This window comes from Enemella evansiae (assembly GCF_002250705.1).
In the GTDB taxonomy this organism is placed as follows: domain Bacteria; phylum Actinomycetota; class Actinomycetes; order Propionibacteriales; family Propionibacteriaceae; genus Enemella; species Enemella evansiae.
In genome coordinates this window covers 1-56,679 of record NZ_NMVP01000007.1, presented here as the reverse complement: position 1 = coordinate 56,679, position 56,679 = coordinate 1, and the positions used below count along the sequence as shown (strand labels likewise).

Here is a 56,679-nt window from a genome sequence, read left to right as displayed (position 1 = left end):
AGGTCCTCGGCGTCGCCCGCGACGCCTCCACCGACCAGATCAAGAAGGCCTATCGCCGGATGGCGATGCGCTATCACCCCGACGTCACCAGCGAGGACGGCGCGGCGGAGAAGTTCCGGCAGGTGCAGGAGGCCTACGACGTGCTCGCCGACGAGCGCAAGCGCAGCATCTACGACCGCGGTGGCGATCCGTCGGGGCGGGCGAGTGCGGGCTTCGGCGGCGCCGGTGGGTTCGGCGATTTCGGTGGTGCCGGCTTCGACTTCACCAATCTGGTCGATGCGATGTTCGGCCAGCAGGCCTCCCGCGGCCCGCGGTCGCGGGTACGCCGCGGCCAGGACGCGCTGATCCAGCTCGAGCTGGAACTGCACGAGGCGGCCTTCGGCGTCTCGCGGGCGATCTCGATGGAGACCGCCGTGCTCTGCCCGGTCTGCCAGGGCGCCGGCGCGGCCGAGGGCTCCAAGCCCGAACAGTGCCGCACCTGCCACGGCCGCGGCGATGTCACCCAGATCCAGCGATCCTTCCTCGGCGACATCCGGACCAGTCAGCCCTGCCCGACCTGCCGTGGCTACGGCACCGTGATTCCCAACCCCTGCGGCGAATGCGACGGCGAGGGGCGGATCCGCGCACCCCGCGAGATCACCGTGAAGATCCCGGCCGGCGTCGATTCCGGCAACCGGATCCATCTGGCCTCCCAGGGTGAGGTCGGCCCCGGCGGCGGGCCCGCCGGCGACCTCTACGTCGAGCTGATCGTCGCCGACCATCCGCTGTTCAAGCGCAACGGCGACGACCTGGAGATGGTCGCCAAGATCCCGATGACCGCCGCCGCGCTCGGCACCGAGCTGGACATCCAGACCCTGGAGGCCGACCAGCCCGACGCCGATCCGCAGGAGGCGACGGTACGCCTCAAGGTGCCGGCCGGTACCCAGTCCGGGACCCGGCTCACCATCGACGGCCGCGGCATCCCGCAGCTGCGTGGCCGGGGCCGCGGCGACCTGGGTGTCACCCTGCTGGTGCAGACCCCGACCAAGCTGACCGAGCAGCAGCGCGAGCTGTTGCGGAACCTTGCCGAGCTCCGGGAGGAGACCAAGGTCGAGGCCCAGGTGCACAAGCGCGAGAAGGGCCGCTTCGAGCGCTTCTGGGAAGCGCTGCGCTGAGGTGACCCGACCGCTCTTCCTGACCGACCTGGCCGACCCGCTGCCCACCCCGGGCAGCGGCGTACGCCTCGGTGGTGGCGAGGGGCGGCATGCGGCGGTGGTCAAGCGGATCACCGCCGGGGAGGAGATCCTGCTCGCCGACGGGTCCGGTCGCGGGTTGATCGGTGAGGTGACCGCCGCGGACAAGCAGGGTCTCGACGTGACCGTGCGCGAGCTGCTGGCCGTACCGCCGCCCGCGCGCCGGCTCACCGTGGCGCAGGCGTTGGCCAAGGGGGATCGCGGCGAGCTCGCGGTGGAGATGATGACCGAGGTGGGGGTCGCCGAAATCCTTGCCTGGCAGGCGTCCCGCTCGATCGTGAAGTGGACCGGGGAGCGCGGTGCCAAGTCGTTGCGCAAGTGGGCCAGCACCGCGCGCGAGGCCACCAAGCAGAGCCGCCGGCTCCGCGTACCCGCCGTCGCCGGCCCGCTCAGCACCAGACAGCTCACCACCCGCGTGCAGACCGCCGACCTGGCCCTGGTGCTGCACGAGAACGCGACCGAATCCCTTGCCCAGCAGCAGATCCCGGCTGCCGGTGAGATCCTGCTGGTGGTCGGCCCGGAGGGTGGGATCAGTCCCGAGGAGCTCGACGCCCTGACCGCCGCCGGGGCCCGGCCGGTGTCGATCAGCGACGGGGTGCTGCGCACCTCCACCGCCGGTGTGGTGGCCGCCGGGTACCTGGGACTGCCGGGGTGAGTTCATCTCGACACGCGGCTCCGGCTCCGCTCCGCGGAGCCGGAGCCGCTACTCGATGAACGTTGGATGGCCCACCGGATGAGCGCGGGCGACTATCCTCCTGGGGTGCCGTTCTCCTTCGAGGTCCGTGACCGCCTGCCCGATCGGCAGGGGCGTACCGGGATCATCCACACCCCGCACGGTGAGATCCAGACCCCCGCCTTCATCGCCGTCGGCACCCAGGCGACCGTGAAGGCGGTGCTGCCGGAGGCGATGCGTGACCTCGGTGCGCAGGCCGTGCTCGCCAACGCCTACCACCTCTATCTGCAGCCCGGTGCCGACATCGTCGACGAGGCCGGCGGGGTGGGGGCGTTCATGAACTGGCCCGGGCCGACCTTCACCGACTCCGGTGGCTTCCAGGTGATGAGCCTGGGCGTCGGCTTCAAGAAGGTGCTGTCGATGGACTCCAGCCGGGTCAGCGACGACGACGTGATCGCCGAGGGCAAGGAACGGCTCGCGCACGTCGATGACGACGGCGTCACCTTCAAGTCCCACCTGAACGGGGACCGGCACCGGTTCACCCCCGAGATCTCGATGCGGGTCCAGCACCAGCTCGGTGCGGACATCATCTTCGCCTTCGACGAGCTGACCACGCTGATGAACACCCGCGCCTACCAGGAGGAGTCGCTGGAGCGGACCCGGCTCTGGGCCGAGCGCTGCCTGGCCGCGCACCGCGAGCTCACCGCCGAACGGGCCGACAAGCCCTACCAGGCGCTGTTCGGGGTGCTGCAGGGCGCCCAGTACGAGGATCTGCGCCGCAAGGCAGCCCGGGACCTCGGCGCGATGGAGGTCGCCGGGCAGCGGTTCGACGGTTTCGGGATCGGCGGCGCGCTGGAGAAGGAGAATCTCGGCACCATCGTCGACTGGGTCAGCTCCGAACTGCCCGAAGACCGCCCCCGGCATCTGCTCGGCATCTCCGAACCCGACGATTTCTTCGCCGCGATCGCCGCCGGTGCGGACACCTTCGACTGCGTCCAACCCTCCCGGGTCGCGCGCAATGCCGCCCTCTACACCGCCGATGGTCGGTTCAACGTGAACACCGCCGCCAATCGCCGCAACTTCAACCCCATCGACGAATCCTGCGACTGCTACACCTGCGCGCACTACACCCGCGCCTACCTGCACCACCTGTTCAAGGCTCGTGAGATGGTGGCCTCGACGCTGGCCACCATCCACAACGAGCGGTTCACCGTACGCCTGGTCGACGACATCCGCGCCAGCATCGGCACCGGCGAGTTCGACGCCTTCAAGGACGAGTTCCTCGGCCGCTTCTACCGCGGCGCCGGCTCGAAGGCTTGAGTTCAAGCGCACTTGAAGTAGCAGACTGGAAATCCATTCGAGTCCGACCGGTCGACCGGATAACGTGACCGGGAGACCTAGGAGGATTTTCGTGCCGGGCACCGCCGACGCACTCGACCGCGCACCCCTGGTGGCCCCGGCCACCCGCGGATGGGGACGGGCCACCAGCCTGTGGCGACTCCGGGCGTACCTGCGCCCGCGGCTCGGCCGGTTCTGGACGATGGCCGTGCTCGACGGCTACGACATCGTCACCATGCTGGCGATCCCGCTGCTCACCCGCGCGGCGATCGACGGACCACTGGCCGCCGGGGACCGGGCCGGGGTGATCCGCTACGGCGTGCTCGCCCTGGTCATCGGCATCTCGGCCGCCGGAGCCGGGTTCATTCGCCGCTGGCTGTCCAGCGAGGTCACCCTGGCCACCGAGACCAGCGTCCGGCTCGACCTCTATGCCCGGTTGCAACGGCTGCCGATGGCCTTCCACGACCGCTGGCAGTCCGGTCAGCTGCTGTCGCGGATGATGAACGACCTGTCGGTGATGCGCCGGTTCACCAGCTTCGGGCTGTTGATGCTGCTGGCCTCGCTGCTGCAGATCGCGATCACCGTGGTGCTGCTGATCCGGCTCTACTGGCCGCTCGGGGTGGTGGTGCTGCTCGGCGTGGGCCCGGTGATCTGGCTCTGCCTGCGGATGGAACGTGACTACACCAAACTCTCGCGGCGGATCCAGGACCAGACCGGGGATGCCGCCTCGGTGGTCCAGGAGTCGGTGCACGGGCTGCGGACGCTGCGCGCCTTCGGCCGCCAGCGCTGGGCGTACCAGCGCTTCGACTCCGCCGCCAGCACCCTCTATGACACCCAGCTCTCCCGGGTCCGGCTGATCTCGCGCTTCTTCACCCTGCTGGATGTCATCCCCTCGGTGGTGGCGATCATCGTGCTCGGCATCGGGGCGTACGCCGCCGCGAACGGAACGATCACCCTGGGCACCCTGGTCGCCTTCATGACGCTGCTGCTGTCGCTGGTCTGGCCGGTCACCGCGCTCGGCTTCCTGCTCTCGATGACCCAGGACGCGATGACCGCCGCCGACCGGGTCTGCGAGGTGCTCGATTCCCGCTCCGACATCGTCTCCGGGGAGGTACGCCTGCCCCGCGCGGGTGGTGCGTTGTCCTTCGAGAACGCCGGATTCCGCTTCCCGGACAGCGATGTCGACGTGCTGCACGGGTTGAATCTGCGCATCGCACCGGGGGAGACCATCGCCATCGTCGGCGGCACCGGGTCCGGCAAGACCACCCTCACCCAGCTGATCGCCCGGCTCCGCGATGTCACCAGTGGCCGGATCACCCTGGACGGGATCGACCTGCGGGAGCTGGACCTGGACGATCTGCGCGGCCAGGTCGCCACCGCCTTCTCCGATGCGACGCTGTTCTCGATGTCGGCCCGCGAGAATCTCACCCTGGGCCGCGCCGATGCGACCGATGAGGAGATCGCCGAGGCGATCGAGGTCGCCCAGGCGCACTTCGTCCACGACCTGCCCTGGGGGTTGGACACCCGGATCGGGGAGCAGGGGATGAGCCTGTCCGGCGGGCAGCGGCAGCGGCTCGCGCTGGCCCGTGCGGTGCTGGTACGCCCCAGTGTGCTGGTGCTCGATGACACCCTGTCCGCGCTCGACATCCACACCGAGGCGCTCGTCGAAGCCGCCCTGGCCCGGGTGCTCGGCAACTCCACCGCGATCATCGTCGCGCACCGCGCCTCCACCGTGCTGCTGGCCGATCGGGTGGCGATGCTGGTGGACGGCACGATCACCGCGGTCGGCACCCACACCGAGTTGCTCGCCAATGATCCGCGCTACCGGGAGCTGATGTCGGCGGATTTCGACTGTGAGCAGGAGTTCGACGAAATCGAGGACGAGGAGGCGGCCTCGTGAGCGCCGAGATCAGCCGCCCGGCCGCCGATGCCGACCGCGCCGAGGTCGACGAACTGGAGGCCTGGCGCGGCGTCCGCGCCGAGGAGGCCGAGGAGCTCACCGCCCAGGGTGCCGGTTTCCTGAAGCGGCGCAGCCGGCGATTGCTCGGCAGCCTGCTGTACCCCTACCGGCACCTGGCCTGGCTGATCGTCGCCGCCGTGGTGGTGGAGAACGTGGCCCGGCTCGCCGCCCCCGAGCTGGTCCGCCGCGGTATCGACTTCGGCGTCCCGGCACTGAGCGCCGGCAGCGCTGGCCCGCTGCTCACCGTGCTCGCGGTGATGGTGGCCGCGGTGCTCTGCCAGGCCGCCGGCCAGTACGTCTTCCAACGGCTGTCCGGGCGGGTCGCCCAGCAGGTGCTGCTGGAGATCCGGCGGCGGATGTTCCAGCACTTCCAGCGTCTCGATGTGTCCTTCCACGACCGCTACACCTCCGGGCGGGTGATCTCCCGACTGACCAACGATGTGGACGCGATCGCCGACCTCTTCGCCGAGGGGGTCGACACCCTGGTGCGGGCCGCGTTCACCGTGGTCGGGATCGCGGTGATCCTGCTCTGGTTGGATTTCCGGCTGGGGCTGGTCGCCCTGTTCGCGTTGCCGCTGCTGGCCGGACTGCTTGTCTGGTTCTCCATCAACTCCACCCGCGCCTACCGGCGGGTGCGGGAGCTGACCGCGGTCACCATCATGCAGTTCGTCGAGTCGATGACCGGGATCCGGGCCGTGCAGGCGTACCGTCGGGAACGCCGGAACCAGCAGATCTTCACCCTCGCCGCCACCCGGTTGAAGGACGCCAACGTGAAGGCGTTCCGGTTGATGGCGGTGTTCATGCCCGGGACCCGGTTGATCGGCAATGTGGCGATCGGGCTGGTGCTGCTGGTCGGTGGGTTGATGGCACTGCAGGGCGATGTGACCGTCGGCGTGCTGGCTGCGTTCCTGCTCTATCTGCGGATGTTCTTCCAGCCGATGGGGGAGATCAGCCAGTTCTACAACCTCTTCCAGGCGGCCACCTCGGCGCTGGAGAAGATCTCCGGGGTGCTCGAGGAGCGGCCCCAGGTGGCCGAATCCGAGCACCCCACGCCGCTCACCGAGCCGCGGGGGCGGGTGCGGTTCGACGCGGTGCACTTCGGCTATGTCGCCGAGCGGGATGTGCTGCCCGGCCTGGAGCTGGACATCCCCGCCGGTCAGACGGTGGCCCTGGTCGGCACCACCGGGGCCGGCAAGACCACCATCGCGAAACTGATCGCGCGCTTCCACGACCCCGATTCGGGCGCGGTACGCCTGGACGAGATCGACCTGCGGGAGATCAGCGACGACGACCTGCGCCGGGCGGTGGTGCTGCTCACCCAGGAGAACTTCATCTTCGACGGGTCGATCGCCGACAACATCGAGGTCGGCCGGCCCGGGGCGAGCCGGGCGGAGGTGATCGCGGCCGCGCGGGCGGTCGGTGCCGATGCGTTCATCAGCGGGCTGTCCGAGGGGTATGACACCGACACCGGCAAGCAGGGCTCCCGATTGTCGGCCGGGCAACGGCAGCTGGTCGCCTTCGCCCGGGTGTTCCTCGCCGACCCCGCGGTGATCATCCTGGACGAGGCGACCTCCAGCCTGGACATCCCCGCCGAGCGACTGGTGCAGCGGGCCCTGCAGACCGTGCTCGCCGACCGGACCGCGATCATCATCGCGCACCGCCTGTCGACCGTGGAGATCGCCGATCGGGTGCTGGTGCTGGAACACGGCCGGATCATCGAGGACGGGCCACCGGAGCTGCTGCTGGACGCCGACGGCCCGTACGCCCGACTGCATCAGGCGTGGCGGGAATCCCTTGCCTGATTGAGTACGCGCCCGTTCCCACGTTCATCGAGTAGCAACCCCGGTGCCGCGAAGCGGCACCGGGGTTGCGTGTCGAGATGAACCGGTCAGTCGCGTGTCGAGATGATCCGGTCAGTCGCGGGTCGAGCTGAACCGGTCAGCTGCCACCGCCGACGCTGGCCTGCTTCATCACCCCGACACTCTTCGAGTAGGGGACCGTGCCCACCGTGGCGCGGATCTCCCGTTGCCGGTGCCGTTCGATGCGGGGCTTGCGGGAACCACCGTCCGGTTCACCCCAGACCACCACGACCTCGGTGCCGGGTTCGGCCATCACCGCATCGACGAAGCCGAGGGAGAGCAGCTTGTGCTCGTTGGTGCTGAACCCGGCCCAGGTGGAGCGGCCGATCAGGTTGCCCGCGGTGTCGCGCACCTCGTCGTTGTGCGGCATCCCGTAGGAGACCATCGGCAGCTCGAGATAGCGGTAGGGGAGGTCGTCGCCGAACATGGAGCCGAAGACCTCCTCGACGTCGGCATCGTGCCAGGCGAGGGTGACCCGGCGCCGCGGCGGTTGGCCGGCGATCGCCTCGAGTGCTGCACGGCCCACGAAGTCGTGATCGAACTTGACGATCTTGCCGTAGCCGAGGTCGAACGGCGTCACGTAGTAGTCCTCGATGTTGGCGGAGCGGAAGCTCCCGCCCAGCTGGAACTTCGCCTCCCAGCCGTCGTCGGGCAGCCATTCCCGGAAGTCCCGCAGGTCCTCGGCGGTGTAGATCGCCGGCAACGGATAACCGATCCAGCCGCTCTCCAGGTTGGTGGTGAAGTATGCCTTGGTGCCGCCCTGCTTGAGCCCGTAGTCGCTGCCGGCTGCCAGGATCGCCTCCCGGATCCGTTGGTCGTGCTCGAACGGGCCGGACAGCTCGACCCCCTGATGGCCGGCCATCGAGTGCCGCAGCGCGGTCACCTCGATGCCGTCGATCAGCACCTGGGCGGTGTGGAAGAACTTGATCTCCGGCGCCCCGCCCTCGACCAGCCTGTCGAAGATCGCGCCGGCGTTCGGGCCATCCAGCTCGTAGCGGAACCGCCAGCGTCGACCGGTGCTGTTGTCGGAGGTGTTCTCGTCGCGTTCGACGGTGACATCGTGGTCACCGGTCTCGGCCTTGAACTGCACCCAGTTCAGCAGGGTCTTGCCGCTGATCAGCTCATAGCGTTCATCGCCGTGGTCATAGAGCACGCAGTCACCGATCACCTGACCCGCGGAGTTGCAGGCCACCAACTGCTTCGCGATCCCGGGGCGCAGGTTGGTCAGGCTGTTCACCGCCAGCTCGCTGAGCAGTCGGCGCGCGTCGGGACCGGAGACCATCAGCTCCGGCATGTGGTGGGTCTGGTTGAGCAGGACCGCGGTCTCGCCCCAGGCGCGCTGCTCGTCGCGCCAGTTGGTGAACTCCTGCGGGATGGGCACCAGGTCGGGCCGGGTGGAGGCGTGTACGCCCGGGGTGTCGTTGTAGAGGTGCTCGGCGATGTTCGGCACCGCGTCGATGACATCCTGCAGGGAGCGGCCGGCCCGCTGGGCTGGTGTCGTGGTCATGGCGGAATCCCTTCGCTGGTTCAGCTTCCGGCGTGCGCGGGCTGCTTGTCGTCGGTGCTGGTGAGGCCGCGCCAGGCGGTGGGTTCGACCAGGTCACCGGCACGCACGGTGAGCACCGGTTCCAGCCGGTCCACCATCCACTCCTCGCTGTTCTTCGCGCTGTCCCGCAGCGGGGTCGGTCCGGCCTCGGTGAGCACGGTGACGTTCGCCGGGCCACCGACACGCAGGGTGCCGAAGCCCTCGGCGTCCAGGTGCAGCACCTGGGCCGGGCGTGCGGTCACCGCGTCGACGATGTCCGGCAGCGCCATCCCGACCGCGCGCAGCTTCGACATGGTGGTCACCAGGTCATAGACCGGGCCGCGCCAGTTCCGGGCGCTGGTGTCGGAGCTGACGACATCGGGCAGGAAACCCTGGCCGACCGCCTCCTTGGCCACCGCGAAGGAGAAGTTGCTGGCCCCGTGCGCGGAGTCGAAGAGCACGCCCCGTTCCCGGGCCTCGAGCACCGCGTCGAGCACCCGGCCGTCCACCAGGGTGCCGTTGGACTTGCCGGTGTAGCAGTGGGTGACGATGTCCCCGGTGGTGAGCAGTGGCAACAGCTCGGACAGCGATTCGACGGTGTCGCCAATGTGCACCATCAGCGGCAGACCGGCCTGGCCGGCGATCTCCCGGGACTTCACCAGGGCGTCGTGGGCCGACCCGTCGACGACCTCCTCGGAAGCCCGCAGTTTGAACCCACGCACCAGATCCGGGTAATCGGTCGCCGCCTTGAGCGCGGCCGGCAGGTCGAGCGCGGCCGGGTTGTGGCACTCACCGACCTTGATGTCCTGGACCCCGAGGGTGGAGACGTTCAGGAACGCCAGGGTGCGGGTCCGGGCCGGGCGGGCGATGTAGCGCTCGAAGGCCGCGAAGGTCGCCGCACCGGCGGTCCCGGCGTCGGCGGCGGCCACCACGCCGCGGCGCAGATGCGCCTCGTCGACCGGGGCGCCGAGCAGTGAGAAGTCGGAGAACAGGTGTGAGTGCATGTCCACCAGACCCGGCAGCACCAGCTCACCGGAGACATCGCGGACCTCGGCGTCACCAGCGTCCAGGTCGGCACCGATCGCGGCGATCAGGCCGTCGCGGATCAGCACGTCGGCGCGTTCGTCGAGGCCGCTGGCCGGTGCCAGCACCCGGCCACCGCGCAGCAACAGGCCACTCATACCGTCACCTCTTCGTATTCGGCGAAGACCTTGGGGGAGTTGAACAACATCGTCTCGACCATGTCGCTCCAGACCAGGTCGGCGCCCAGCTCGTTCATCGCACCGACCAGCGGATACCAGTTGAGCAGCTCGTGCTCGCCGCTGGCCTCCAGCTCCTCGGTGGTCAGCTCGCGCCAGGTGTCCACGTCGCCGTCGCGCATCGCGGTGAGCATCTTGCGGTCACCGTCCAGATCGGGCCACATGCCATAGGAGAAGTCGCACATGAAGGCGTGTGACCAGCTGCCGGAGGCGATCAACGCCACCCGCAGGTCGGTCCGGCTGAGGAAGCGGGCGATCTCGCGGCCCAGATCCATGCAGCGCCACGGCGGCGGCGAGGGCGGATCCTCCGGTGCCTGGTGGCCGATCGGTGCGCCGCGCCCCCGCCAGCCGATGACGCGGGTGCCGTAACAGTTCATCGTGTTCGAGATGACCGGATAGTCGAAACCCCGCCGGTCGTAGTCGAGGTAGTGGATCGTGTTCATGAAGGCGTGGCTGAAACCCTCGTAGTGATTGGATTCGTAGGCGTAGGCCGTCTCGAAACCGTTCTTCAGCAGGTGCGTGGTGAGCGCCTTGGCCACCTCGCGGTTGCCGCGTACGAAGACCTCCTGATCGCCGGTCTCACCCCAGACGTTCTCGTTGTCGGGCCCGCGGGTCCCGGCGACCTTGTGCGCCCACGGACGCAGCATCTTGTCCTCGTAGGCGAGGATCGACCACGGCGGGATGATCGTCTCGTTGTAGTTCTCGTACTGGTCGTCACCCCAGATGAACACCAGATCGGGGGCGAACTCGTCGATCCGGCGGCGCAGCCGGCGGAAGTGCTCCAGCGACTTCGCACGATGCTCCCTGGCCGCCGCCAGACCCTGATCCTCACCCCACTCCTCGGCCAGCAGCTGCGGCCAACCGCGCGGTGTCCGCAGGGTCTCCGGCAGATTCGGATCCTGCAGCCGGTTGACGAACATGCTGGCCATGTTCTCGTCGGGGCCGAGGAAGAACGGATAGTGGGTCATGCCCAGGCCGAGGATCGTGGCCATGGTGCCTCCTTGTTTCGAGCGTCGTTCAGCAGCACGAGGACGGTCCGGTCCTCGCGTCGTGGTCTTCGTGTCGTGGTTTTCGTGTCTGGGTGGCGGTTCCGGTCAGCTGGCCCCGAGGCTCTTCTGGTAGCTCCGGGCGGTCTCCTCCAGGGCTTGTCGCAACCGGTCCTGGCGGGCGCGGACCCGATCCGCCGGCCCGGTGAACCCGAGCGCAGCCAGCACCGTCGCGTCGGGACCGAGGATCGGCACCGCGATGCCGCCGACACCCGGGCGCCACTCACCGGAGTTGGTGCCGTAACCGCGGGTGGTGATCTGGGCCAGCTGCCGACGCAGCCTGGCCGGGTCGGTGACGGTGTCCTCGGTGTAGGCCCGCAGCTCCTCGCCGAGCACCCGTTCCTGCTCGGCGTGGTCCTGGAAGGCGAGCAGCACCTTGCCGGTGGACACCGCGTGCGCCGCGGCCCGGCTGCCGAGATTGGTCCGCGTGCAGATCGGCTCGGAGCCCTCGGCCTTGTCGATATAGACGGCCTCTCCGTCCTCGTAGACGGCCAGGTGCACCGTCTCCCCGCCGACCCGGGCGAGCCGGCGTACCTGCTCGCGCAGATCCTGGCGGACATCGATCTGCCCGAAGGCCTGGGTCGCCAGCGACCAGATCCGGTAGGTCATCCGATAGCGGTCGCTGTCGGACTCCTTGCGCACCCAGTCGTGGGAGATGAGCGTGCGCACGATCCGGTACGCCGTCTGGCGCGGCAGACCGGTCAGCGCGGCCAGTTCCCGCAGCGTCGCCGGGCCGCCGGCGAGCGCCTCCATCACCTCGACGGCGTTCGACACCGTGGACAGGGTGGGCGCTCCCGCTTCCCTGGTCGTTGTCGTCATTGCTGCCTCCTTTGGCGAGCCGGCCTCGGGCTCCGACGTTGCTGTCGGATCCGGCCATATCCAATGGTGAACTGGTGTCTTCACCAATCAAACATCGAGACGGTGCAGCGGCAAGGCGCTTCTTCACAATGTGTAGTGACGGGTGCCGTAGAACGGGTTGATGTGACCATGAACACGTTGTCGGGAAGCGTTTTCGGGACTGCTCATCACTATTGGATGAGCTCCCTTGTCGGGTGTGCGAGCACCGATCTACGTTTCCCGAAACCTCGACATTATTCGATGGTTCACGTCGGTATCTGTCATCACGGGGCTTCGTTGATCCGGGGCCGGCGTCGACAAGGAAGTCCAATCCGAGCAGGAGTCAGACCATGACGGTCGAAGAAGATCCCCGGGACGTGATCGCACGGTCCCGGATGCGCACACCACAGATCGTGATCATCGTCGTCGCCACCCTGGTGAACATGATCGACGGGTTCGATCTGCTGGTGATGGCGTTCAGCGCCCCCGCGGTCAGCCGCGAATGGGCGGTGCAACCGGCAGCACTCGGGGTGCTGCTCAGTGCCGCGCTCTTCGGGATGGCGGTCGGGGCCACCGCGCTGTCGGGCATCGCGGACCTGATCGGCCGGCGGATGATGATCCTGCTCGGTCTGAGCGTGGTCACCCTCGGCATGGTCGTCTCCGCACTCGCGCCGAGTTACGGGGTGCTCTGGGGTGCCCGGTTCGTCACCGGTCTGGCCGTCGGCGCGGTGACCACCTGTGTCGCGGTCTACGTCACCGAGTACACCCCCAGGCGGTGGCGGGCGGTGGCCATCTCCTGGTTCGCCGCCGGCCAGCCGATCGGCGCGATGCTCGGCGGCCTGATCGCCGCGGCCCTGCTCGGGCCGCTGCACTGGCGCGGACTGTTCTGGGTCGGGGCCGGGCTCACCGCTCTTCTGGTGCCGGTGATCTTCTTCGCACTGCCGGAGTCGTTGGCCTATCTGATCAGCAAACGGCCGATCGGTGCGCTGGAGAAGGTCCGGTCGATCCTGATCCGGCTCGGCCATCCGCCGATCACCACCCTCCCGGAACCGGAGGCCGCCAATGCCGCCGAACCGGAGCGTGGTTCCGGGACGAGGATCGGCGGGATCGCGGTGCTGCTCGGGCTGGCGTTCTTCACCGTCATGCTGGCCTTCTACTTCGCCAGCAGCTGGACACCGCGGTTGGTGTCGGCGGCGGGTTACACCGATGTCGAGGCGGTACGCGCGGGCACGGTCTTCGCGGTCGGTGGCATTCTCGGCACCCTCGGCTTCGGTTGGACCGCGACCCGGATCCGGGCGGGTCTGCTGCTGCCGATCTGTTTCGTGGTGAGCGCGATCGCGTTCGTCGGTTTCGCGCTCGGGCTGGGGTCGATCATGCTCGCCTATGTCGGGGCGTTCGCGATGGGCATCTTCACCGGTGCGGTGATCGCCGGGTTGTTCGCCACCGCCCCCGCAGCCTTCCCGGCGAGGACCCGGGCCACCATCTCCGGCCTGGTGATCGGCGCGGGTCGGGTCGGTTCGGTCTGTTCACCGATCCTCGCCGGGGCCCTGCTCGGCGCCGGCTGGTCGGTCGGGTCGATCTACATCCTGTTCGCCGGACCGCTGGTGGTCGGTGCCGTCGCCTGCGCGATCGCCCTGCGTCGCCCGTCGGAGCATCGCCCGGCCCGGCAACCGGTTGCCACCCCCTGACCCCCACGTTCATCGAGTAGCCCTGTCGGCGGCGCGAAGCGGCGCCGAGCGGTGTCCCCCCTGACGTTCATCGAGTAGCCCTGTCGGCGGCGCGAAGCGGCGCCGACAGGGCGTGTCGAGATGAACCCCGGCGGCGCGTTCATCTCGACACGGTCGCTTCGCGACCTACTCGATGAACGTGGGGTGGGTCGCTGCGCGGTCTGCTCGATGACCGTAGGCTGCCCGGATGCGGCTCCTGGCGGATGTGGACACCGGTATCGACGATGCATTGGCACTGTGCTGGTTGGCGGCCCGCGAGGATGTCGACCTGGTCGGGGTGTCCACCACCTCGGGCAACACCACCGCCCGACAGGCGGCCGAGAATTCCCTTGCCGTGCTCGAGATCTGCGGCGTCGACGGGGTCGAGGTATGCGTCGGCAGGCCCGCCCCTCTGGTCGTGCCGGCGAGCACGACGCCGGAGACCCATGGGGATCACGGCCTGGGCAATGCCACCCTGCCGCCGACCCGGGGATCGCTGTCCAGCAGGGGATTCCTGGACCTCTGGCTGGACGAGCTGCGGGCCCATCCGGGCGAGACCACCCTGCTGGTCACCGGCCCATTGACCAACCTGGCGGCCGCACTGCGTGCCGAACCCGGGCTGCCCGAGCTCCTTGCCCGGGTGGTGATCATGGGCGGCTCGTTCGATCATCCCGGCAACACCACACCGACGGCGGAGTGGAACAGCTGGGTCGATCCGCACGCGGCCGCCGAGGCGTACGCCGCCTGGGAAGGAAAACCGGCCGACCGGCTGCCGATCGTCTGCTCGCTCGGGGTCACCGAACGGATCGTGATCACCCCGGAGCGGCTTGCCGATTTGATCGCCGGAGCCGGCCCCGACCCGCAGCGCCCCCAGGTGCTCGCGTTGCTCGCCGACGCGCTGGAGTTCTATTTCGATTTCCACGCCGAATACGGCTACGGCTGGCTGGCTCAGGTGCACGACCTGTTCGCCGCGATGGTGGCCCTCGACGCGGTGCCCTGGCCCGCGATGACCACCTGGGTGGGGGTGGAGACGACCTCGGAGCTGACCCGCGGCACGACCGTGCGGGATGCCCGCAACCTCTGGCGGCGTACGCCGAATGCACGGGTGGTCGCCGATACCGACCCGGACCGGGTGTGGGAACTCTTCCGGGACGACCTGACCCGCCTGGTCACTCGGCCAGCGCCGCCTGGTAACTCGGCTCGCGGCGCTTGAGCCAGCCGATCACCATCGAGGTCACCGGCATCGCCGCGTACTGCACCAGCACCTTGTAGAGGAACCCGAAGAAGGTGTAGTTGGCCCACTGACCGATCGAGGTGATCCCGATCGCGGTCGCCGCGACGGTGCAGAACACCAGGGTGTCGACGAACTCGCCGACGCCGGTGGAGGACGCCATCCGGGCGATCAGGCCCTTCTCCCGGTTGCGCTTCTTCATCGCCACCATCACCAGGGTGTTCAGGTTCTGCCCGGCCAGGAAACCGAGGATGCCGGCCAGCACCACCTGCCAGACCGGTCCGAGCGCGGTCTCCAGTGCCGATTGCTTGGCCGTCCCGTAGTCATCGGTGAAACCCGGCAGCGCGATGATGATCGCGTAGCAGAGCACCGAGAGCACGTTGGCGCCGAAGCTGACCCAGATCGCCCGCCGCGCGGCCCGCCCGCCATAGACCTCACTGATCACGTCGCCGACGATGTAGGCGAGCGGGAACAGGAAGAAGCCGCCGTCGGTGATGATCGGCCCGAAGACGACGCCCTTGGAGGCGCCGATGCCGGAGAGGATCACCACGACGCTCATCAGCGCCAGTAGCACCGCATAGTTCGGCGAACCGGTGTCGGCGTACGCCGGGGAACGTGCGGGGTCGGTCGAGGCGGTCACGTCGGGCCAGTCTAGGGGTGCCCCGATCCGGCTCCGAAAGTGGCAGCATGAGGCCATGAGTGAGACGGATTCGGAGTTCATCGACGAACAGGTCCCCGACGAATCGGTGCAGCTGGATCAGCTGGATGCCGAGGACAATCTGGTCGACCGCAACGGCGTCGATCCGCTGGATGAGGGCTACATCGCGCCCGATGACTGGTCGGTCGCCGAGGGCTTCGGCAACACCGCGGCCGAGATGCGGCAGGGGGAGACCCTGGAGCAGCGGTGCCGGCAGGAGGAGCCCGAACAGGGTTACGACCCGGACCGGGTGTCGGGGGAGGACGGCTTCGACGACGATCCCACCGAAGACGACTCCGATCCCGAGGTCGGCGATCGGCGGGCCGGCCGGCTGGTGAGCGCGGGCGGTGGCTACCCGGGTGAGGACGCCGAATCCGAGCTGGTCGGTGAGGATGTCGGCATCTCCGGAGCGGCCGCGAGCGCCGAGGAGGCCGCCATGCACATCATGGACGACGGAGCGGCCGAGGACTCCTTCGATCATCCCCACCGCCCCGACCGGGGCTGAGGCTCAGGCCAGCTTGAAGTGCTGGGCGAGCGAGAGCGGGTCCATCGACATCAGCCGATAGTCCAGCAGGATCAGCTCCTCGACCGAGTAGTCACCGGTCCGGACGCGGGTGCTGGCCGCCATCGCCCGCTGCCAGATCAGGATGCTGCGGGCCTCGCAGATCTCCACCGGCATCACCTCGCGGGTGGTCAGGCCCAGGAAGGTCGGCCCCTTCTCCGCGCAGAACCCGCGCAGCACCTGGTCCAGGTGATGACGGGAGACCAGCGGCTGGTACGCGAAGGTGGACAGCAGCGCGTCGGCGGCCAGCCGGTACGGGTCCGCGGCCACCAGTTGCTGAAAGGTCTGGAAGATCGCCATCAGTGCCTCCTGGGCCGCCAGTCTGCCGTACGCGAATGCCGGTGCCGGAGGAGACCGGGATCACTAGACTGGGTGCAGACACCCGAAACTGGAGGACACCATCAGACCGCAACAAGTTGATCGCCCGGGCGTGGCCGGCGAGCAGGGCTCGCGCAAGATCACCATCCCGGCCAGCATCGACATGGTCCACATCCTCGGACCGGCGGATTCCTTCCTGCGCATCCTGGAGCGGGAACTGGACGCCGACATCCACGTCCGCGGCAACGAGATCACCCTCACCGGCGATCCGGACCAACTGGCCCTGGGGGCCGACATCCTGACCGAGATGGTCACCGTGATCCGCACCGGTCAGGGCCTCAGCGCCGACGCCGTCGAGCGGATCGTCGCCATGATGACCGACCACACCGATGAGCGGCCGGCCGAGGTGCTGACGGCGAACATCCTGTCCAGCCGCGGGCGCACCATCCGGCCCAAGACGCTGAACCAGAAGCGGTATGTGGACGCCATCGACGCGCACACCGTCGTCTTCGGCATCGGCCCGGCCGGCACCGGCAAGACCTACCTGGCGATGGCCAAGGCGGTCCAGGCGCTGCAGAACAAGGAGGTCAACCGGATCATCCTGACCCGGCCGGCCGTCGAGGCGGGGGAGCGGCTCGGCTTCCTGCCCGGCACCCTGAGCGACAAGATCGACCCCTATCTGCGCCCGCTCTATGACGCCCTGCACGACATGGTCGACCCCGACTCGATCCCGCGCCTGCTCACCTCGGGCACCATCGAGGTCGCACCGCTGGCGTACATGCGCGGCCGGACGCTGAACGACGCGTTCATCATCCTCGACGAGGCGCAGAACACCTCGATGGAGCAGATGAAGATGTTCCTCACCCGGTTGGGTTTCAACTCCCGGATGGTGGTCACCGGTGACGTCACCCAGGTCGACCTGCCCGGGGGCCAGAAGAGCGGCCTGCGCGAGGTCCGTTCGATCCTCGACGGGGTCGACGACATCGCTTTCTGCCAGCTGACCAATCACGACGTGGTCCGGCACAAGCTGGTCGGCCGGATCGTGGCCGCCTACGACCGGTACGAGTCGGTGGCCGACGCCGCCGGTGGTGGCGGGGCGCGGCACAGCGGCCCGCGGGCGGGAGGCCGGCGGTGAGCATCGACCTGAACAACGAGTCCGGTCTGGAGGCCGACGAACAGGGGCTGGTGGCGCTGGCCCGCTTCGCCCTCGACGAGCTCGGCATCCATCCGCAGGCCGAGCTGTCGGTGCTGCTGGTGGACGAGGAGACGATGTCGGCCTATCACGAGAAGTACATGGACGAGCCGGGCCCGACCGACGTGCTGTCCTTCCCGATGGACGAACTCCGCCCGCCGGCCGAGGACGAGGAACCGCCGCTGGGCCTGCTCGGTGACATCGTGCTCTGCCCGGCGGTCACCTCGCGGCAGGCCGCCGAGCACGGGCGGTCGGCGGATGAGGAGGCGGAATACCTGCTGGTGCACGGATTGCTGCATCTGCTGGGTTATGACCATGGGACGGCGGAGGAGAAGCAGGAGATGTTCTCGCTGAAGGATCGGATCCTCGCCGACTGGGCCGGGGCGCGGGACCGAACGTGACCTCCAGTGACTGGCTGCGGCTGGGGATCGCGCTGCTGCTGACGATCCTGGCCGGGCTGATGGCGGCCGCCGAGGCCTCGCTCTATTCCTTTTCCCGGGCCCGTGCGGAGCACCTGGTGGAGGAGGGCCGGGCGGGGGCGAAGAAGCTGCTGCTGATCACCGAGGACCCGCCGCCCTATCTGAACACCGCGCTGTTCTTCCGTGTCCTGCTGGAGATCGCGGCGATCACGCTGGTTTCGCTGGTGGTCTTCGGCAATGTGCAGCGGGACTGGGTGCGGTTGCTGACCGTGATCGGTTCGATGGTGCTGGTCTCCTTCATTCTGTGGGGGGTGGCCCCGCGTACGCTCGGCCGCCAGCACGCCGACCGGGTCGCCTGCGCCGCCGCGGGGCCGCTGTCGCTGCTCACCACCGTGCTCGGGCCGCTGCCGCAATTGCTGATCCTGCTGGGCAATGCGCTGACCCCCGGGCGCGGGTTCGCCGACGGGCCGTTCTCCACCGAGGCCGAGCTGCGCGAGCTGGTCGACCGGGCCGTGGCCAGCGACCTGATCGAGGCCGGCGAGCACAAGATGATCAACTCGGTCTTCGATCTCGGCGACACCATCGTCAAGGAGGTGATGGTGCCGCGGACCGACATGGTCTTCATCGAGGAGAACAAGACCCTGCGGCAGGCGATGTCGCTGGCGCTGCGCTCCGGCTTCTCCCGGATCCCCGTGGTCGGTGAGGGCGGCCTCGACGACGTGGTCGGCGTGCTGTATCTGAAGGACCTGATGAAACGGGTCTACGACAACGCCGACGCGCAGACCAGCGAGCGGGTCGGATCGATGATGCGCCGCCCGGTCTGGTGCCCGGACTCCAAGCCGGTGGACGAACTGCTGCAGGAGATGCAGGCGAGCCGCAGCCACCTGGTGATCGTCGTCGACGAGTTCGGTGGGACCGCCGGGATGGCGACGATCGAGGACATCCTGGAGGAGATCGTCGGCGAGATCGTCGACGAGTACGACGACTCCGAGCTGCCGCCGTTCGTCCGGCTGGGTGAGGACCGCTATCGGGTCTCGGCACGCCTGCCGATCGACGAGTTGGGGGACCTGTTCGGTCTCGAACTGGACGACGAGGATGTCGACTCCGCGGGCGGGTTGATGGCCAAGGAGTTGAACAAGGTACCGATCCCCGGCTCGGTGGTCCGGGTGCACGGGCTGGAACTGGTCGCCGAACGGGGCGCCGGCCGCCGCAATCGCATCGACACCCTGCTGGTGACCCGACTGCCCGACCCCGAGGCCGACGACGCCGGCGCGGAGGCCGCCGCCGCGCTCGCCGCCGAATCCGCCGAGCGGGCCACCTGACGCTCATCCCGCTCATCGAGTAGTACGCCCGGCGCAGCGAAGCGGAGCCGGGCGTACGTGTCGCGATGAGGTCCTACCGACCTAGGGCTCGAGGATCGCCCGCAGCCGCTCCAGATCCGCGCGTACCAGCTCCGCGTCGTGCTCGAAATCGGCGTCGGGTACGCCGGGCAGCCGATACAGCGTGAAGACCACCTCGCTGCCGTTGTCGTTGGCCAGTACCCGCAGCGGATTGTGCACGACGGCGCCATCGGGCAACCGCACGTCGTGATCGAGGATCCCGGCCTCGATCGGGCCGGTGAACGCCACCTCCACCGTGCCCATCGGTGACTCCGTGACCCAGGTGCCATCCACCTTCCGGATGCCGGCGCTCAGCCCGGCCGCCCACTGCGGGAGGTTCTCGGGGTCACCCGCGAAGGCGATCACCGCGGCCGGCGGGCGCGAGATCGAAACGGACAGATGCCGGGCGGCGAAGACCATGCACCGAGTATGCCGAACCGGCGCCGGTGTCGGAGGGCCAGCCTATGATTCGAACTGAGAATCGAATGAAAGGAGCGGTCATGGACCAGATCCAGTTGCAGGCCTAGCTCGATCAGGATGATGCCCGGGTGTCGGGGATGATCCGGAAGTTCGGGTGGACGGTCGAGTACATCTACGCCGGTGATTGCGAGGTGCCGGGCTGCACCTGCCCCGATGCCGCGATCCCGTTCGCCTACACCATCGGGATGTTCGGTTACGGCCATCCGGAGCTGCTGGTGCTCGGGATGCCCGTCGACTCCGCGCATCCGATGCTGAATGAGCTGGGGCAGCGCGTCAAGGACGGCGAGCAGTTGCTGCCGGGCCAGCTGATCACCTTCCCGAACTGGCCGCATCGGATGGTGCCCGAGGTGGTGCCCAATCCCGGTGAGATCGTGTTCGGCGCGAACCGGCACTACCAACGTCCGGCGGAGTTCTCGGTGCCGGTCCTCCAACTCAGCTATGACGACCGCGATGGGAGATTTCCCTGGGAGCCGGGGTACGCGGCCCCGCACCTGCAACCAAGGCCGGGCAACTTCCGGGCGTGAGGGTCGGCGGAGGGGTAGGCCGGGGGGTAGGTTGCGGAAGGTGAGCTACCCGGTGCGCCGACTGCGCGGTCGTTACCGGTCGTTGGCTCTGATCGAGACGTTCAATGCGGTGATCCTGCTGCCGGGGATGTTCTGGTTCTTCGGCTGGCCGCTGACTGTGGCGAATCTGAGCGGCGCCGTGGCCTGCGGGGTGCTCCTGCTGGCCGGGGCGGCGTACTGGGCCACCAAGGTGCGCCAGCTCGATGAGCGCACCATGCTGCCGCGCGGTCTGGGCGCCTTCGCCGTGCTCCGGCCGATCGGCTGGGTGCTCAGCCTCGGCGCACTGCTGCTGGTCGTGGTACTGCGCGGGCCCAACGGGATCGCCTGGCTGCCCGGTCTCGGCACCGCGGTGCTGGCCGTGCTGGAGCAGATCAACTACTTCCATGTGCAGCTCAGCCACGACAACCCCTCCGATCTGGCGCGGCTGTTCCGCAGCGGCCTGCGCAGCTCGAAACTCGCCCGCGATCTGGCCGCACGTCGGACGGGTACGCCACCACCCGGGCTGCGCTTCCCGGATCCGGGCGCCGGCCAACCCCTACACTGACCGCGTGACGACGATCGAACCGACCCCCGAGGGCTTCCGCTCCGGTTTCGCCTGCTTCGTGGGCCGCCCGAACGCGGGCAAGTCCACGCTGACCAATGCGCTGGTCGGCTCGAAGATCGCGATCACCTCGAGTAAACCGCAGACCACCCGGCACGTGATCCGCGGCATCGTCACCCGCCCCGACGCGCAGTTGGTGCTGATCGATACTCCCGGGCTGCACAAGCCGCGGACCCTGCTCGGCGAGCGGCTCAACACGCTGGTGCACGACACCTGGTCCGAGGTCGACGTGATCGGCGTCTGCCTGCCCGCCGACCAGCGCGTCGGCCCCGGTGACACCCACCTGGTCTCGGAGATCGCGGCGCTGCCGAAGCGGCCGAAACTGGTCGCGCTGGCCACCAAGTCCGACCTCGTCTCCGGCGACCGGATGCGCCAGCACCTGCTCGCGATCGCTGCCCTGGAAGAGAAACTCGGCATCCGATGGGAGCACGTGGTGCCGGTGTCGGCGGTGTCCGGGGAACAGGTCGACGAGGTCGCGGACGTGCTGATCTCACTACTGCCCGAGGGCCCGGCGTACTATCCCGACGGCGAGGTCACCGACGAGCCGACCGAGACGCTGGTGGCCGAGCTGATCCGCGAATGCGCGCTGGAGGGCGTACGCGATGAACTGCCGCACTCGATCGTGGTCACCGTCGAGGAGATGGGTCTGCGCGAGGGCCGCCCGGAGGACAAGCCGCTGCTCGACATCTACGCCAACCTGATCGTCGAGCGGGATTCCCAGAAGGGGATCATGATCGGCCACAAGGGCTCCCGGCTCAAGGAGGTCGGCAGCCAGGCCCGGCAACAGATCGCCCGGCTGCTCGGCACCCCGGTGCATCTCGACCTGCGGGTCAAGGTGCTCAAGGAGTGGCAGCGTGACCCGAAGTATCTGAACCGGCTCGGCTTCTGAGAATTTATGCGCGCTGTATGCGACGTTCCTTGCAATGGGGGACAGCGCGTCATATAAGTGGCGAGCCCTCACTGAGGACTCGCCACTTCCTGTCAATCGACAGGGGGCCGGGGCAGGGTTGCCGAGGGCAGATTTGAGACCTCCCGAGCGGATTCAACTCCCGTCCGGTCCACGTCCATACTAGCAGTGGGCCTGAAGGATGGAGCCGTGATATCCGATCGTGTTGACGAGTCCTTGTCAGACGTCCCCGCGAGTTCTGCGCGTGCGCGGGCGCGCTCAACTATCAAATTCCCCTACACCGATATCAAAGATGCCCAACAAGTCGCCAAGACCGTGAAGGGACGATTTGGTTCGAGCTGCAGCGTTGACCAACTGGCGGCGGCGTTGCAGCAGAAGTCCACCAGCGGAGCGTTCCGGGTGAAGTTGGCTACGGCCGCGACATTCGGTGTAATCACTCACAATCGGGGAGACGTCGCTCTTACACCCCTAGGTCAGGATGTGGCAGATGACCGTGAGGGTGCGCTAGTCGCCGCATTCATGAATGTTCCACTGTATGCGGCCATATACGAGAGATATCAGGGAACTAGCCTGCCAAGCGATGCCGGACTTGAGTCTGAGATGCTCTCCCTCGGTGTGGCTGCAAAGCAGACCGATAAGGCGCGTCAGGCTTTCACAAGGTCTGCCGAGAAAGCGAATCTCTTCTGGTCGGGGCGCGAGCGGCTCGTAATGCCGCCGTCATCAGGTGCGGCAGGCGGCGCCAGCGGCGCGGCTGTGGCTGGGTCGGCTACAGGCAGTTCGCCTGATTCGACTGCGAGTCTCGCCGATGACCCCATACTTCAGGGGCTTTGGCGCAAGTTACCCGCGGAGGGATCCTTCCCGAAGGAGGATCGGGAGCGCTGGTTCGCCGCCTTGCGGGTAAACCTTGAACTCGTTTACGGGCCGGTTGACCAGCACGCCGCCAACCCATCCGAGGAATGATCATTCGACCATTGGCATAACTATGCGTTAGCATGGGGGCATGTCCAAAGTACTGACCTCGTTGCCTGTTGGTGAGCGCGTCGGGATCGCCTTCTCCGGTGGCCTCGACACCTCCGTAGCCGTTGCCTGGATGCGTGAGAAGGGCGCCGTGCCCTGCACCTACACCGCCGACATCGGCCAGTACGACGAGTCGGACATCGCTTCGGTCCCGGACCGCGCCAAGGAGTACGGCGCCGAGATCTCCCGGCTGGTCGACTGCCGGGAGGCGCTGGTTGAGGAGGGCCTGGTCGCGCTGATGTGCGGCGCCTTCCACATCCGCACCGCCGGCAAGACCTACTTCAACACCACCCCGCTGGGCCGCGCGGTGACCGGGATGCTGCTGGTCCGGGCGATGAAGGAGGACGGCGTCGACATCTGGGGCGACGGGTCGACCTACAAGGGCAACGACATCGAGCGGTTCTACCGCTACGGCCTGATGGCCAACCCGAACCTGCGGATCTACAAGCCGTGGCTGGACACCGACTTCGTCAACGAGCTCGGCGGCCGCGACGAGATGAGCCAGTGGCTGAGCGAGCGCAAGCTGCCCTACCGCGACTCGAAGGAGAAGGCGTACTCCACCGACGCCAACATCTGGGGCGCCACCCACGAGGCCAAGCACCTGGAGAAGCTCGACTCCGGCCTCGACATCGTCGAGCCGATCATGGGCGTCGCCTCCTGGCGGGAGGACGTGCAGATCGCGCCCGAGGAGGTCACCCTGACCTTCGAGCAGGGCCGCCCGGTCGCGATCAACGGCCAGGATTTCCGCAACGATCCCGTCGGCCTGGTGATGAAGGCCAACGAGATCGGCGGCCGGCACGGGCTGGGCGTCTCCGACCAGATCGAGAACCGGATCATCGAGGCCAAATCCCGCGGCATCTACGAGGCGCCGGGCATGGCACTGCTGCACATCGGCTACGAGCGGCTGCTGAACGCCATCCACAACGAGGACACGATCGCCAACTACCACACCGAGGGCCGGCGTCTCGGCCGGCTGATGTACGAGGGCCGCTGGATGGATCCGCAGTCGCTGATGCTGCGCGAATCGCTGGTGCGCTGGGTCGGCTCGGCCGTCACCGGTGAGGTGACGGTACGCCTGCGGCGCGGCGATGACTACCAGTTCCTGGCCACCTCCGGGCCGGGGCTGAGCTACCACCCGGACAAGCTCTCGATGGAGCGGGTCGGCGACGCCGCCTTCGGTCCGGAGGACCGGATCGGGCAGCTGACGATGCGCAACCTGGACATCGCCGACTCCCGGGCGCGGCTGGAATCCTATGCCCAGCTGGGAATCGTCGGCGGCGCCACCGCCCAACTGGTCGGCGAGCTGGATGCCGGTGGTGCCAAGGCGATCGCCGGTGGCCAGGGCCCCGACGACGATCAGGAGCTGCTCGACCGCGCCGCGATGGAGGCCGGTACCGACTGAGGAGCCTGCTGGCAACGGTTCTTCTCGACACGGTCGCTGCGCGACCTACTCGAAGAACGTGGGTGGCTTCGACTCGCTCGTTCCTCGCTCGCTCAGCCGACGTCCGCATGGTCGGCGAGGATGACCACCAGGGTCCGCGGGCCATGGACGCCCTCGACCCGGTCCAGCTCGATGTCGGAGGTGGCGCTCGGACCGCTGATCCAGGTGAGCGGCAGGCCGGCGGCCACCGATTCGGCCAACCGCGCCACGGCCTCCGGCACGTCGGACACCACCTGATCGGCGCCCACCACACACACGTGCACGTCCGGCACCAGGGTCAGCGCCCGCCGTCCCTGATCGGGGCGATGGTCGAGGACCACGGTGCCGGTCTCGGCGATCCCGACGGCCGCCGCCGAAACCACCGCGTCGATCCGGTCCAGCTCACTCGCGTCGAGTGTCACGGCCCCGGAAGGGTCCAACACCAGGTCGAACCCGGATTCCCGCAGCTGCTGCTGCCACACGACATCCAGTCCCTCAGGTGCGACAACACGGCGTGCCCCGGTGGCACTCAGCGCGGCCGTAACCTGCCCCGCCACCTCGTCGGCGGAGCAGCGGACGACCCGGGCGCGATAGTCCTCGACCCGTTCGGTGAACCGGTCCCAGATGTCGGGCATGGGTGTGTTGCGGCCAAACTGCCACGGCACCTCGACGTCCTGGGTCGGATCGCCGCCGCCGACATCGGCGATGGCTCGGCGTACCCGGCCCAGAATCTCCTCACGGGCGTTCATCGGTGCTCCTCACGGTTCTTGCGCCACCAGGTGCGGAAGGTTTCCCGCGGGGGCAGCGGGATGTCGCGGGCACCGCTCCATGCGGACGCGATCGGCAGCGGGATCGCCCCCAGCTTCTGCGTGCGCCCGAACAGGCGCCCGCCCAGGCTCGCGGCGGCCTGACCACGCTCAAGGTTGCGGTGATCGGCCATCAGCCAGGCGGCCGCCTTCATCGCCGCCCGTTCGGCCAGATCGGGATGGTCCCGGGTCACCCGATTGCGCAACTCCACCAGCATCTCCGGGATCTCGATCCGGACCGGGCACACCTCGAAGCAGGCCCCGCACAGCGAGCTGGCATAGGGCAGCGACGCGTCCAGGTCGGTGTCGACCCCGCGCAACTGCGGGGTGAGCACCGCGCCGATCGGACCTGGATAGACCGACCCGTAGGCGTGACCGCCGACCCGCTCATAGACCGGGCAGATGTTCAGGCAGGCCGAACAGCGGATGCAGCGCAGCGCCTGGCGACCCAACTCGTCGGCGAGGGCGTTGGTGCGCCCGTTGTCGACCAGCACCACGTGCACGTTCTGCGGCCCGTCACCAGAGCTGTTGCCGGACCACATCGAGGTGTAGGGGTTCATCCGCTCCCCGGTCGAGGAGCGGGGGAGCAACCGCAGGAACACCTCCAGGTCTGCAAAGGTGGGCACCAGCTTTTCGATGCCCACAACCGAAATCAGCGTCTCGGGCAGGGTCAGACACATCCGCCCGTTGCCCTCGGACTCGACCACGACCAGGGTGCCGGTCTCCGCGACGGCGAAGTTGGCGCCCGAGATGGCGACCTTGGCCCGAAGGAACTTCTCCCGCAGGTGTGCCCGCGCCGCGGCGGCCAGATCGACGGGCCGATCGCTCAGCCCCGCCGGCGCCGGTACGCCCCATTCGCCCATCTCCTGCAGGAAGATCTCCCGCACCTCGGCGCGGTTGCGGTGGATCGCCGGCACCAGGATGTGCGAGGGGTGGTCGTGTCCGAGCTGGACGATCAGCTCGGCCAGGTCAGTCTCCCAGGCGGCGATTCCGGCCTCTTCGAGGGCCTCGTTGAGCCCGATCTCCTGGGTGGCCATCGACTTGACCTTGACCACCTCGTCCGAGCCGGTGGCGCGGGTCAGCTCGATCACGATCCGGTTCGCCTCGTCGGCGTCGCGGGCCCAGTGCACGTGCGCCCCGGCCCGGGTCAACGACTCCTCGAGCTGGATCAGATAATCGTCCAGGTGGCGCAGGGTGCGGTCCTTGATCGCAGCCCCGGCCACCCGCAGCTGCTCCCACTCGTCCACCTCGGCGACCACGTTGGCCCGCTTGGTGCGGATGGTGCCGGTGGCGTGGCGCAGGTTGACCCGCAGCTGGCTGTTGCCGAGCGCCTTCTTTGCCCCCACAGGGAATTTCGGCATCCCGAGGAAGGTCTCTGCCGGCGGTGCCGGCGTACGCCTGACCGGCGCTGCGGCGGGTGTGGTGCGGTTCAGCTCGCTGTTCATCCGTCCTCCTCGGTGCTGGCCAGGATCTCGGCCAGGTGGATCGGGCGTACGCCGGTGCGCTGCCGGGAGAGCAACCCACCGAGATGGGTCAGGCAGGAGTTGTCGCCGGCGACGAGGTATTCCGCGCCGGTGTCGAGCACCCGGCGTACCTTGTCGCCACCCATGGACACCGACACGTCGGCGTTCTTCACCGCGAAGGTGCCGCCGAACCCGCAGCACTGGTCGGCCTCTGCCAGCGGGGCCAGGGTCAGTCCGCGCACCTGCTGCAGCAGTTGCAGCGGGCGATCCCCGACGTGGCAGACCCGCAGCGAGTGACAGGTCGGGTGATAGGTGACCCGGTGTGGGAAATAGGCGCCCACGTCGGTCACCTTGAGCACGTCCACCAGGAACTCCGACAGCTCGCGGGTGCGCGGCACCAGCTGCTGCACCTCGGCGGTCAGGCCCTGGTCGCCGTGCCGGCGGGCCAGCATCGGATGCTGCTCCCGGATCGAACCGGCGCAAGATCCCGAGGGCACCACCACGTGGTCCTGGTCGGCGAACGAGTCGACGAAGGTGCGTACGCTGCCCATCGCCTCGTCGAAATAGCCGGTGTTGGTGAACGGCTGACCGCAGCAGGTCTGGGTGAGCGGAAACTCGACGGTGCAGCCCAGCCGCTCCAGCAGGGTGACCACCGCCCTGGCCGTGCCGGGATACATCGTGTCATTGATGCAGGTGGCGAACAGGGCGACCCGCACCCCCTCGCCGGGACGGTCGGTCTGTCGGGTGAGCTCGGTCATGGCAGCATCCAGGCGAGCACCGGGGTGGACTGCAGACCGATCAGCAGGCAGAGCACGATCAGCAGGCCCACGCTCCAGGGCAGGCACTTGCGCAGGATGTCCGACTCCCTGCCGTGCAGGCCCACCGCGGTGGCGGCGATGGCCAGGTTCTGCGGGCTGATCATCTTGCCGACCACGCCACCGGAGGTGTTGGCGGCGACCAGCAGATGCGGATCGATGCCCGCCTTGGTGGCCGCGGTCTGCTGCAGGGTGGCGAACAGGGCGTTGGCGGAGGTGTCCGAGCCGGTCACCGCGGTCCCCAGCCAGCCGAGGATGGGAGAGAAGAAGGCGAACGCCGCGCCGGTGCCGGCGATCCAGGTGCCGATGGTGATGGTCTGTCCGGACAGGTTCATCACATAGGCCAGGCCCAGCACCGAGGCGATGGTCAGGAAGGTCCAGCGCAGTTTGACCAGGGTGCCGCTGAACTCCTTCCAGGTGTCCTTTGCGCTGACCCGATAGACCAGCGCGACGATGATCATGCAGATCAGCAGCGTGGTGCCGGGGCTGGACAGCCACTGGAAGTTGTAGACGGTGGAGGAGTTGGGCGTCCCGGCCAGGGTGAGGACGTGGCCGTCGAGCCCGGGCCACTTGATCTTGATGTCGGTGCTGGCCAGCCATTTGCTCACCGGCTTGATCAGCTTGGTCACGGCGAACGCCGCGATCACCAGCAGGTAGGGGAAAAGCGCCATGAAGATCTGCCCGCCGGTCAGGGACCGCTTCTGCAGTGCCGGGGTCTCGGTCACGGCGGCCCGCTGCTCCTCGGTCATGCTGGCCAGCTCCGCCTCGCGCACTTGGCGCATCCGCTCGGTGGCCGCGGAACCACCCTTGGGGCGCCACAGGCGCAGGATGACGACGGCGGCGAGCAGGCCGAGCAGGGAGGCGATGATGTCGGTCAGCTCGACCGACAGATAGGTGGCCGCGGCCCACTGGGCGACGGCGAAGACGAGTCCGGTGCCCAGGGCGACCGGCCAGATCTCCTTCATGCCGCGGACCCCGTCGGCGATGAACACCAGGATCAGCGGCACGAAGACGGCCAGCACCGGGGTCTGATGCCCCACGTAGGCGCCGATCTCGGCGTAGGGGATCTTGGTGAGCGTGCCGGCGGTGATGATCGGGGTGGCGATGGCGCCGAAGGCGACCGGAGCGGTGTTGGCGACCAGCACGATGACGGCCGCGCGCAGGGCGGAGAAGCCGGTGGCCATCACCATCACGCCGGTGATCGCCACCGGGGCGCCGAAGCCGGCCAGCGCCTCCATCAGCCCGCCGAAGCAGAAGGCGATCACCATCGCCTGCACCCGCGGGTCGTCGCTGATCAGCGCGAACACCTGACGCAGGTCCTCGAAGCGGCCACTGGCGACGGTGACCTGATAGAGCACGATGGCGGTGAACACGATCCAGGCGATCGGGAACAGGCCGAACACCGCGCCCTCGCTGGCCGACAGCAGGGCCAGGCCGAAGGGCATCTTGTAGGCCGCCACGGCGACCACGATCGCGGTGGCCAGGGCGGTCAGGCCCGCCCAGTGCGCCTTCCAGCGCAACCCACCGAGGGTGATGAAGATGGCGAGCAGCGGCAGCAGCGCGATCAGCGACGACAGCCACAGGCTGCCGAGCGGCCCGAGTTGGGGCTGATAGGTCATGGGAACTCCGTCGTTCGGCGGGCTCTGTGGCGGGTTGTCGGCACCGGGCGAGAATGGTCGGACCAATGCGGATGGAAGGATGCTAGACTGCCTCCCATTCCCGCGTCAAGAGTGGGCCACATCAAGGGTGGGTGGATCAAGGAGGTGCCCGTGTCGGCCGCGGTGAGCGACCCGTCGCCCCTGCCCGACGCCCGAGGTGGGCGCAAGGCGTACGAAGTGGTGCTGCGCCACATCGAGGATGAGATCCTCTCCGGCAGGCTCCAGGTCGGGGCGCAACTGCCCCCGGAGCGCGAGTTGGCCGCCGAATTGTCGGTGAGCCGCCCGGCGGCCCGTGAGGCGATCCGGGCGCTGGAGGCCCAGGGGGTGCTGACGTCCGGGGTCGGCGTCGGTCCCGCCAGTGGCACCCGGGTGACCAACGAACGCTCCCGCGCCCTGACCCGGCTGCTGCGGCTGCAGGTCGCGCTGGCCCAGTTTCCGATCGACGAGGTGATCGAACTGCGCGTCGGGCTGGAACGCTCCGCGGTCGCGCTGGCCGCCCGGCAGGCCGCAGCGGAGGAGTTGGCCCAGCTCGAGGACCTGCTGGCACAGATGCGGCGCCCCGACATCGAGCTGGAGGAGTTCAACACCCTGGACAACGACTTCCACGTGACGATCGCCCGAGCCGGGGGGATGGGGCTGATCTCGGACCTGTGCGTCGCCGTGCGGGAGTCGGTACGCCTCCCCATCCTCGATTCGTCACGGCGGTTGCCCGACTGGGGGGCGCTGCGAGCCGACCTGGAGCGGCACCATCAGCAGATCTTCAACGCCATCGCCGCCCGTGACGGCGAGCGGGCCGCCGATCTGGTGGAGGATCACATCCGGATGGCCTACTCGGTGCTGCTGGGCTGAGGGGGTTCTGGGGAGCCGCCTACAGTGGATCCGATGACCCGGATCGTGCTGCTGAGAGCCGTGCTGCCGGCCTCGCTGGGGCTGGCGCTGCTGCAGGCGACCCTCGGTTGGCCGCTGACCAGTCAGACGAGCAACCTGATTCGGGTGATCGGTTTTCTCGTCTGGTTCGGCGCGGTTCTCGGGGCCCTACTGCTGGGGCAGCGTACGCCCGACCCGCGCCGGGCGCGCCCGATCGACTGGGTGCTGATGGCGTCGGCTGCGGTGCTGCTGGTGCTCGCCATCACCGGCACCGGGCAGTTGGGCGCCCCGCCCCAGGCGCAGGTGGCGATCGCCGTCGTGCTGTTGGGGCTTCTCGTGTGGCGGCTGGGTGAGCGCTGGATCTCAACGGCAGCGGCAAACGCTGGGATATTGGTGCTCGGCTGCGGACTGGCTGGCCTGCTGCTGGCGTTCACCCCGTTGCGCGGCTGGACCGGACTGGTCGCCGGAATGGCCGGCGGAGGCGTACTGCTGTGTCAGGGGCTGTGGTCCGCGGTGCGGGCCCGCTGATCGCCCTTCGCGGCCAGATCGGTTAGAGTGCTGCCGTGGCATGGCGGGTTCTCCTCCTCCGGTGCCGCAGCGAGGCCAGCTGAGGGGCGGCCTCCTCGCTGCGGAGTCTCTGCGCGCCTCCCCGCCGACTCCGACACACTTCAGCGAGGACAGAACCCATGAGCACCCACGGAACCCGTAGCCAGCCCAAGCCCGTTCAGCAGCCCAGCCCGATGCCGTTCGGGCGCTATCACGCCTTCCAGCCGGTCGAGGTCCCCGACCGCACGTGGCCGGACAACAAGATCACCCACGCCCCGCGCTGGCTGTCCACCGACCTGCGCGACGGCAACCAGGCGCTGATCGACCCGATGACCCCGGCCCGCAAGCGCCGGATGTTCGACATGCTGGTGGCGATGGGTTACAAGGAGATCGAGATCGGTTTCCCCTCGGCCTCCCAGACCGACTTCGACTTCGTTCGCCAGCTCATCGAATCGGACGCCATCCCCGACGACGTGCACATCTCGGTGCTGACCCAGGCCCGCGAGGACCTGATCGAGCGCACCGTGCAGTCGCTGGTCGGCGCGAAGCGGGCGAACGTCCACCTCTACAACGCCACCGCCGAGCTGTTCCGGCGGGTGGTCTTCGGCATCGACGAGGCCGAATGCATCGCGCTGGCCCGGCGCGGCACCGAGATGGTGGTGAAGTACGCCGAGGAGCTGCTGGGCGATGTGGAGTTCGGCTACCAGTACTCCCCGGAGATCTTCACCCAGACCCCCACCGACTACGCGATCGAGGTCTGCAACGCCGTCGCCGATGTCTGGCAGCCGGATGCTGATCGGGAGATCATCTTCAACCTGCCGGCGACGGTGGAGATGTCCACACCCAACACCTATGCCGACCAGATCGAATACTTCATCCGCAACATCCGCGATCGCGAACACGCGGTCGTTTCGCTGCATCCGCACAACGACCGGGGTACCGCGGTGGCGGCCACCGAGCTGGCGCTGATGGCCGGCGCCGATCGGGTCGAGGGCTGCCTGTTCGGGCACGGCGAGCGGACCGGGAACGTCGACCTGGTGACGCTGGCGATGAACCTGTTCAGCCAGGGCATCGATCCGAAGATCGATCTGTCCGACATCGACGAGGTACGCCGGACCGTCGAGTACTGCACCAATCTGCCGGTGCACCCGCGGCATCCCTATGCCGGTGATCTGGTCTACACCGCCTTCTCCGGATCGCACCAGGATGCGATCAAGAAGGGCCTGGAAGCGCTGGAGAAGAAGGCGAAGGACGAGGGCAAGGATCTGCACGAGATCGATTGGGAGGCGCCGTACCTGCCGATCGATCCGCATGATGTCGGGCGCACCTATGAGGCCGTGATCCGGGTGAATTCCCAATCAGGCAAGGGCGGAATGGCCTACATCATGAAGTCCGAGTACCGGATGGACCTGCCGCGCCGACTGCAGATCGAGTTCGCCCGGGTGGTGCAGTCGCACACCGACACCGAGGGTGGCGAGGTGCCGGGTGAGGTGATCTGGCAGATCTTCTCCGATGAGTACCTGAACAAGCCCGGGCCGCTGCAGCTGGAGCGGGCCCGCTCGGAGAACAACGGCACCTCCCGGATCGATGCGACCGTGCGGGTGAACGGCGAGGAGAAGCAGGTGCGCGGGGAGGGCAACGGCCCGCTCTCGGCCTTCGTGGACGGGATCGCCGAGCTCGGTTTCCCGCTGCGGGTGCTGGATTACAGCGAGCACGCGCTCTCGGCCGGCGGTGACGCGAAGGCCGCGGCGTACGTCGAGTGCGAGGTCGGCGAGGGCGAGGACGCCCAGGTGGTCTGGGGTGTCGGCATCGACGCCAACATCATCAACGCCTCGCTCGAGGCGGTCTGTGCCGCGGTCAACCGCGCCTCGGCTGACTGAGCGAGCAAGGGACGCGGCAGGAGGCGCTGCTCAGCTGAGCTGATTGGGCAGCGCGCCCCCGTAGCGACGGTCGCGGCGGGCGTACGTTTCGATTGCCTGCCACAGATTCCGGCGATCCCAGTCCGGCCAGAGCGTGTCGGAGTAGACCATTTCTGCGTACGCCGACTGCCAGAGCAGGAAGTTGGAGAAGCGCTGCTCACCGGAGGAGCGGACGAACAGGTCGACGTCGGGGATCTCGGGTTCGTCGAGGAACTGCCGGAACCGGTCCTCGGTGATCCGGGACGGGTCGAGTCGGCCCTGCCGGGCGAGTTCGGCGATCTGTCGGGTGGCGTCGACGATCTCGGCGCGGCCGCCGTAGTTCACGCAGAACTGCAGGGTGAGGGTGGTGTTGTCCTTGGACTGCTCCTCGGCGATCTCGAGCTCCTTGATCACCGAGCCCCAGAGCCGGGGTCGGCGCCCGGCCCAGCGGACCCGGACACCGAGGTCGTCCAGCTCGTCGCGGCGCCGGTGGATGACGTCGCGGTTGAAGCCCATCAGGAACCGGACCTCATCGGGGGAGCGGCGCCAGTTCTCGGTGGAGAAGGCGTACACCGACAGGTATTTCACGCCGATCTCGATGGCGCCCTCGATGACGTCGAAGAGCACCGCCTCACCGGCCTCGTGGCCCTTGGTCCGGGGGAGATTGCGGGCCTTCGCCCAGCGGCCGTTGCCGTCCATCACGATCGCCACGTGCTCGGGTACCAGCTCGGCGGGCAGCTGCGGCGGGCGGGCCCCGGTGGGGTGCGGGGTCGGGGTACGCCTCGGCGGGCGCGGGGCTTGCTTGCGGCTCACCCGATCGAGCCTATCCGAGGCGGCACGCGAGAAGTGGGTATAGGTTGGGAAGCACGCCGTCGATCACCCCGGAGACCTCCATGAACCTCGCCCGGAAGAACGATTGGAACCGTCGCGACGCCGTCACCGACGAACCCGTGAGTGACCAGCAGCTCACCGCCATCGACCGGTGGTGGCGGGCCGCCAACTACCTGTCGGTCGGCCAGATCTACCTGTTGGACAACCCGCTGCTGGCTCGTGCGCTGGAGGCCGAGGACGTGAAACCGCGGCTGCTCGGCCACTGGGGCACCACACCCGGGCTCAACTTCTTGTATGCGCACTTGAACCGGGCGATCATCGAACGGTCGCTGAACGCCTTCTATCTCACCGGACCCGGCCATGGTGGACCCGGGCTGGTCGCGAACACCTGGCTGGAAGGCAGCTACACCGAAAACTATCCCGACATCACCCGTGACGGCGCCGGAATGCAACGACTCTTCCGCCAGTTCTCCTTCCCTGGTGGGATTCCCTCGCATGTGGCGCCCGAGACCCCGGGATCGATCAACGAGGGTGGCGAACTCGGTTACGCGCTCTCCCACGCGTACGGCGCGGTCTTCGACAACCCCGACCTGCTCGCCTTCACCGTCGTCGGCGACGGTGAGGCGGAGACCGGTCCGCTGGCCACGTCCTGGCATTCGAACAAGTTCCTCGACCGGGTGCGCGACGGGGTGGTGTTGCCGGTGCTGCACCTGAACGGATACAAGATCGCCAACCCGACCGTGCTGGCCCGGATCCCGGAGTCCGAGTTGGTCGAGTTGCTGCGCGGTTACGGTTATCACCCCTATGTGTTCGACACCGACGGCGCCGACCACGCCGACGCGCACGCCAGGTTCGCGCGGTTGCTCGATGAGGTGCTGGACGAGATCGCCGACATCAAGGCCAGCGATGACACCGAGCGGCCCACCTGGCCGATGATCGTGTTCCGCACCCCCAAGGGTTGGACCGGGCCGGCGAAGGTTGACGGCAAGGTCACCGAGGGTTACTGGCGTTCTCACCAGGTGCCGCTGGCCAGCGCGCGGGACACTCCCGAACACCTGGCCCAGTTGCAGGACTGGATGCGGTCCTACGGTACTGACGAATTGTTCGACGCCGACGGCGTACCGCGGGCGGAGATCGACGCCCTGGTGCCGGAGGGACCGCTGCGGATGGGGGCGAACCCACATACCAACGGTGGCCTGCTGCTGCGCGATCTGCGGCTGCCGGACTACCGGGCGTACGCCCAGGAGATCAGCGATCACGGTGCGCCGATGGCCGAGGGCACCCGGCGGCTGGGGGAGTACCTGGCCGAGGTGATCCGGCTCAATCCGGACAACTTCCGCATCTTCGGTCCCGACGAGACCGCCTCCAACCGGCTGCAGGGGGTCTATCAGGTGACCGCCAAGCAGTGGGATGCGGAGTACCTGCCGCAGGACGCCGACGACGGCCACCTGGCGCGCAGCGGTCGGGTGATGGAAATGCTCTCGGAGCACCAGTGCCAGGGCTGGCTGGAGGGCTATCTGCTCACCGGGCGGCACGGGCTGCTGAACTCCTACGAAGCCTTCGTGCACATCGTCGATTCGATGTTCAACCAGCATGCCAAATGGCTCAAGGTGACCAATCACATCCCGTGGCGCCGGCCGATCGCGTCGCTGAACTATCTGCTCTCCTCACACGTGTGGAGGCAGGACCACAATGGGTTCTCCCATCAGGATCCGGGCTTCATCGACCACGTGGTGAACAAGAAGTCCGACATCATCCGGGTCTATCTTCCGCCGGACACCAACACCTTGTTGTGCACCTGGGACCACGTGCTGCGGTCCCAGCAGTACGTGAACGTGGTGGTCGCCGGCAAACAGCCGACACCGTCGTGGTTGAGCATGGATGAGGCGATCAAGCACTGCGTGCGCGGGGTGGGGATCTGGGAGTGGGCCGGGACCGAGGTGCCGGGCACCGATCCCGATGTGGTGCTCGCCTGCGCCGGTGATGTACCGACCCTGGAGGTGCTCGCCGCGGCGTCGATCCTGCGCGAGCAGATCCCGGAGCTGAAGGTGCGGGTGGTCAACGTGGTCGACCTGATGCGGCTGCAGGATGAGAAGGAACATCCGCACGGGTTGAGCCACCGGGACTTCGACACCCTGTTCACCCCCGACCGGCCGATCATCTTCGCCTACCACGGCTATCCGTGGCTGATCCACCGGTTGACCTATCGGCGCACCGGACATGCGAATCTGCACGTGCGCGGGTACAAGGAGGAGGGCACCACGACGACACCGTTCGACATGGTGATGTTGAACGATCTGGATCGGTACCACCTGGTGCTGGACGTGATCGATCGGGTGCCAGGCCTGGCGACTCGGTACGCCGGGCTGCGGCAGCGGATGCAGGACGCCCGACTGGACGCCCGGGCGTACACCCGCGAACACGGTGAGGACATCCCCGAGGTGGCGAAGTGGATGTGGGGCGACGCGGGTGATTCGACCCAGAGCCCGACCGACACCGCCGGCGACAACGAATGACCCGAAGATGTCAGGGGTTATGGCCAGTCTTACGCGACCGGACTGGCAGATTGGCCCCAAGAGATCAACGGGGTGAGCCGGTGGACCACGCGCGCAAACTGGGATCGGGAATCCTCGACCGAGGCCAGGATCACTACCCAGCCTTCGCCGCGAAATGCCTCGTCGCGCTGGATGTCCACGCCGGCCCGCTCCGGACAGAAGTGGTGCGCCCCTTCGTACTGGATAGCGACCCGCCATTGTCGATATCCGAGGTCGGCGGTCCAGCCGTCGGGCTGCTCCGGGTCCAGCGGCAGCTGCAACTCCGGCTCCGGGAGGCCGGCGCGGATGATCGCCAACCGGAGCATCGTCTCCTGCGGCGAGTCCGAGCCGACCCGGATCCAGGGCAGCAGGTCGCGGCCTCGGCGTACGCCGGGACGTGAGTCATTCGCCTGGACCACTGCCTGAAGCTCGTCGAGCGTGGCCCAGGGTGCGTCGCGCTCCTCGAACCGGGCCCGCGGCAGGCGTACCAGCTGGTCACCGAGGACGATCGCCTGATCGCGGCCGAGCGAGAGCAGCAGGTCGAACCAGGTCCGCGCCGGGGTCAGGATCGGGAGCCCGTCGATGTCGGTCGTCTCGGCATCGGTGAGGCGTTGGCAGTGACCGCGTACGCCTGCCCGCTCCACCGACCAGCGGGTGTGGCGCGCGGTGAGGTGAATCAGCGGGTCCTCGCTGATCCGGGTCGGGACATGCAGGCCGTACAGGGCCGCCGCGGTCGCATGGGAAATCCAGTTCTCCGGCGCCAGTGCGAGCAGCGGACGAAGCCGGGCGCGCAGGTCGGGTGCCTCGGTGCCGCGATAGCGGATGCCGTAGCCGCCGCTGGCCAGGTCCTTCGCCCGGAGCCGCTTCGGCCCGACGCCCAGGTCGGCGGCCTCTTGGGTGGTGAAGGTGGCGGGGAGAGCGGCGGGTAGTTCGTTTCTCTTGGTCATGCCAGCACGGTGGGGTGCCCGGGCGCGAATCGTGCATCGCTGTCCACAGGGCCCTCGAACCGGGACCGGCTATCCACAGTTGATCTCTTGGGGTCAATCGGCCAGTCCGGCGGCGTGGGACTGGCCATAACCCCTGACATCTTTGGTTGGGCGTGGGAGGCGGGGGTGATTCGGGGGAGTGGGGCAGAATCGGGGGGTGCCGACTTACCGGGATACCGCGGTGGTCCTGCGTACCCACAAGTTGGGGGAGGCGGACCGGATCATCACGCTGCTCTCGCGGGGCAACGGGAAGGTCCGCGCGGCCGCCCGCGGGGTGCGGCGGACCTCCTCGAAGTTCGGGGCGCGGCTGGAGCCGTTCAGCCATGTCGACATCCAGTTCGTGATCGGGCGCAGCCTCGACATCGTCACCCAGGTCGAATCCCTGCACGCCTTCGGGCGGCCGCTGGCGAGCGACTTCGCCCGCTACACCGCTGGTCAGGTGATGCTGGAGACCGCCGATCGGCTGGTGGTCGAGGAGCGGGAACCGGCGATCCAGCAGTACCAGCTGTTGGTCGGCGCGCTGCGGGTGCTCGGCGAGGGCACCAGCGACGGCGAGCGGCCACCGGTGATGGTGCTGGATTCCTATCTGTTGCGCTCGCTCTCGGTCGCCGGGTACGCCCCCAGCTTCACCGACTGCGCCCGCTGCGGCCGCGCCGGCCCGCACCGGGCGTTCTCACCCTCCGCCGGCGGCGCGGTCTGCGCCGGCTGCCGGCCACCCGGATCCGCCCATCCCCGGCCGGAGACCATCGGCTACCTGATCGCGCTGCTGACCGGCGACTGGCCGGCCACCCGGGAGATCGCGCCGGAGGTGATGCGGGAGGCCAGCGGGCTGATCGCCGCCTTCACCACCTGGCATCTGGAACGCGGATTGCGGTCGCTGGCCCATGTGGAACGCTGACCCGCCACCGGAGCCGCCCCGCTTCCAGCAGCAGCGCGCCGACTTCCGGCCGCCGACCACCCGGCCGCTGCCGATCTGGTACTGGCTGATCCCCGCGGTCATCGGCGGGCTCGCCGTGCTGGCGGCCCTGGTCGTGGTGGCGGTACTGGTCGTGCGGCCGATCCTCTTTCCGGTGCGGATCGCCGACGGCGGCGACGGTGTCGGCGATCGGTACTTCCCGACCGCCGGGGGCGGCGGCTACGACGCCCGCAACTACCGGATCGAGGTCACCTGGCAGGAGGCCGACTCCCGCATCGAGGGCCGGACCACGATGACCGCCGTCGCCACCCAGCCCCTGCAGCGGTTGCATCTGGATCTCGCGCTGCCGGCCAGTGAGGTACGCCTGAACGGCCAGGTCGCGCGGTACACCCAGCAGGGCCTCGATCTCGCGGTCACCGCGGACCGGGTGCTCGCACCGGGCGAGGAGTTCCGCGTCGAGGTGGTCTACGGCGGTAATCCCGATGCGGCTGCCGGGTTGACCACGGCCCGGGCGCTGAAGCTCAGCCGGGAGGTGCTGTTCGCCGGCGAACCGTTCGGCTCCGCGCTCTGGTACCCCAGCAACGATCATCCCAGCGATCCGGCGACGATGGAGGTGATCGCCCGCGTACCCCGCGACCTGCAGGTGATCAGCGTCGGCGCCCTGATCAGCCGCGATGCCGGCAACGAGCCGGACTGGGACACCTGGCACTGGCGCAGCGACGAGCCGATGGCCACATACCTCAATCTGCTCGCGATCGGGCCCTACAAGGTCATCGAGGACAACTCCGGTGCCCGGCCGCAGGTGTACGCGGTCAGCCAGCAGCTACCGCCACAGCTGGCCGCCTCCACCGAGGCCGCGCTGCGGCGTACCCCGGAGACGGTGCGCCGACTCGAGGAGGTCTGGGGACCCTATCCGTTCAGCCAGATCGGCGGGGTGGCCAGCTCGGTCGACGTCGGATTCGGGGCACTGGAGAACCAGACGCGCCCGCTCTACCGTTCCGAGGCGCTGGCACAGAATCCCGAGCGTCTGCTCACCCACGAATACGGACACATGTGGTTCGGCAACCAGGTCACCCTGCGGCAGTGGGACGACATCTTCATGAACGAGGGGTACGCCTCCTTCAGCGAGTGGATCCTCACCGAGCGGGCCGGTGGACGCAGTGCGAACGAGCAGTTCCTCGCGCTCTACGACCGGGCCGACGACCGGTTCTGGAACCTGCGGATCGACGATCCCGGGCCGAATCGGATGTTCGCCGCGGTCTATGCGCGTGGGCCGATGGCGCTGCAGGCGCTGCGCAATGTACTCGGTGACGAACAGTTCTTCGCGCTCGGCCGGGACTGGGTCGCCCGGCCCGGTACCGGCAGCCTGGAGGAGTGGCAGGCCCGCGCCCAGGCCCGTACCAGCGTCGACCTGGCGCCGTTCTGGGAGGCCTGGTTCTCCGCGATCAGCAAACCGGCGCGTACGCCCCAGAACGGCTTTCCTGCTTGAGAATCCGGGGTTCGGGAGTGTTCATCTCGACACGCTGATTCGGCTCCGCTTCGCTGCGCCGAATCAGCTACTCGATGAGCGTAGGTCGAGGCCGAGGTCGAGCACCGGGGCGGAGTGGGTGAGCGCGCCGACGGCGACGTAGTCCACCCCGGTCGCACCGACCGCGGCGGCGTCGGCGAGCTCCAGGCCGCCGCTGGCCTCGGTCCGTACCCCTGCGGGTCGGCACAGTGCGACGGCCTCGGTCAGCTGGTCGAAGGACATGTTGTCCAGCAGTACCAGATCGGCCCCGGCGTCGATCGCCTCGCGGACCTGGGCGAGCGTGTCGCACTCGACCTCGACCGGGATATGCGGATCGTAGCGGCGGACCGCGGCGTACGCGGCCGCCACCGACCCGGCGGCCGCCACATGGTTGTCTTTGATCAGCGCCGCATCGCCGAGCCCCATCCGATGGTTCACCCCGCCACCGCAGCGGACCGCGTACTTCTGCAGCAATCGCAATCCTGGCACGGTTTTCCGGGTATCCCGGACCCGCGTCGGAGAGCCGGCCAGGGCGTCGGACCAGGCGGCGGTCGCGGTCGCCACCCCGGAGAGTTGGCCGAGCAGATTGAGCAGGCTGCGCTCGGCGGTGAGCAGGCAGTGCAACGGCCCGGACACCGTCAGCGCGACATCGCCGGGGCCGACCCGGTCACCGTCAGCGGCGACCAGGTCCACCTCGATCGCGACGCCCTGCTGGGCGGCCAGGGTGTACGCCACAGCGGCCGCGACCGGTACGCCGGCCAGGGTGCCGGCGCGGCGGGCCACCACATCGGCGGTACCGGTGGGAGTGGTTGTGGACGTGGCCTCGACTCGCTCGTTCCTCGCTCGCTCAGCCGACGTGGGGGAGGTGAGGGTGGCCTCGGTGGTGACATCGGGGCCCCAGGCGAGATCCTCGGCCAGGGTGCGGCTCGCCACTTCGAGGACGTGTTCGACCGGCAGTCCGGCGGCGGTGAGCGTGTCGGTGACGGTGGTCGGCAGGATCGGGGTGGGCGGCAGGGCGGTCATGCGGCGTGCTCCTCGGTGCGGTTGGGCAGGGGAATGAAGGCGGTGGCGAGTCGACCGGTCCTGTCGAGGGTGATTTCGGTGCGACCGAGCCACTCGGCCCGGGTTTCGGGATGGTCGGCGCGCCGGTGGCAGCCGCGGGATTCGGTGCGCAGCAGGGCGGCGGTGGCGACCAGGGTGGCGATGGTGTGCAGGTTGGTGGCATCGAGGATCGCCCGATCCACCGTGTCGGCCGTCCGCGGCGCGCGCCGCACGCGATCGAGTGCCCGACGCAGACCCGGGGCGCTGCGGCGTACCCCCACCTCGGCGTCCAGCACCGGACGCAGCTCGGTGAACCCGCCCGCGGCCACCGCCGCGCCACCCCGCCGGGGGACCGATTCACCGGCCGCGAGCGCGAACCGATCACCGACCAGCAGGGCACCGACCCGGTCCCCGGCGACCAGCGCCTCTGTGACCGAGTTCGACGCCAACCGGTTCGCGCCCTGGACACCGGTCCCGGCCACCTCACCGACCGCGTAGAGGCCCGGCAGCGAGGTGCGGCCGTCCAGGTCGGCGGCGATCCCGCCGCACAGGTAGTGCGCACCGGGGCGTACCGGGATCGGCTCGGTGACCGGGTCCACGCCGCGTTCCCGGCACATCGCCAGGATCGCCGGAAAGTGTTCCCGCCAACGGGTTTCCCCGAACCCGGTCGCATCCAACAGGCAGTGCTCTGTGCCGGTCTCGGCCATCCGCTGCTGCATCGCGGCCGACACCACGTCGCGCGGGGCGAGATCGCCGAGCGGATGGATCCCTGCCATCACGGGATTTCCGGTGAGATCGAGCAGCCGGGCGCCCTCGCCGCGGACGGCTTCGGAGATCAGCACGCCGCGCTCACCCGGTACCGCGAGCAGCGTCGGGTGGAACTGCACGAACTCCACATCGCGCACCGCCGCCCCGGCGCGCAGCGCGGCGGCCAGGCCGTCACCGGTCGCGCCGGCGGGATTGGTGGTCAGCCCCCAGGCCTGACCGACGCCGCCGGCTGCCAGTACCACCGCACCGGCCAGGATCTCACCGATCCGGCCCTGCTCATCCAGCACTCGTACGCCGCAGCAGGCGCCCTCGGCGTCGGTGAGCAGGTCGACCAGCCGGGTACCCGGGCGGATGGTGAGCGCGCTGCCGGGGTCATCAGCGGCCGCCCGCACCGCCACGGTCAGCGTCCGCTGCACCTCGGCACCGCTGCGATCCCCACCAGCATGGAGAATCCGGCGGGCATGGTGTCCGCCCTCCAGGTGCAGATCCGCGAGGCCGGTGGCGTCGGTGTCGAAACGGGCGCCGAGGGCGATCAGCCGACGGATCGCCGCCGGGGCCTGCTCGACCAGCTCGGCGACGGCCTCCGGATCGCACAGGCCGGCACCGGCGACCAGGGTGTCCTCCACGTGTGCCTCGGCCGAGTCGTCGGCGGACCAGACCGCGGCCAGGCCGCCCTGCGCCCAGGCCGTCGCGGAGTCGTCCAGCGCCGCCCGCGTGATCAGCTCGGTCGCCACCCCGGCGCGGGCCAGCCGGAGCGTGGCGCTCAGGCCGGCCGCACCGCTGCCGACAACGACCACGGAAGTCCGGCTTCGCCAAACGGGCCGGGCGGCCGGAAGTTCAGCAGGGATGGGGATCGTGGTCATCTCACTCACCTCCGGCGGGCTGGCCGATCGCGACCATCCGCTCGACGGCCTGCCGGGCGCGGTCGGCGACGGCCGGCTCGACCTGCACCTCGTCGGTGCCCTCGCGCAGGCTGCGGAGCAGCTTGGGCGGGGTGATCTGCTGCATGAAGGGGCAGGCCGCGCGCGGGTTCACCGGCCGGAAATCGGTGTGCTGGTTGACCTTGCGGAGCTGGTGCAGCATGCCGATCTCGGTGGCGACCAGGACGGTGCCGGAGCGGGTGTCGCGGGCCCGGTCCAGCATGCCACCGGTGGACAGGATGTGGGTGCGCTCCGCGGGCAGCTCACCGTTCCCGGTGAGCCAGAGCGCGCTGGTGGTGCAGCCGCACTCGGGGTGGACGAACAGTTCGGCGTCCGGGTTGGCGCGGACGGTCTGCTCCAGGTCGGTGGGCGAGATGTCGGCGTGCACGTGGCATTCGCCGAGCCAGACGTGGATGTTCTCCCGGCCGGTCATTCGGCGGACGTGGGCGCCGAGGAACTGGTCGGGGCAGAACAGGATCTCCTGGTCGGCGGGGATCGAGCGCACCACCTCGACCGCATTGGAGGAGGTGCAGCAGATGTCGGTCTCCGCCTTCACCGCGGCGGTGGTGTTCACATAGGAGACGACCGCGGCGCCGGGGTGTTCGGCCTTCCAGGCCCGCAGCTGATCGGCGTCGATGGTGTCGGCCAGCGAGCAGCCGGCGGTCGCGTCCGGGATCAGCACGCGCTTGGCGGGGGAGAGGATCTTCGCCGTCTCGGCCATGAAGTGCACCCCGGCGAAGACGATGGTCGATTGGGGCGCCGAGGTGGCCAACCGGGAGAGGGCCAGCGAATCGCCGACGTGGTGGGCGACGTCCTGGATCATCGGCAGCTGGTAGTTGTGCGCCAGGATCACCGTGTCCTGCTCGGCGGCGAGCCGGCGTACCTCCTGCTGCCAGTCACGCACCTGCTCGCCGTCCCAGTTCTGCCAATCCCTGCTGACCTGCCTGGTGGTCATCGCCACTCCTTTTTCGATTGGAAGTCGAAAACTAGTTTGCGCCCAACAGGCGAAAAAATGCAAGCGCTAGGGTCGCATCGTGGACGCGAAGGTGGACAAGTTCCGGCACGAAGCGCTCGCCGTGGTGTTGCAGGTCCGCGGGATCGTCGCGGGGGAGCCGCGGTTGTCGGTGCTGCTGCGGGCCCGCGCACGCAAGCCGTTCACCGGCGCCTGGGGCCTGCCCAGCGGGGCCGTCGCGGCCAAGGAGTCTCTGGGGGAGTCGGTCCGCCGGCACCTGGCATCACTCGTCGACCTGGGCGAGCTGGCCCACCTCGAACAACTCGAGACCCGTGGCGCGGTCGACCGGGACCCGGCCCAGCGAACGATCGCCACCGCCTATCTCGGGCTGGTGCCGTGGACCAGCGAGCCGCTGCTGCCGGAGCGGGTCCGCTGGTTCGATGTGGACGACCTGCCGAAGACCGCCTTCGACCACGCCGAGGTGATCGCCGACGGGGTACGCCGGCTGCGCGCCAAGCTCTCCTACACCAACATCGCCTTCGCGCTGGCGCCGGCGGAGTTCACCATGTCCGAACTGCGTTCGATGTACGCCGCCGCCCTCGACCGCGACGTCGCGGTGACCAACCTGCAGCGGATCCTGGTACGCCGCGGCCAGCTGGAGGCGACCGGGGAGCAGCGCAGCCCACTGCGCGGCGGGGGCCGGCCGGCCGGGCTGTTCCGCTTCACCGGCTCCCGGCTGCAGGTCACCGACCCCTTCGCCACCCTGCGGCCCTCGGAGCAGCGGTAGGTCGGGGCTTCGACTCGCTGGCGCTCGCTCAGCCGCCGTAGCCGCTGGTCAGTCGGCGCAGTTGCCGCAGCGGCCGAAGAGTTCGAGCTCGTGGCCGACATCGCGGAAACCGTGCTCGGCGGCCACCTTGGTGGCCCACTTCTCCACCGTCGGGCCCGAGATCTCCACCGCCCGGCCGCAGTCCCGGCAGACCAGGTGGTGATGGTGCTCGCTCATCCCGCAGCGTCGGTACGCCTGTTCGCCGTTGACGCGGATGGCGTCCAGCTCGCCGGCGTCGGCCATCGCCTGCAGGGTCCGGTAGACCGTGGTCAGCCCGACCGACTGGCCGGCGGCGCGCAGCAGGTCGAAGGTCTGCTGAGCGGTGCGGAAGTCGTCGACCTCGGCCAGCAGGGCGGCGATCGCGGCCCGCTGCCGGGTCTTCCGCTGCCCGGGCTGGGCCGGTTGGGTGGCCGCGGCAGCTGGTTGCTCCTGGTCGGCGATCATCGCGTACTTCCTTCCTGGACAGGCTTTCCGGTGCTCAACCCGGTACCGCCGGACGCGCCACTGGGGCGTACCCGTCGATCGCGGAGCCGGGACAGCGGCCAGCTCAGCACGAAGGCCGCGATCGCCAGCACCACGATCATCGCGCCCGGCGCGGTGTCGGCATAGAAGGAACCGGCCGCCCCGCCGATCGCGACCAGCACCCCGATCCCCATCGCGGTGAACAGTGCCGGGGTGAATCCGCGGACCAGATTGCCGGCGGCGGCCACCGGGACCACCATCAGCGCGCTGACCAGCAGCAGCCCGACGGTCCGCATCGACAAGGTGATGGTGACCGCGGCGAGCACCACGACCAGCAGGTTGTACGCCCGGACCCGCAGCCCCTGGGTGTGCGCGAAATCCTCATCGGCGGTGACGGCGAACAACTGCGGCGACAGGCCGATGCCGAAGATCAGCACCAGCACCGCGAGGATCGCGACGAACCAGAGATCGCCGGCGGTGACGGTGGTCAGGGAGCCGAACAGGTACTGCGACAGCGCCCCGGCACCCTGGCCGGCGATCCCGGCCATCAGCACCCCGGAGGCGAGCCCGCCGTAGAAGAGGATCGCCAGGCCAACATCGCCGGAGGCCTTGCCGTGTTGGCGCAACAGCTCGACGACCACGGCGCCCAGCACCGCGACCACGACCGCCACCGGGGTCGGTGCGGTACCGGTCATCACCGCGAGCCCGACGCCGGCGATCGCGACATGGCCGAGGCCGTCGCCGAGCAGGCTGAGCCGGCGCTGCACGATGTAGGTGCCGATCGCCGGGGCCATCAACCCGGTGAGCAGCGCGGCGATCAGCGCCCGCTGCATGAACTCGTACTGCAACAGCTGGATCATCGTTCCCACTGCCGTTCCACGGTGCCGGCGACCAGGGAGATCTCCACCACCACGTCCTGGTCGGCGCAGTGCGCGTCGTGGTGATCGTGTCCCGCCGCCCGCGGCGCCCCGTCGTGCACCAGTCGCCCGTCGCGCAGCACCCAGGCCCGGTCCATCAGGCGGTCCAGCGGGCCCAGATCGTGCAGCACGACCAGCATCGCCATGCCGTGGTTCTTCAGCCCGGCGAGCACCTCGGTCAGTTCCTCCTGGGTGTCGAGGTCGACCCCGGTCATCGGCTCGTCCAGCACCATCAGCGCCGGGTCGCCGGCCAGGGCGCGGGCGATCAGCGCCCGCTGCTGCTGACCACCGGAGAGCGCGCCGAGTTCCACCCCGGCCAGCGTCGTGAGCCCGACCCGGTCGATGCTCTGCTCGACCATCCGGCGGTCCTCGGCGCGGGCCGGCAGGAACGGGCGCCGATGGGCCAGTCGGCCGGAGGCGACGACCTCGCGTACCGTCGCGCTCTGCAGCGAGGGGGCCGAACGCTGGGGCACGTAGCCGATCTTCGACCAGTCGCGAAAACGCTGCTGCGGCGTACCGAACAGGGTGATCCGGCCGCGGTGGGGTACCAGGCCGAGCACGGCGCGGACCAGGGTGGACTTGCCCGAACCGTTCGGGCCCATCAGGGCGACCGCCTCGCCGGCGAGCAGGCCGGCGGAGACGCCACGCAGCACCTCGGTGGCGGCCAAGCTGACCTGCACGTCGGCCAGCTCGAGCACCTCGGGCTGCGGGGCGGGGCTCACCGACACTGGTTGGCTCCCTTGAGCGAATTGAGATTCGATTTCATCACCTCAATGTAGTTGCTGCCGCGCGACTCGGCGGTCAGTCCTTCGAGCGGATCGAGCACGTCGGTCTTCAGCTTCAGATCGCCGGCGACGGCGTTGGCGACATCGGGGGAGACCAGGGTCTCGTAGAAGATCGTGGTGATGCCGTGCTCGCGGGCGATCTGTTGCACCTCGGCGATCCGGGCGGGGGATGGTTCGGCCTCCGCGCTCAGCCCGCGGATGCCGATCTGGGTGAGCCGGTACCGCTCGGCCAGATAGCCGAAAGCCGCGTGCGAGGTGATGAAGTCCCGGCGTACGCACTGGGCGAGGCCGTCGTGGAACTCCCGGTCGAGCGCGGTCAGATCGGTCTCGGCGGCCTTCGCGTTCTGCTCGAAGGTGGCGGCCTTGTCGGGCTGGGCGTCGGCGAAGGCCCGGCTCACCGCCTGGCTGACGGTGACCAGGTTGGTCGGGTCGAGCCAGGCGTGGGGGTCGAGTTCGTCACCGGTGCCGCTGCTGTGGTCGTGGTCGTGGCCGTGATCCGGGTCGGCCTCGGCGCCGGCGGCCTCCTCCTGCGCGATCGTGCGGAGCTGGACGACCTGGGCGACGTCGACGGTACGCCGCGGCTTGGCCTGTTCGATGGCCTTGTCGACCGCCGGCTGGAAACCCTTCTGGTAGACGACCACGTCGGCGTCGCTGAGCGAGGCGACCTGCCGGGGACTGAGCTCGAGATCGTGCGGCTCGGCGCCGGGCTGAGTGAGGTTGGTCACCGCCGCGTCCGCGCCGCCGACCCGTTCGGCCACGTATTGGAACGGGTAGAACGCGACGATCACCTTGAGCTGCCCGGGCTGGGCCTGCGGGGTGGCCGTGCTCGCGCAGCCGGTGGTCAGCAGCGCGAGGGCGGCGAGGAGTACGCCGAGTGCGCGGGGAATCGTTCGCATGGGTGGGAGCCTGTCATAGTGCAGGTGAAAATCAAAATCATTAAGGAGGTGTGCGGGGTCCCGGCGGGTCGCGCTAGCGTGAGCCGCATGATGGTGGTGAACCGGTTCCGCGCCGGCGCGGGTTTCGAGGAGCGGGTACGCCCGGCGCTCGAGCTGCTGCGGACCAAGGACGGCTTCCTGGACGCCGAGCTGGGCCAGAACCTGGACGAACCGGAGCTGTGGGTGCTGGTCACCCGCTGGCAGAACGTCGGCTCCTACCGCCGGGCGCTGGGCGGGATCGAGTCGAAGATGGTGATCGTGCCGCTGCTCAGCGAGGCGATCGACGAGCCCTCGGCGTACGACTCACCCGATCAGGTGGGGGAGAATCGCCCGCGCGGCGCGTGACGCGGTCGGGCGTACCCGCGAAGTCGGATAGCCTGTCCGTTGGACCAGAAGCGGGTGCCAGCCGGGTACCCGTGGGCTGTCGGCCCCGGCTGACGGCCAGAGCGAGCAAGGAGTGCACGTGGCGCCCACGACCAAGTTGGACAAGGTCATCAACCTCTGCAAGGACCGCGGATTCGTCTTCCCCAGCGGGGAAATCTACGGAGGGACGCGGTCGGCGTGGGATTACGGCCCCTATGGCGTGGAACTGAAGGAGAACATCAAGCGGCAGTGGTGGCGTTCGATGGTCACCACCCGTGACGACATCGTCGGCCTCGACTCCTCGGTGATCCTGCCGACCAAGGTCTGGGAGGCCTCCGGCCACGTCAAGGCGTTCACCGACCCGCTGGTCGAGTCCCTCTACACCCACAAGCGCTACCGCGCCGACCACCTGATCGAGCAGTACGAGGAGGAGCACGGCCACCCGCCCGCCAACGGGCTCGCCGACATCCCCGATCCCGAGAACGGCAAGCCGGGCAAGTGGACCGAGCCGCGCGCCTTCTCCGGGCTGCTGAAGACCTACCTCGGCGTGATCGACGACGAGTCCGGGCTGGCGTACCTGCGCCCGGAGACCGCGCAGGGCATCTTCGTGAACTTCGCCAACGTGATGACCTCGGCGCGGATGAAGCCGCCGTTCGGCATCGGCCAGGTCGGCAAGTCCTTCCGCAACGAGATCACCCCGGGCAACTTCATCTTCCGCACCCGCGAGTTCGAGCAGATGGAGATGGAGTTCTTCGTCAAGCCGGGCACCGACGAGGAGTGGCACCAGTACTGGATCGACGCCCGGATGGACTGGTACACCGGGCTGGGCATCGAGGCCGACAACCTGCGGCTTTTCGAGCACCCGCAGGAAAAGCTGTCGCACTACTCCAAGCGCACCGTCGACATCGAATACCGCTTCGGCTTCCAGGGTTCGGAATGGGGCGAGCTCGAGGGCATCGCGAACCGCACCGACTTCGATCTGACCACGCACGGCAAGAGCTCGGGCAAGGAGAAGCAGCTGCAGTACTACGACCAGCAGGCCAACGAGCGCTGGACGCCGTTCGTGATCGAGCCGGCGGCCGGGCTGACCCGCTCGATGATGGCCTTCCTGGTGGACGCGTACGCCGAGGAGGAGGCCCCGAACGCCAAGGGCGGCACCGATACCCGCACCGTGCTCAAGCTGGACCGCCGGCTCGCGCCGGTCAAGGTCGCGGTGCTGCCGCTGTCTCGTAACGAGGCGCTCTCGCCGAAGGCCAAGGAGCTGGCGGCCACGCTGCGGCAGTACTGGAACGTCGACTTCGACGACGCCCAGGCCATCGGCCGCCGCTACCGCCGCCAGGACGAGATCGGTACGCCCTTCTGCGTGACCGTCGACTTCGACACCCTCGAGGACAACGCGGTCACCGTCCGCGATCGCGACACGATGGCCCAGGAGCGGGTCTCGCTCGACCAGGTCGAGGGTTATCTGGCGCAGCGCCTGCTCGGCGCCTGAGCGCCGCGCCGGCTGAGCGACGACGAAGGAGGAGTCGAAGCCAGCGGCCACGCTGACCCTCCGGTGGGCGGATGATGTTCGCATGAGGACATGGATCGCGCTAACCGGGGCGCTGCTGGTGACCGGTTGTGGGTTCGGAGGGTCGCCGACCGCCGCGACCCCGGCCGGTGCACCGTCGGGGTCTGGTACGCCTCAGCCGGCACCGAGCGTCCGTGCGACCGCGGTGCTGGCTGGCCCGAGCGGCGCCCGGTCCACCACCACCCGAGCCGGTGGCGGCGCCGTGGGCAGCAAGCCCGAGGACTTCAAGTCCGGGAACGCCTGGTACTTCAAGTCCCCGAGCGGCAACATCTACTGCGCGATCAACCCGGGTTCGCCGAGCATGGCGGTCGGCTGCCAGGCGAACTTCCTGATCGCCTCGATGCCGAAGTGCAACGACCCGAACTCGCTCGCCCCGGCCGTCTGGGTACCCGCGGACCCCAATGCCAAGGTCGTAGAGGACTGCGTGAACCAGGGCTTCTTCGTCGGGGAGAAGCCGAAGGTGCTGCCCTACGGGAAGGTGCTCACCGCGGCGGGCTACCGCTGCGAGTCGCAACCCACCGGCGTACGCTGCGGCCTGGACGGTACCGACCGGGGCTTCACCATCGCCCGGGAGGGCATCGAATCCAGCGGCTAGTGCGATCCAGCGAATCCTGAGTGCATCCCGCTGTCCCTCCAGGGCTAGGGAAATGCACCCAGGATTCGCTGGATCGCGAGCGCCTGGTGTGTTGCTCAGGCGTTGGCCAGGTTCAGCCCGGAGTCGCCGTCGAAGAAGTGCAGTTCGGAATCGACGGGCTTCACGTGCAGCACCTCACCGACCTCGGGGCGCTGGTGCTTGTCCAGCCGCACGGTGATCCGACCCTGCCGGACGTCGACCGCGCTGTCCTCGGCGGGCGGGGTCGCCGGGGTGGCGTAGACGAAGAACTCCGAACCCAGCGCCTCGACGAGATCGACCTTCAGCCCGACCCCTTCCGGATCCTCGGCACCGACCCGCCGCCAGGACTCCGGGCGTACCCCGACCGTCACCGTGCCCGACTCGGCCGCGCCGGGCAGCGCGAAGCGATGGTGGCCCAGCCAGGCCGAGCCCTCGCGTACCGGCAGCCCGTCGATCAGGGTGATCGCGGGGGAGCCGATGAACCCGGCCACGAAGGTGTTCTGGGGGTGGTTGTAGAGGGTCTCGGGGGAGGCGACCTGCTGCAGCCGCCCGTCGAGCAGCACCGCTACCCGATCGCCCATCGTCATCGCCTCGGTCTGGTCGTGGGTGACATAGACCGTGGTGGTGCCCAGCCGCCGCTGCAGGGCGGCGATCTCGGACCGGGTGGAGACCCGAAGTTTCGCATCCAGGTTGGACAGCGGCTCGTCCATGCAGAACACCGCCGGCTGCCGGACGATCGCCCGGCCCATCGCGACCCGCTGCCGCTGACCGCCGGACATCTTGCCCGGCTTGCGATCCAGCAGATCCTCCAGCTGCAGGATCCGGGCCGCGTCGGCGACCCGCTCGGCGATCTCGGAACGCGACATCTTGTTGTTCTCCAGCGCGAACGCCATGTTCTGCCGGGCCGTCATGTTCGGGTACAGCGCATAGGACTGGAACACCATCGCGACATCCCGGTCCCGCGGCCGGGTGCCGGTGACGTCCTTGCCGTCGATCCGGATCCGGCCCTCGTCGACCGGTTCCAGACCGGCCAGCATCCGCAGGCTGGTGGTCTTGCCGCATCCCGACGGCCCGACCAGCACCAGGAACTCACCGTCGCCGATCTCCAGATCGAGCGCGTCGACGGCCGGGCGGGCGCCGGCGTCGAAGATCCGGGAGGCCTGTTCGTAGCTGACGGTCGCCATGGGTTTCTTCCTTCTGTGCTGGGGATCGGGCGCCGCTCCCGGGATTCACCCGGGAGCGGCGCAAGGGGCGGGGGTACGCCTCAGAGCTTCGGCTTGATGTCGCGCTCGAAGGTCTTCTGCGAATCGTCCGCCAGCTGCTTGAACACGGTGGCAACATCCGCACCGCCGGTGGTGATCTTGTCCAGACCCTCACCGATCCGCCGGCCACCGCCGGGCACGAACACCCGCGCGTAGTCCTGCGGGGCGGTGTTCTCCGAGAGCTGCTTGATCGCGGTCATCGCCCGCGGCTCGGACTCCAGGTACTTCTTCTCCGACGGATCCTCCAGCGCCGACTTGCGCACCGGCATGTAACCGGTGGCCTGGCTGAAGCTGGCGGTGTTCTGCGCGTTGGTGATGAAGTCGATGAACTTCACCGCCAGCTGCTTGCGCTCGTCGGAGATGTTCATCGGCACCGCCAGACCGGCGCCGCCGGTCGGGCAGCCCGGCTTCGGGCCAGGCAGGAAGGCGGTGTTGAAGTTGACCTGGGCCTGCTTCTTCAACCCACCAAGGGATCCGGTGGACTCCAGCAGGGCAGCGCTGAGGCCGGTACCGAACTCGTTGACCGGGTCCTTGGTCACCTTGATCTTGTTGGCCTTGGCCATCGAGGCCAGGTAGTTGCCGGCCTCCACCGACTCCGGCGTGGTGAACTTCATGTCCCACTTGTCGGAGTACTTGCCGCCGAAGGTCCAGATCATCCCCTGGAAGTACCAGTCCAGGTAGTTGGTGCCGTTGGCGACCGAGAGCGGGGCGGCGTTCGGGTTCGCCTGCTGCAGCTTGGTGGCGAACTGGTCGAACTCGGCCCAGGTGCTGGGGCCCTTGTCCGGCAGCCCGGCCTTGGCCCACATGTCCTTGTTGTAGTAGAAGAGGCAGGTCGAGCGGGCGTACGGCATCGCGTAGTTCTGGCCGTTGTAGAGGTAGTCATCGCGCAGCGTGTCGACGTAGTCGTCGGACTTCACCCCGACCTTGGTCCACAGGTCGTTGAGCGGGGTGATCGCCTTGTTCAGCGCGAAGTTGAACCAGGTCACGTCGGAGGCGACGATCACATCGGGCAGGTCGCCGCCGGTGAGTGCGGCGTTGAACTTCTGCGCCAGCTCCTCGTAGTTGGCGCCACCGTCGACGAGCTCGACCTTGGTGCCCGGATTCGCGGCAACGAAGGCGTCGATCATCTTCTGCTCGAGTTCCTTGGACTTGCCCGGGTGGTTGGACCAGAACTTGATGACACCCTGTTCGCCCTGCTGCGCCGGTGCGGAACCGGTGCCGGCACAGGAGGTCAGGGTGGCGGCCGCGGCGACGCCGCCGGCCAGAGTGAGGAAGTTTCGGCGGTTGATCTGCATGGTTCTCCTTGCGGAATCTGGTGTCGGTCGTCGGGTTGGTCGGTGGCGACGGTGCGGGGATCAGCCCTTGACCGCACCGGCGGTGAGGCCCTTGATCATCTGTTTCTGCAGGATCACGAAGATGATCAGGATCGGCAGCATGGTGAGCACCGTGCCCGCCATCACCGGCCCCCAGTTGGTCAACCCCTCGTTGTTCTGCAACAGCGTGAGTCCGACCGGGAGCGGGGCCACCTTGTCATTGCTGGCCATCAGGAACGGCCACAGGTATTCGTTCCACTCGTTCACGATGGTGATCAGGGTGAACGCGATCAGCGTCGGCCACGACATCGGCAGCACCACCCGGAACAGCAGCTTCATCGGACCCGCGCCATCCATCCGGGCGGCCTCGATGATCTCCCCGGGCAGCGACAGGAAATGGTTGCGCAGCAGGAAGGTGCCGAAGGCCACCCCGGCCAGCGGCACGATGATGCCCTGGAAGGTGTTGCGCCAGCCGAGCTGGGCGACCATCGCGTAGTTGGAGATCACGGTGATCTGGTTGGGCACCATCAGCGCCGAGATCACCACCACGAACAGCACCGTGCGGCCCGGGAAACGCAGGAAGGACAGGGCGTACGCCGACATCACCCCGAGGGTCACCTTGGCGATCGTCAGGGCCGTGGTGATCAGCACCGAGTTGGCCAGGTAGCGCAGGAACGGCACCTCGGTCATCACCGTGCCGTAGTTCTGCCCGGTCACCGGATTGGGGAACCAGGTCACCGGCTGGGTGTAGATGTCGGGTCGCTCCTTGAGCGAGGTGATCAGGATGAAGTAGATCGGCACCATGATCATCGCGACGGTGAGGATCAGGCCGAGGTAGCCGAGCACCCGACCGAGGCGGCCCCGGTGCATCGCGGCGGTGGGATCTTCGCGGTGGGACACCGCCTGGGTCTGGCTGGCCATGTCAGTCCTGCCTGTCCTGGAGGCGTACCTGGATGAGCGTGATCACCAGCAGGATCACGAACATGATGGTGGCGATCGTTGCGCCGTAACCGGCCCGGCCGTTGACGAAGGTCTCCAGATAGACCTGATAGACCATCGTCGTGGTGCCGGTGCCGAAGGGCCCGCCGCGGGTCATCACGTTGATGATGTCGAAGACCTGCATCGAGTTCAGCAGCACGGTCACCGACAGGAAGAAGGTCGTCGGCCGCAGTTGCGGGAACACCACCCGCCAGAACCGCCGCCAGGCCGAGGTGCCGTCGATCTCGGCCGCCTCATCGAGCTCGGCCCGGCGACCCTGCAGCGCGGCCAGATAGATCACGAACACATAGCCGACGGTCTTCCAGATGTAGGTCGCGGTGACCATGAACAGCGCCCAGCGCGCGTTCTGATAGAAGTCCGGCGGCGTCAGGCCGACCCGGCGCAGCAGATCCTGGATCAGCCCGAACGACGGATCGAAGACGAACTGGAAAGCCACCCCGATCGCGGCGCCGGAGATCACGAACGGTGCGAACACCATCGAGCGCACCACACCGCGGCCGACCAGCTTCTGATCCAGCAGCAGCGCCAACCCGAGCCCGATCGCCATCGAGCCGAGAACGGTCGCCACGGTGAAGATCGCGGTGTTCGACACCACCTGCCAGGTGTCGGCGCGGGTGGCCCACTCCACATAGTTCCCGACACCGAGGAAGGTCGCGGTCGGGGACGAGATGTTCCAGTTGAAGAAGGACAGCCGGATGTTGTCCAGCAGCGGCCGGTAGGTGAACACCGCCAGCAGGGCCAGGTTCGGCAGCAGCAGCAACGCCGCCAGCAGCACCTCGCGGCTGTCGTAGCGGCGCTTGCGGGGCGCCCGCACCGACGCGGCGGCGCCGTTGGTGGTCGGCGCATCCGAGCTCGCGGGGGCTGAAGTCACCCCCGGATCGTGTCGGCCGGCCTCCAACTTCCGGTTTCTGGCCGGTGTCGGGTCGGTAAACGGTTGTTGCACAAGTTCTGTATACCCCAACCAGTGGGTGCTCCATCTAGACTGGTCAGTCGGTTTCGCCATCGCTTTTCCGAATCGTGATCAGCCCAGGAGTACGCCCATGTCCACCGCTTCGGCTCCCGCCGCGCAGCAGCTCGCCCCGCTGCGCTTCGCCACCCCCGGTGGGGAGCGGGCCGTGGTCAGTGAGACCCCGGTGGTGCTCGCGCCGATGGCCGGGGTGACCAATGCGGCGTACCGGCAGCTCTGCCGCGAGCAGGCCGAGGCGGGGGGTGCGCCCGGGACCGGGCGCAAGGGGCTCTTCGTCTGCGAGATGATCACCTCCCGCGGCCTGGTCGAGCGGGACCGCAAGTCGCTGCAGATGCTCGCCTTCGATCCGGGCGAGACCCTGCACTCGGTGCAGCTCTACGGGGTGGACGCGCCGACGATGGCCGAGGCCACCCGGATCCTGTGCGGCGAGTTCGGGGTCGGCCACGTCGACCTCAACTTCGGCTGCCCGGTGCCGAAGGTGACCCGCAAGGGCGGCGGTGGCGTACTGCCCTGGAAACGGGACCGGTTGCGGGCCATCCTCGCCGCCACGGTCACCGCGGCCGAACCCTACGGCGTACCGGTCACGATGAAGACCCGCAAGGGCATCGACACCGACCACCTCACCTACCTGGATGCCGGCCGGATCGCTGCCGACACCGGGATCGCCGCGATCGCACTGCACGGACGGACCGTCGCCCAGGCCTATGCCGGTGAGGCCGACTGGGACGCGATCGCCGAACTGGTCGCCGCGGTGGACATCCCGGTGCTCGGCAACGGCGACATCTGGGAGGCCGAGACCGCCCAGGCGATGGTCGCCCACACCGGGGTCGCCGGTGTCGTCGTCGGCCGCGGTTGCCTGGGCCGGCCCTGGCTGTTCCGCGACCTGGCCGACGCCTTCGCCGGCCTGGAGCGGCGCGCCCGGCCCACCCTTGGCGAGGTGGCTGCGACGGTACGCCGGCACGGCGAGCTGCTCGCCGAGTTGATGGGGGAGCAGCGCGGGGTGACCGATCTGCGAAAGCACATCGCCTGGTATTTCAAGGGCTATCCGGTGGGCGGTGAGGTACGCCGAGGGCTCGGCCTGGCGTCCTCGCTGGCCGATCTCGACGAACAGCTCGGCCGGCTCGACCCCGACCAGCCGTTCCCCGAATCCGAACTCGGCAGCCCGCGCGGCCGGCAGGGTACGCCGCGGGACAAGGTCGTGATGCCCGAGGGCTGGCTGGACGACACCAGTGGACTCGACCTGGATCTGGCCTCCGCCGAGGTCGGCGTCTCCGGCGGCTGAGGTACTCCCCACGCTCATCGAGCAGCGCCCATGCGGAGCTCGCGGAGCAATGGGCGCGTGTCGAGATGCACGGCGCGCGTTCCATCGTGAGGAACGGACCGTCGAGGCGTTTCCGCTGCTGCGGCATGCTGGGGCAATGTCGAAGATGACGGTGCAGCCGAACGGCGTCGAGGTCCCGGTGGGAACCGACGACACGATCATGGCCGCGCTGAACAAGAACGGCTACACCTATCTGCTCGGTTGCCGGCGCGGTGGCTGTGGGATCTGCAAGGTCCAGGTCGAGTCCGGCGAGATCGAGCACAACCGCCCGGTCGCGGAGAGCGCGCTGTCCGCCGAGGAGCGGGCCGAGGGGATCTGCCTGGGTTGCCGGGCGGTCCCGCAGGGCGACGTCACGATCAGCCTGTGCCAATCGGCGCTCCGCGTCACCAACCCGTTGCTGCACCCGCGCAGCGCCTGACCACCCCGTTCCGTGGAGCAAGGAGCATCCGTGTCCGAAACGACCCGCAACCAGCCGAACATCACCCGCGCCGGAGCCCGCACCGCGATGGATGCGGCCCTGGCCCGCGCCGAGGAGCTGGGACTGGCGATGAACATCGCGATCGCCGACTCCGCGGGCCGGCTGGTCGCCTTCGAACGGATGGACGGCGCGATGCCGATCAGCGCCGGGATCGCCCAGGACAAGGCGTGGACCGTGATCGCCGGCAACGGACTGCCGACCGCCGACTGGTACGAGACGATCTCCAGTGATCCCGCGCTCAAACAGGGCTTCCCGCACCGGGACCGGCTGGTGATCTTCGGTGGTGGGGTGCCGATCACCGTCGACGGTCAGCTCGTCGGCGCCGTCGGAGTCTCCGGTGGCTCCGCCGAGGAGGACGCCGACGTCGCCTCCGCCGGCGCCGCCGCCGTCAGCTGACGGTCCTCGAACAGGCCGCTTGCGGCGGGGTGCTTCACGGTCCTCGAGTAGGCCGCTTGCGGCGGGGTGCTTCACGGTCCTCGAGTAGGCCGCTTGCGGCGGGGTGCTTCACGGTCCTCGAGTAGGCCGCTTGCGGCCGTGTCGAGAGGACCCTCTGCAGCTCATCTCGACACAGTGAGGATGGTGGTGGGGGTCCGGTGGCCTTGGGGATGATGTCTTTGGGGTCTGGGTTGTTCGTTTGACCGATCTCGACACTGGCGCTGTTGGTTGGGTGCCTTGAACGCGACTTGTCGACGGCCGGCCCGCCGGGCCCCTCTTTCGGTTTGGATGGCCAGACCGGGCGGGTGTGACTTGATAGGACCTTGATCGGTGTCTCATCACTGTGGTGTCCGCCCGGCCTGGGAGGTCATCCCTCGATCCAGTAGTAGAGGGAGACATCACCCATGATGACCACCAACCATGCCACGCCTCAAGACCCGACCCCGGTGGTGGCTGGGGTCGATACTCATCAACGCACCCATCACGCGGTCGTGCTCACCGAGACCGGGGTGTTGTTGGCTGATCGGGAGTTCCCGGTCTCCCGCGCGGGTTATGCCGCGTTGGTGGACTGGGTCGCCGGCCACGGACCGATCACCGCGATCGGGGTCGAGTCGACCGGTTCGTATGGGGCCGGGTTGACGGTGCATCTGCTGGCGGCCGGGATCGAGGTGATCGAGGTCAACCGGCCCGATAAGACCACCCGG

Annotated in this window: 54 protein-coding genes (1 of these 54 only partly in view); 30 read left to right on the top strand and 24 right to left on the bottom strand. The window is 68.6% G+C overall.

Annotated elements, in window-relative coordinates; genetic code table 11:
- The 5 genes from dnaJ to BI335_RS07005 all read left to right on the top strand — a co-directional run.
- Nucleotides 1–1,154, top strand: the 3' portion of a protein-coding gene (gene dnaJ / locus BI335_RS07025; RefSeq protein WP_094430029.1) for a molecular chaperone DnaJ. It extends 16 nt beyond the left edge of the window; only the last 1,154 of its 1,170 coding nucleotides appear in the window; its start codon lies off the left edge, out of view; its stop codon occupies nt 1,152–1,154.
- Nucleotide 1,155: 1 nt separating this feature from the next.
- On the top strand, nt 1,156–1,887 hold the full coding sequence (locus tag BI335_RS07020) for a 16S rRNA (uracil(1498)-N(3))-methyltransferase (protein ID WP_094430028.1): 732 nt from the start codon (nt 1,156–1,158) through the stop codon (nt 1,885–1,887).
- Nucleotides 1,888–1,992: 105 nt separating this feature from the next.
- Nucleotides 1,993–3,225, top strand: a complete 1,233-nt coding sequence (gene tgt, locus BI335_RS07015; RefSeq protein ID WP_229119482.1) for a tRNA guanosine(34) transglycosylase Tgt — start codon at nt 1,993–1,995, stop codon at nt 3,223–3,225.
- Nucleotides 3,226–3,316: 91 nt separating this feature from the next.
- Nucleotides 3,317–5,143: an ABC transporter ATP-binding protein gene (locus tag BI335_RS07010; protein ID WP_229119481.1), complete on the top strand. Its 1,827-nt coding sequence runs from the start codon at nt 3,317–3,319 to the stop codon at nt 5,141–5,143.
- Nucleotides 5,140–7,005 (top strand): ABC transporter ATP-binding protein, encoded by a 1,866-nt coding sequence (locus BI335_RS07005; protein ID WP_208109066.1) that lies wholly within the window; start codon nt 5,140–5,142, stop codon nt 7,003–7,005. Before BI335_RS07010 ends, BI335_RS07005 begins: the two co-directional genes overlap by 4 nt.
- 136 nt (nt 7,006–7,141) lie before the next feature.
- Here the strand turns inward: BI335_RS07005 and BI335_RS07000 are convergent, their stop codons facing one another.
- From BI335_RS07000 to BI335_RS06985, 4 genes are all read right to left on the bottom strand, one after another.
- Nucleotides 7,142–8,569, bottom strand: coding sequence for an aminomethyltransferase family protein (locus tag BI335_RS07000; RefSeq protein ID WP_094430027.1), 1,428 nt, complete (start codon nt 8,567–8,569; stop codon nt 7,142–7,144).
- 20 nt (nt 8,570–8,589) lie between these two features.
- Nucleotides 8,590–9,768, bottom strand: coding sequence for an amidohydrolase family protein (locus BI335_RS06995; RefSeq protein ID WP_094430026.1), 1,179 nt, complete (start codon nt 9,766–9,768; stop codon nt 8,590–8,592).
- Nucleotides 9,765–10,838, bottom strand: a complete 1,074-nt coding sequence (locus BI335_RS06990) for a DODA-type extradiol aromatic ring-opening family dioxygenase (protein WP_094360344.1) — start codon at nt 10,836–10,838, stop codon at nt 9,765–9,767. Before BI335_RS06990 ends, BI335_RS06995 begins: the two co-directional genes overlap by 4 nt.
- A gap of 102 nt (nt 10,839–10,940) precedes the next feature.
- Nucleotides 10,941–11,711 (bottom strand): IclR family transcriptional regulator, encoded by a 771-nt coding sequence (locus BI335_RS06985; RefSeq protein WP_094430025.1) that lies wholly within the window; start codon nt 11,709–11,711, stop codon nt 10,941–10,943.
- A gap of 368 nt (nt 11,712–12,079) precedes the next feature.
- Here BI335_RS06985 and BI335_RS06980 point away from each other — a divergent pair, with 368 nt between their 5' ends.
- Both BI335_RS06980 and BI335_RS06975 read left to right on the top strand, forming a co-directional pair.
- Nucleotides 12,080–13,417, top strand: a complete 1,338-nt coding sequence (locus BI335_RS06980) for an MFS transporter (protein ID WP_094430024.1) — start codon at nt 12,080–12,082, stop codon at nt 13,415–13,417.
- Nucleotides 13,418–13,643: 226 nt separating this feature from the next.
- Nucleotides 13,644–14,648 (top strand): nucleoside hydrolase, encoded by a 1,005-nt coding sequence (locus BI335_RS06975; protein ID WP_094430023.1) that lies wholly within the window; start codon nt 13,644–13,646, stop codon nt 14,646–14,648.
- On the opposite strand, the gene BI335_RS06970 is transcribed toward BI335_RS06975, so the two are convergent.
- Entirely contained in the window at nt 14,605–15,306 is a 702-nt protein-coding gene (locus tag BI335_RS06970) for a queuosine precursor transporter (RefSeq protein ID WP_229119480.1), read from the bottom strand. The two genes, BI335_RS06975 and BI335_RS06970, sit on opposite strands and share 44 nt — an antisense overlap.
- Before the next feature lie 55 nt (nt 15,307–15,361).
- Between BI335_RS06970 and BI335_RS06965 the strand changes: the two genes are divergently transcribed.
- Nucleotides 15,362–15,868: a DUF5709 domain-containing protein gene (locus BI335_RS06965; RefSeq protein WP_094430021.1), complete on the top strand. Its 507-nt coding sequence runs from the start codon at nt 15,362–15,364 to the stop codon at nt 15,866–15,868.
- Nucleotides 15,869–15,871: 3 nt separating this feature from the next.
- Here BI335_RS06965 and BI335_RS06960 read toward each other — a convergent pair whose 3' ends face one another.
- On the bottom strand, nt 15,872–16,225 hold the full coding sequence (locus BI335_RS06960; RefSeq protein WP_094404198.1) for a hypothetical protein: 354 nt from the start codon (nt 16,223–16,225) through the stop codon (nt 15,872–15,874).
- 181 nt (nt 16,226–16,406) lie between these two features.
- Here BI335_RS06960 and BI335_RS06955 point away from each other — a divergent pair, with 181 nt between their 5' ends.
- From BI335_RS06955 to BI335_RS06945, 3 genes are read left to right on the top strand one after another with little or no spacing between them, the layout of a single operon-like run.
- On the top strand, nt 16,407–17,378 hold the full coding sequence (locus BI335_RS06955) for a PhoH family protein (RefSeq protein WP_094360654.1): 972 nt from the start codon (nt 16,407–16,409) through the stop codon (nt 17,376–17,378).
- On the top strand, nt 17,375–17,836 hold the full coding sequence (ybeY, locus tag BI335_RS06950; RefSeq protein ID WP_094430020.1) for an rRNA maturation RNase YbeY: 462 nt from the start codon (nt 17,375–17,377) through the stop codon (nt 17,834–17,836). The genes BI335_RS06955 and ybeY overlap by 4 nt, the downstream gene beginning before the upstream one ends.
- Nucleotides 17,833–19,176, top strand: a complete 1,344-nt coding sequence (locus BI335_RS06945; protein ID WP_094430019.1) for a hemolysin family protein — start codon at nt 17,833–17,835, stop codon at nt 19,174–19,176. Before ybeY ends, BI335_RS06945 begins: the two co-directional genes overlap by 4 nt.
- Nucleotides 19,177–19,257: 81 nt before the next feature.
- On the opposite strand, the gene BI335_RS06940 is transcribed toward BI335_RS06945, so the two are convergent.
- On the bottom strand, nt 19,258–19,653 hold the full coding sequence (locus tag BI335_RS06940; RefSeq protein WP_094430018.1) for a polyketide cyclase: 396 nt from the start codon (nt 19,651–19,653) through the stop codon (nt 19,258–19,260).
- Between the two features lie 137 nt (nt 19,654–19,790).
- On the opposite strand from BI335_RS06940, the gene BI335_RS06935 reads away from it, so the two are divergent.
- From BI335_RS06935 to argG, 5 genes are all read left to right on the top strand, one after another.
- Nucleotides 19,791–20,237 carry a DUF4262 domain-containing protein gene (locus tag BI335_RS06935; RefSeq protein WP_094430017.1) on the top strand — a complete coding sequence of 149 codons (447 nt, stop codon included), beginning with the start codon at nt 19,791–19,793 and terminating at the stop codon, nt 20,235–20,237.
- Between the two features lie 40 nt (nt 20,238–20,277).
- Nucleotides 20,278–20,820: a hypothetical protein gene (locus BI335_RS06930; protein WP_094430016.1), complete on the top strand. Its 543-nt coding sequence runs from the start codon at nt 20,278–20,280 to the stop codon at nt 20,818–20,820.
- A gap of 4 nt (nt 20,821–20,824) precedes the next feature.
- Nucleotides 20,825–21,766, top strand: a complete 942-nt coding sequence (era, locus tag BI335_RS06925; protein WP_411266752.1) for a GTPase Era — start codon at nt 20,825–20,827, stop codon at nt 21,764–21,766.
- 207 nt (nt 21,767–21,973) lie between these two features.
- Nucleotides 21,974–22,744, top strand: coding sequence for a hypothetical protein (locus tag BI335_RS21015; RefSeq protein ID WP_144009085.1), 771 nt, complete (start codon nt 21,974–21,976; stop codon nt 22,742–22,744).
- Nucleotides 22,745–22,784: 40 nt separating this feature from the next.
- Entirely contained in the window at nt 22,785–24,203 is a 1,419-nt protein-coding gene (argG, locus tag BI335_RS06920; protein WP_094430015.1) for an argininosuccinate synthase, read from the top strand.
- 92 nt (nt 24,204–24,295) lie between these two features.
- Here the strand turns inward: argG and BI335_RS06915 are convergent, their stop codons facing one another.
- The 4 genes from BI335_RS06915 to BI335_RS06900 are packed head-to-tail and all read right to left on the bottom strand — an operon-like array spanning nt 24,296 to nt 28,924.
- Nucleotides 24,296–24,970: a LutC/YkgG family protein gene (locus BI335_RS06915; RefSeq protein WP_094430014.1), complete on the bottom strand. Its 675-nt coding sequence runs from the start codon at nt 24,968–24,970 to the stop codon at nt 24,296–24,298.
- Entirely contained in the window at nt 24,967–26,472 is a 1,506-nt protein-coding gene (locus BI335_RS06910; protein ID WP_094430013.1) for a LutB/LldF family L-lactate oxidation iron-sulfur protein, read from the bottom strand. The genes BI335_RS06915 and BI335_RS06910 overlap by 4 nt, the downstream gene beginning before the upstream one ends.
- Nucleotides 26,469–27,248: a (Fe-S)-binding protein gene (locus BI335_RS06905; protein WP_094430012.1), complete on the bottom strand. Its 780-nt coding sequence runs from the start codon at nt 27,246–27,248 to the stop codon at nt 26,469–26,471. The genes BI335_RS06910 and BI335_RS06905 overlap by 4 nt, the downstream gene beginning before the upstream one ends.
- A complete protein-coding gene (locus tag BI335_RS06900) occupies nt 27,245–28,924 on the bottom strand; it encodes an L-lactate permease (protein WP_094430011.1) in 1,680 nt (559 codons plus the stop codon). Before BI335_RS06900 ends, BI335_RS06905 begins: the two co-directional genes overlap by 4 nt.
- Nucleotides 28,925–29,074: 150 nt before the next feature.
- Between BI335_RS06900 and BI335_RS06895 the strand changes: the two genes are divergently transcribed.
- The 3 genes from BI335_RS06895 (at nt 29,075) to leuA (ending at nt 32,256) form a co-directional block, all read left to right on the top strand.
- Nucleotides 29,075–29,812 (top strand): FadR/GntR family transcriptional regulator, encoded by a 738-nt coding sequence (locus BI335_RS06895; protein ID WP_229119479.1) that lies wholly within the window; start codon nt 29,075–29,077, stop codon nt 29,810–29,812.
- Between the two features lie 33 nt (nt 29,813–29,845).
- Nucleotides 29,846–30,358 (top strand): hypothetical protein, encoded by a 513-nt coding sequence (locus tag BI335_RS06890; RefSeq protein ID WP_094430010.1) that lies wholly within the window; start codon nt 29,846–29,848, stop codon nt 30,356–30,358.
- A gap of 158 nt (nt 30,359–30,516) precedes the next feature.
- Complete coding sequence (leuA, locus tag BI335_RS06885) at nt 30,517–32,256, top strand: 2-isopropylmalate synthase (protein ID WP_094430009.1); 1,740 nt, start codon at nt 30,517–30,519, stop codon at nt 32,254–32,256.
- Nucleotides 32,257–32,286: 30 nt separating this feature from the next.
- Here leuA and BI335_RS06880 read toward each other — a convergent pair whose 3' ends face one another.
- Nucleotides 32,287–33,087 carry an isoprenyl transferase gene (locus tag BI335_RS06880; protein ID WP_094430008.1) on the bottom strand — a complete coding sequence of 267 codons (801 nt, stop codon included), beginning with the start codon at nt 33,085–33,087 and terminating at the stop codon, nt 32,287–32,289.
- Between the two features lie 80 nt (nt 33,088–33,167).
- On the opposite strand from BI335_RS06880, the gene BI335_RS06875 reads away from it, so the two are divergent.
- Nucleotides 33,168–35,621, top strand: a complete 2,454-nt coding sequence (locus tag BI335_RS06875; RefSeq protein WP_094430007.1) for a phosphoketolase family protein — start codon at nt 33,168–33,170, stop codon at nt 35,619–35,621.
- A gap of 29 nt (nt 35,622–35,650) precedes the next feature.
- Here the strand turns inward: BI335_RS06875 and BI335_RS06870 are convergent, their stop codons facing one another.
- Nucleotides 35,651–36,586, bottom strand: coding sequence for a hypothetical protein (locus tag BI335_RS06870; RefSeq protein WP_094430006.1), 936 nt, complete (start codon nt 36,584–36,586; stop codon nt 35,651–35,653).
- A 196-nt stretch (nt 36,587–36,782) separates the two neighbouring features.
- On the opposite strand from BI335_RS06870, the gene recO reads away from it, so the two are divergent.
- Entirely contained in the window at nt 36,783–37,523 is a 741-nt protein-coding gene (recO, locus tag BI335_RS06865; RefSeq protein ID WP_094425562.1) for a DNA repair protein RecO, read from the top strand.
- Nucleotides 37,510–39,030 carry a M1 family metallopeptidase gene (locus BI335_RS06860; RefSeq protein WP_094430005.1) on the top strand — a complete coding sequence of 507 codons (1,521 nt, stop codon included), beginning with the start codon at nt 37,510–37,512 and terminating at the stop codon, nt 39,028–39,030. The genes recO and BI335_RS06860 overlap by 14 nt, the downstream gene beginning before the upstream one ends.
- A gap of 63 nt (nt 39,031–39,093) precedes the next feature.
- Here BI335_RS06860 and nadC read toward each other — a convergent pair whose 3' ends face one another.
- From nadC to nadA, 3 genes are all read right to left on the bottom strand, one after another.
- The gene (nadC, locus tag BI335_RS06855; protein ID WP_094424663.1) at nt 39,094–40,071 is read right to left on the bottom strand and encodes a carboxylating nicotinate-nucleotide diphosphorylase; all 978 of its coding nucleotides are present in this window, start codon (nt 40,069–40,071) and stop codon (nt 39,094–39,096) included.
- Nucleotides 40,068–41,654 (bottom strand): L-aspartate oxidase, encoded by a 1,587-nt coding sequence (nadB, locus tag BI335_RS06850; protein ID WP_229119478.1) that lies wholly within the window; start codon nt 41,652–41,654, stop codon nt 40,068–40,070. The genes nadC and nadB overlap by 4 nt, the downstream gene beginning before the upstream one ends.
- Before the next feature lie 67 nt (nt 41,655–41,721).
- Nucleotides 41,722–42,732, bottom strand: a complete 1,011-nt coding sequence (gene nadA, locus BI335_RS06845; protein WP_094424667.1) for a quinolinate synthase NadA — start codon at nt 42,730–42,732, stop codon at nt 41,722–41,724.
- 79 nt (nt 42,733–42,811) lie between these two features.
- On the opposite strand from nadA, the gene BI335_RS06840 reads away from it, so the two are divergent.
- Nucleotides 42,812–43,516, top strand: coding sequence for an NUDIX hydrolase (locus BI335_RS06840; protein WP_229119477.1), 705 nt, complete (start codon nt 42,812–42,814; stop codon nt 43,514–43,516).
- A gap of 48 nt (nt 43,517–43,564) precedes the next feature.
- Here BI335_RS06840 and BI335_RS06835 read toward each other — a convergent pair whose 3' ends face one another.
- The 4 genes from BI335_RS06835 to BI335_RS06820 are packed head-to-tail and all read right to left on the bottom strand — an operon-like array spanning nt 43,565 to nt 46,615.
- Complete coding sequence (locus BI335_RS06835; RefSeq protein ID WP_094424669.1) at nt 43,565–43,999, bottom strand: Fur family transcriptional regulator; 435 nt, start codon at nt 43,997–43,999, stop codon at nt 43,565–43,567.
- Nucleotides 43,996–44,877, bottom strand: a complete 882-nt coding sequence (locus tag BI335_RS06830; RefSeq protein ID WP_229119476.1) for a metal ABC transporter permease — start codon at nt 44,875–44,877, stop codon at nt 43,996–43,998. Before BI335_RS06830 ends, BI335_RS06835 begins: the two co-directional genes overlap by 4 nt.
- On the bottom strand, nt 44,874–45,656 hold the full coding sequence (locus tag BI335_RS06825) for a metal ABC transporter ATP-binding protein (protein WP_172421775.1): 783 nt from the start codon (nt 45,654–45,656) through the stop codon (nt 44,874–44,876). The genes BI335_RS06830 and BI335_RS06825 overlap by 4 nt, the downstream gene beginning before the upstream one ends.
- The gene (locus tag BI335_RS06820; RefSeq protein WP_094424673.1) at nt 45,653–46,615 is read right to left on the bottom strand and encodes a metal ABC transporter substrate-binding protein; all 963 of its coding nucleotides are present in this window, start codon (nt 46,613–46,615) and stop codon (nt 45,653–45,655) included. The genes BI335_RS06825 and BI335_RS06820 overlap by 4 nt, the downstream gene beginning before the upstream one ends.
- An 87-nt stretch (nt 46,616–46,702) precedes the next feature.
- On the opposite strand from BI335_RS06820, the gene BI335_RS06815 reads away from it, so the two are divergent.
- The 3 genes from BI335_RS06815 to BI335_RS06805 all read left to right on the top strand — a co-directional run bounded on the left by BI335_RS06815 (nt 46,703) and on the right by BI335_RS06805 (nt 49,182).
- Entirely contained in the window at nt 46,703–46,999 is a 297-nt protein-coding gene (locus tag BI335_RS06815; RefSeq protein WP_094425568.1) for an antibiotic biosynthesis monooxygenase family protein, read from the top strand.
- A 118-nt stretch (nt 47,000–47,117) separates the two neighbouring features.
- Nucleotides 47,118–48,509 carry a glycine--tRNA ligase gene (locus tag BI335_RS06810; protein WP_094430004.1) on the top strand — a complete coding sequence of 464 codons (1,392 nt, stop codon included), beginning with the start codon at nt 47,118–47,120 and terminating at the stop codon, nt 48,507–48,509.
- An 82-nt stretch (nt 48,510–48,591) separates the two neighbouring features.
- Nucleotides 48,592–49,182, top strand: a complete 591-nt coding sequence (locus BI335_RS06805; protein ID WP_144009084.1) for a hypothetical protein — start codon at nt 48,592–48,594, stop codon at nt 49,180–49,182.
- Nucleotides 49,183–49,277: 95 nt separating this feature from the next.
- Here the strand turns inward: BI335_RS06805 and BI335_RS06800 are convergent, their stop codons facing one another.
- From BI335_RS06800 to BI335_RS06785, 4 genes are all read right to left on the bottom strand, one after another.
- On the bottom strand, nt 49,278–50,384 hold the full coding sequence (locus tag BI335_RS06800; RefSeq protein ID WP_094430002.1) for an ABC transporter ATP-binding protein: 1,107 nt from the start codon (nt 50,382–50,384) through the stop codon (nt 49,278–49,280).
- 80 nt (nt 50,385–50,464) lie between these two features.
- Nucleotides 50,465–51,757 carry an ABC transporter substrate-binding protein gene (locus tag BI335_RS06795; protein WP_094430001.1) on the bottom strand — a complete coding sequence of 431 codons (1,293 nt, stop codon included), beginning with the start codon at nt 51,755–51,757 and terminating at the stop codon, nt 50,465–50,467.
- A gap of 60 nt (nt 51,758–51,817) precedes the next feature.
- Nucleotides 51,818–52,696, bottom strand: a complete 879-nt coding sequence (locus tag BI335_RS06790; RefSeq protein WP_094360417.1) for a carbohydrate ABC transporter permease — start codon at nt 52,694–52,696, stop codon at nt 51,818–51,820.
- Nucleotide 52,697: 1 nt separating this feature from the next.
- The gene (locus BI335_RS06785) at nt 52,698–53,645 is read right to left on the bottom strand and encodes a carbohydrate ABC transporter permease (protein WP_229119475.1); all 948 of its coding nucleotides are present in this window, start codon (nt 53,643–53,645) and stop codon (nt 52,698–52,700) included.
- A gap of 169 nt (nt 53,646–53,814) precedes the next feature.
- Here BI335_RS06785 and dusB point away from each other — a divergent pair, with 169 nt between their 5' ends.
- From dusB to BI335_RS06765, 4 genes are all read left to right on the top strand, one after another.
- Entirely contained in the window at nt 53,815–55,023 is a 1,209-nt protein-coding gene (dusB, locus tag BI335_RS06780; protein ID WP_094429999.1) for a tRNA dihydrouridine synthase DusB, read from the top strand.
- 136 nt (nt 55,024–55,159) lie between these two features.
- Nucleotides 55,160–55,480 (top strand): 2Fe-2S iron-sulfur cluster-binding protein, encoded by a 321-nt coding sequence (locus BI335_RS06775; RefSeq protein WP_229118177.1) that lies wholly within the window; start codon nt 55,160–55,162, stop codon nt 55,478–55,480.
- A gap of 30 nt (nt 55,481–55,510) precedes the next feature.
- Nucleotides 55,511–55,936 carry a GlcG/HbpS family heme-binding protein gene (locus BI335_RS06770; RefSeq protein ID WP_229118931.1) on the top strand — a complete coding sequence of 142 codons (426 nt, stop codon included), beginning with the start codon at nt 55,511–55,513 and terminating at the stop codon, nt 55,934–55,936.
- A 443-nt stretch (nt 55,937–56,379) separates the two neighbouring features.
- A partial coding sequence (locus BI335_RS06765; protein ID WP_144009081.1) for an IS110 family transposase occupies nt 56,380–56,679 on the top strand: 300 nt, incomplete at its 3' end.

Excerpts from the sequence above, each read along its gene's own strand:
- BI335_RS06955 (WP_094360654.1), top strand. The coding sequence starts at position 16,407 with ATGGTCCACATCCTCGGACCGGCGGATTCCTTCCTGCGCATCCTGGAG.
- BI335_RS06975 (WP_094430023.1), top strand. The coding sequence starts at position 13,644 with ATGCGGCTCCTGGCGGATGTGGACACCGGTATCGACGATGCATTGGCA.
- BI335_RS06985 (WP_094430025.1), bottom strand. The coding sequence starts at position 11,711 with ATGACGACAACGACCAGGGAAGCGGGAGCGCCCACCCTGTCCACGGTG.
- BI335_RS06795 (WP_094430001.1), bottom strand. The coding sequence starts at position 51,757 with ATGCAGATCAACCGCCGAAACTTCCTCACTCTGGCCGGCGGCGTCGCC.
- BI335_RS06935 (WP_094430017.1), top strand. The coding sequence starts at position 19,791 with ATGATCCGGAAGTTCGGGTGGACGGTCGAGTACATCTACGCCGGTGAT.
- BI335_RS06990 (WP_094360344.1), bottom strand. The coding sequence starts at position 10,838 with ATGGCCACGATCCTCGGCCTGGGCATGACCCACTATCCGTTCTTCCTC.
- nadC (WP_094424663.1), bottom strand. The coding sequence starts at position 40,071 with ATGACCGCCCTGCCGCCCACCCCGATCCTGCCGACCACCGTCACCGAC.
- BI335_RS06775 (WP_229118177.1), top strand. The coding sequence starts at position 55,160 with ATGTCGAAGATGACGGTGCAGCCGAACGGCGTCGAGGTCCCGGTGGGA.
- BI335_RS06860 (WP_094430005.1), top strand. The coding sequence starts at position 37,510 with ATGTGGAACGCTGACCCGCCACCGGAGCCGCCCCGCTTCCAGCAGCAG.
- BI335_RS06830 (WP_229119476.1), bottom strand. The coding sequence starts at position 44,877 with ATGATCCAGCTGTTGCAGTACGAGTTCATGCAGCGGGCGCTGATCGCC.
- BI335_RS06800 (WP_094430002.1), bottom strand. The coding sequence starts at position 50,384 with ATGGCGACCGTCAGCTACGAACAGGCCTCCCGGATCTTCGACGCCGGC.
- dusB (WP_094429999.1), top strand. The coding sequence starts at position 53,815 with ATGTCCACCGCTTCGGCTCCCGCCGCGCAGCAGCTCGCCCCGCTGCGC.
- BI335_RS06940 (WP_094430018.1), bottom strand. The coding sequence starts at position 19,653 with ATGGTCTTCGCCGCCCGGCATCTGTCCGTTTCGATCTCGCGCCCGCCG.
- BI335_RS06965 (WP_094430021.1), top strand. The coding sequence starts at position 15,362 with ATGAGTGAGACGGATTCGGAGTTCATCGACGAACAGGTCCCCGACGAA.
- BI335_RS06900 (WP_094430011.1), bottom strand. The coding sequence starts at position 28,924 with ATGACCTATCAGCCCCAACTCGGGCCGCTCGGCAGCCTGTGGCTGTCG.
- BI335_RS06805 (WP_144009084.1), top strand. The coding sequence starts at position 48,592 with ATGAGGACATGGATCGCGCTAACCGGGGCGCTGCTGGTGACCGGTTGT.
- BI335_RS07000 (WP_094430027.1), bottom strand. The coding sequence starts at position 8,569 with ATGACCACGACACCAGCCCAGCGGGCCGGCCGCTCCCTGCAGGATGTC.
- BI335_RS06960 (WP_094404198.1), bottom strand. The coding sequence starts at position 16,225 with ATGGCGATCTTCCAGACCTTTCAGCAACTGGTGGCCGCGGACCCGTAC.
- BI335_RS06910 (WP_094430013.1), bottom strand. The coding sequence starts at position 26,472 with ATGAACAGCGAGCTGAACCGCACCACACCCGCCGCAGCGCCGGTCAGG.
- BI335_RS06980 (WP_094430024.1), top strand. The coding sequence starts at position 12,080 with ATGACGGTCGAAGAAGATCCCCGGGACGTGATCGCACGGTCCCGGATG.
- BI335_RS06905 (WP_094430012.1), bottom strand. The coding sequence starts at position 27,248 with ATGACCGAGCTCACCCGACAGACCGACCGTCCCGGCGAGGGGGTGCGG.
- BI335_RS06915 (WP_094430014.1), bottom strand. The coding sequence starts at position 24,970 with ATGAACGCCCGTGAGGAGATTCTGGGCCGGGTACGCCGAGCCATCGCC.
- BI335_RS06875 (WP_094430007.1), top strand. The coding sequence starts at position 33,168 with ATGAACCTCGCCCGGAAGAACGATTGGAACCGTCGCGACGCCGTCACC.
- BI335_RS06835 (WP_094424669.1), bottom strand. The coding sequence starts at position 43,999 with ATGATCGCCGACCAGGAGCAACCAGCTGCCGCGGCCACCCAACCGGCC.
- nadA (WP_094424667.1), bottom strand. The coding sequence starts at position 42,732 with ATGACCACCAGGCAGGTCAGCAGGGATTGGCAGAACTGGGACGGCGAG.
- leuA (WP_094430009.1), top strand. The coding sequence starts at position 30,517 with ATGAGCACCCACGGAACCCGTAGCCAGCCCAAGCCCGTTCAGCAGCCC.
- BI335_RS06890 (WP_094430010.1), top strand. The coding sequence starts at position 29,846 with ATGACCCGGATCGTGCTGCTGAGAGCCGTGCTGCCGGCCTCGCTGGGG.
- BI335_RS06995 (WP_094430026.1), bottom strand. The coding sequence starts at position 9,768 with ATGAGTGGCCTGTTGCTGCGCGGTGGCCGGGTGCTGGCACCGGCCAGC.
- argG (WP_094430015.1), top strand. The coding sequence starts at position 22,785 with ATGTCCAAAGTACTGACCTCGTTGCCTGTTGGTGAGCGCGTCGGGATC.
- BI335_RS06790 (WP_094360417.1), bottom strand. The coding sequence starts at position 52,696 with ATGGCCAGCCAGACCCAGGCGGTGTCCCACCGCGAAGATCCCACCGCC.
- BI335_RS06870 (WP_094430006.1), bottom strand. The coding sequence starts at position 36,586 with ATGACCAAGAGAAACGAACTACCCGCCGCTCTCCCCGCCACCTTCACC.
- BI335_RS06820 (WP_094424673.1), bottom strand. The coding sequence starts at position 46,615 with ATGCGAACGATTCCCCGCGCACTCGGCGTACTCCTCGCCGCCCTCGCG.
- BI335_RS06815 (WP_094425568.1), top strand. The coding sequence starts at position 46,703 with ATGATGGTGGTGAACCGGTTCCGCGCCGGCGCGGGTTTCGAGGAGCGG.